Source organism: Micromonospora sp. NPDC049049 (genome assembly GCF_040649115.1).
In the GTDB taxonomy this organism is placed as follows: Bacteria; Actinomycetota; Actinomycetes; order Mycobacteriales; family Micromonosporaceae; genus Micromonospora.
Genome location: NZ_JBEZEX010000039.1, coordinates 1 through 53746 on the forward strand (window position 1 = coordinate 1; position 53746 = coordinate 53746).

The 53746-nt window shown below is 68.4% G+C and carries 52 protein-coding genes and 2 pseudogenes; 28 read left to right on the forward strand and 26 right to left on the reverse strand.

Annotation, left to right across the window (positions count from 1 at the left end; all coding sequences use genetic code 11):
• The first annotated feature begins 359 nt into the window (after positions 1–359).
• On the forward strand, positions 360–1382 hold the full coding sequence (locus tag AB0B68_RS28335; RefSeq protein ID WP_357194305.1) for an FtsX-like permease family protein: 1023 nt from the start codon (positions 360–362) through the stop codon (positions 1380–1382).
• Positions 1379–2074 (forward strand): ABC transporter ATP-binding protein, encoded by a 696-nt coding sequence (locus tag AB0B68_RS28340; RefSeq protein WP_357263919.1) that lies wholly within the window; start codon positions 1379–1381, stop codon positions 2072–2074. The genes AB0B68_RS28335 and AB0B68_RS28340 overlap by 4 nt, the downstream gene beginning before the upstream one ends.
• Positions 2075–2387: 313 nt before the next feature.
• Here AB0B68_RS28340 and AB0B68_RS28345 read toward each other — a convergent pair whose 3' ends face one another.
• Positions 2388–2981 carry a DUF4240 domain-containing protein gene (locus AB0B68_RS28345; protein ID WP_357194299.1) on the reverse strand — a complete coding sequence of 198 codons (594 nt, stop codon included), beginning with the start codon at positions 2979–2981 and terminating at the stop codon, positions 2388–2390.
• Between the two features lie 362 nt (positions 2982–3343).
• On the opposite strand from AB0B68_RS28345, the gene AB0B68_RS28350 reads away from it, so the two are divergent.
• The 5 genes from AB0B68_RS28350 (at position 3344) to AB0B68_RS28370 (ending at position 7903) form a co-directional block, all read left to right on the forward strand.
• Complete coding sequence (locus AB0B68_RS28350; RefSeq protein WP_357264004.1) at positions 3344–3709, forward strand: NUDIX domain-containing protein; 366 nt, start codon at positions 3344–3346, stop codon at positions 3707–3709.
• Positions 3710–3907: 198 nt separating this feature from the next.
• Complete coding sequence (locus tag AB0B68_RS28355) at positions 3908–5449, forward strand: phenylacetate--CoA ligase family protein (protein ID WP_357263922.1); 1542 nt, start codon at positions 3908–3910, stop codon at positions 5447–5449.
• Positions 5446–5892, forward strand: coding sequence for a DUF4188 domain-containing protein (locus AB0B68_RS28360; protein WP_357194291.1), 447 nt, complete (start codon positions 5446–5448; stop codon positions 5890–5892). The genes AB0B68_RS28355 and AB0B68_RS28360 overlap by 4 nt, the downstream gene beginning before the upstream one ends.
• Positions 5889–7001 (forward strand): hypothetical protein, encoded by a 1113-nt coding sequence (locus tag AB0B68_RS28365; protein WP_357194288.1) that lies wholly within the window; start codon positions 5889–5891, stop codon positions 6999–7001. The genes AB0B68_RS28360 and AB0B68_RS28365 overlap by 4 nt, the downstream gene beginning before the upstream one ends.
• On the forward strand, positions 6998–7903 hold the full coding sequence (locus tag AB0B68_RS28370) for a hypothetical protein (protein ID WP_357263926.1): 906 nt from the start codon (positions 6998–7000) through the stop codon (positions 7901–7903). The genes AB0B68_RS28365 and AB0B68_RS28370 overlap by 4 nt, the downstream gene beginning before the upstream one ends.
• Before the next feature lie 13 nt (positions 7904–7916).
• Here the strand turns inward: AB0B68_RS28370 and AB0B68_RS28375 are convergent, their stop codons facing one another.
• The 4 genes from AB0B68_RS28375 to AB0B68_RS28390 all read right to left on the reverse strand — a co-directional run bounded on the left by AB0B68_RS28375 (position 7917) and on the right by AB0B68_RS28390 (position 13376).
• Positions 7917–8609, reverse strand: coding sequence for a zinc ribbon domain-containing protein (locus AB0B68_RS28375; protein ID WP_357263929.1), 693 nt, complete (start codon positions 8607–8609; stop codon positions 7917–7919).
• A 125-nt stretch (positions 8610–8734) separates the two neighbouring features.
• A complete protein-coding gene (locus AB0B68_RS28380) occupies positions 8735–9694 on the reverse strand; it encodes a DUF1963 domain-containing protein (protein WP_357263932.1) in 960 nt (319 codons plus the stop codon).
• 232 nt (positions 9695–9926) lie between these two features.
• Positions 9927–12875, reverse strand: a complete 2949-nt coding sequence (locus AB0B68_RS28385; RefSeq protein WP_357263935.1) for a DUF4132 domain-containing protein — start codon at positions 12873–12875, stop codon at positions 9927–9929.
• A 186-nt stretch (positions 12876–13061) separates the two neighbouring features.
• On the reverse strand, positions 13062–13376 hold the full coding sequence (locus tag AB0B68_RS28390) for a hypothetical protein (RefSeq protein WP_357194276.1): 315 nt from the start codon (positions 13374–13376) through the stop codon (positions 13062–13064).
• Positions 13377–13596: 220 nt separating this feature from the next.
• Between AB0B68_RS28390 and AB0B68_RS28395 the strand changes: the two genes are divergently transcribed.
• Positions 13597–14040 (forward strand): sigma factor, encoded by a 444-nt coding sequence (locus tag AB0B68_RS28395; RefSeq protein WP_357263938.1) that lies wholly within the window; start codon positions 13597–13599, stop codon positions 14038–14040.
• Between the two features lie 235 nt (positions 14041–14275).
• Here AB0B68_RS28395 and AB0B68_RS28400 read toward each other — a convergent pair whose 3' ends face one another.
• Both AB0B68_RS28400 and AB0B68_RS28405 read right to left on the reverse strand, forming a co-directional pair.
• Positions 14276–14533: a hypothetical protein gene (locus tag AB0B68_RS28400; RefSeq protein ID WP_357263941.1), complete on the reverse strand. Its 258-nt coding sequence runs from the start codon at positions 14531–14533 to the stop codon at positions 14276–14278.
• A 498-nt stretch (positions 14534–15031) separates the two neighbouring features.
• On the reverse strand, positions 15032–16255 hold the full coding sequence (locus AB0B68_RS28405) for an MFS transporter (protein WP_357263944.1): 1224 nt from the start codon (positions 16253–16255) through the stop codon (positions 15032–15034).
• Positions 16256–16421: 166 nt separating this feature from the next.
• On the opposite strand from AB0B68_RS28405, the gene AB0B68_RS28410 reads away from it, so the two are divergent.
• The 4 genes and pseudogenes from AB0B68_RS28410 to AB0B68_RS28425 all read left to right on the forward strand — a co-directional run.
• Entirely contained in the window at positions 16422–19694 is a 3273-nt protein-coding gene (locus AB0B68_RS28410) for a BTAD domain-containing putative transcriptional regulator (RefSeq protein ID WP_357263947.1), read from the forward strand.
• A 49-nt stretch (positions 19695–19743) separates the two neighbouring features.
• Positions 19744–20376, forward strand: a complete 633-nt coding sequence (gene wrbA / locus AB0B68_RS28415; protein ID WP_357194261.1) for an NAD(P)H:quinone oxidoreductase — start codon at positions 19744–19746, stop codon at positions 20374–20376.
• A gap of 121 nt (positions 20377–20497) precedes the next feature.
• On the forward strand, positions 20498–21394 hold the full coding sequence (locus AB0B68_RS28420; RefSeq protein WP_357194258.1) for an NAD(P)-binding domain-containing protein: 897 nt from the start codon (positions 20498–20500) through the stop codon (positions 21392–21394).
• A gap of 147 nt (positions 21395–21541) precedes the next feature.
• Positions 21542–21636 (forward strand): annotated as a pseudogene (locus AB0B68_RS28425) (IS5/IS1182 family transposase); the annotation flags it as partial.
• Positions 21637–21692: 56 nt separating this feature from the next.
• Here AB0B68_RS28425 and AB0B68_RS28430 read toward each other — a convergent pair.
• Positions 21693–22049, reverse strand: coding sequence for a nuclear transport factor 2 family protein (locus AB0B68_RS28430; protein WP_357263950.1), 357 nt, complete (start codon positions 22047–22049; stop codon positions 21693–21695).
• A 367-nt stretch (positions 22050–22416) separates the two neighbouring features.
• Here AB0B68_RS28430 and AB0B68_RS28435 point away from each other — a divergent pair, with 367 nt between their 5' ends.
• The gene (locus AB0B68_RS28435; protein WP_357194255.1) at positions 22417–22629 is read left to right on the forward strand and encodes a CGNR zinc finger domain-containing protein; all 213 of its coding nucleotides are present in this window, start codon (positions 22417–22419) and stop codon (positions 22627–22629) included.
• A 109-nt stretch (positions 22630–22738) separates the two neighbouring features.
• On the opposite strand, the gene AB0B68_RS28440 is transcribed toward AB0B68_RS28435, so the two are convergent.
• Positions 22739–23698 (reverse strand): helix-turn-helix domain-containing protein, encoded by a 960-nt coding sequence (locus AB0B68_RS28440; protein ID WP_357194252.1) that lies wholly within the window; start codon positions 23696–23698, stop codon positions 22739–22741.
• 71 nt (positions 23699–23769) lie between these two features.
• On the opposite strand from AB0B68_RS28440, the gene AB0B68_RS28445 reads away from it, so the two are divergent.
• The 3 genes from AB0B68_RS28445 to AB0B68_RS28455 all read left to right on the forward strand — a co-directional run bounded on the left by AB0B68_RS28445 (position 23770) and on the right by AB0B68_RS28455 (position 28628).
• Positions 23770–24093, forward strand: a complete 324-nt coding sequence (locus AB0B68_RS28445) for a cupin domain-containing protein (RefSeq protein WP_355498316.1) — start codon at positions 23770–23772, stop codon at positions 24091–24093.
• A gap of 170 nt (positions 24094–24263) precedes the next feature.
• Positions 24264–27224: a hypothetical protein gene (locus AB0B68_RS28450; RefSeq protein ID WP_357263955.1), complete on the forward strand. Its 2961-nt coding sequence runs from the start codon at positions 24264–24266 to the stop codon at positions 27222–27224.
• Between the two features lie 366 nt (positions 27225–27590).
• Entirely contained in the window at positions 27591–28628 is a 1038-nt protein-coding gene (locus AB0B68_RS28455; RefSeq protein WP_357263957.1) for a DUF808 domain-containing protein, read from the forward strand.
• 334 nt (positions 28629–28962) lie between these two features.
• On the opposite strand, the gene AB0B68_RS28460 is transcribed toward AB0B68_RS28455, so the two are convergent.
• From AB0B68_RS28460 to AB0B68_RS28485, 6 genes are all read right to left on the reverse strand, one after another.
• The gene (locus AB0B68_RS28460; RefSeq protein ID WP_357263960.1) at positions 28963–29811 is read right to left on the reverse strand and encodes a hypothetical protein; all 849 of its coding nucleotides are present in this window, start codon (positions 29809–29811) and stop codon (positions 28963–28965) included.
• 37 nt (positions 29812–29848) lie between these two features.
• Complete coding sequence (locus AB0B68_RS28465) at positions 29849–30256, reverse strand: DUF2267 domain-containing protein (RefSeq protein ID WP_357263963.1); 408 nt, start codon at positions 30254–30256, stop codon at positions 29849–29851.
• A gap of 72 nt (positions 30257–30328) precedes the next feature.
• On the reverse strand, positions 30329–30958 hold the full coding sequence (locus AB0B68_RS28470) for a TMEM175 family protein (RefSeq protein WP_357194237.1): 630 nt from the start codon (positions 30956–30958) through the stop codon (positions 30329–30331).
• Positions 30959–31153: 195 nt separating this feature from the next.
• Positions 31154–32329 (reverse strand): zinc-dependent alcohol dehydrogenase, encoded by a 1176-nt coding sequence (locus AB0B68_RS28475; RefSeq protein ID WP_357194234.1) that lies wholly within the window; start codon positions 32327–32329, stop codon positions 31154–31156.
• Positions 32326–33246, reverse strand: a complete 921-nt coding sequence (locus AB0B68_RS28480) for an SRPBCC family protein (RefSeq protein ID WP_357263966.1) — start codon at positions 33244–33246, stop codon at positions 32326–32328. The genes AB0B68_RS28475 and AB0B68_RS28480 overlap by 4 nt, the downstream gene beginning before the upstream one ends.
• Before the next feature lie 303 nt (positions 33247–33549).
• Positions 33550–34131, reverse strand: coding sequence for a type 1 glutamine amidotransferase domain-containing protein (locus AB0B68_RS28485; RefSeq protein WP_357263969.1), 582 nt, complete (start codon positions 34129–34131; stop codon positions 33550–33552).
• Between the two features lie 237 nt (positions 34132–34368).
• On the opposite strand from AB0B68_RS28485, the gene AB0B68_RS28490 reads away from it, so the two are divergent.
• The gene (locus AB0B68_RS28490; protein ID WP_357194226.1) at positions 34369–35211 is read left to right on the forward strand and encodes an aldo/keto reductase; all 843 of its coding nucleotides are present in this window, start codon (positions 34369–34371) and stop codon (positions 35209–35211) included.
• Positions 35212–35639: 428 nt separating this feature from the next.
• Here AB0B68_RS28490 and AB0B68_RS28495 read toward each other — a convergent pair.
• A pseudogene (locus AB0B68_RS28495) lies at positions 35640–35810 on the reverse strand (manganese catalase family protein); the annotation flags it as partial.
• A 130-nt stretch (positions 35811–35940) separates the two neighbouring features.
• On the opposite strand from AB0B68_RS28495, the gene AB0B68_RS28500 reads away from it, so the two are divergent.
• Positions 35941–36804, forward strand: a complete 864-nt coding sequence (locus tag AB0B68_RS28500; RefSeq protein WP_357263972.1) for an alpha/beta hydrolase — start codon at positions 35941–35943, stop codon at positions 36802–36804.
• 284 nt (positions 36805–37088) lie between these two features.
• On the opposite strand, the gene AB0B68_RS28505 is transcribed toward AB0B68_RS28500, so the two are convergent.
• Positions 37089–37703 (reverse strand): TetR/AcrR family transcriptional regulator, encoded by a 615-nt coding sequence (locus tag AB0B68_RS28505; protein WP_357194220.1) that lies wholly within the window; start codon positions 37701–37703, stop codon positions 37089–37091.
• A 72-nt stretch (positions 37704–37775) separates the two neighbouring features.
• On the opposite strand from AB0B68_RS28505, the gene AB0B68_RS28510 reads away from it, so the two are divergent.
• A complete protein-coding gene (locus tag AB0B68_RS28510; protein WP_357263975.1) occupies positions 37776–38501 on the forward strand; it encodes an SDR family oxidoreductase in 726 nt (241 codons plus the stop codon).
• 76 nt (positions 38502–38577) lie between these two features.
• On the forward strand, positions 38578–39642 hold the full coding sequence (locus tag AB0B68_RS28515) for an aldo/keto reductase (protein WP_357263978.1): 1065 nt from the start codon (positions 38578–38580) through the stop codon (positions 39640–39642).
• 175 nt (positions 39643–39817) lie between these two features.
• On the opposite strand, the gene AB0B68_RS28520 is transcribed toward AB0B68_RS28515, so the two are convergent.
• Positions 39818–40831, reverse strand: coding sequence for a YafY family protein (locus AB0B68_RS28520; protein WP_357263981.1), 1014 nt, complete (start codon positions 40829–40831; stop codon positions 39818–39820).
• 92 nt (positions 40832–40923) lie between these two features.
• On the opposite strand from AB0B68_RS28520, the gene AB0B68_RS28525 reads away from it, so the two are divergent.
• Positions 40924–41322 carry a VOC family protein gene (locus AB0B68_RS28525; protein WP_357263984.1) on the forward strand — a complete coding sequence of 133 codons (399 nt, stop codon included), beginning with the start codon at positions 40924–40926 and terminating at the stop codon, positions 41320–41322.
• 131 nt (positions 41323–41453) lie between these two features.
• Here AB0B68_RS28525 and AB0B68_RS28530 read toward each other — a convergent pair whose 3' ends face one another.
• From AB0B68_RS28530 to AB0B68_RS28550, 5 genes are all read right to left on the reverse strand, one after another.
• Complete coding sequence (locus AB0B68_RS28530; RefSeq protein ID WP_357194206.1) at positions 41454–42689, reverse strand: hypothetical protein; 1236 nt, start codon at positions 42687–42689, stop codon at positions 41454–41456.
• Between the two features lie 180 nt (positions 42690–42869).
• Positions 42870–43874, reverse strand: a complete 1005-nt coding sequence (locus AB0B68_RS28535) for a hypothetical protein (protein WP_357263987.1) — start codon at positions 43872–43874, stop codon at positions 42870–42872.
• 314 nt (positions 43875–44188) lie between these two features.
• Positions 44189–45313, reverse strand: a complete 1125-nt coding sequence (locus AB0B68_RS28540; protein ID WP_357194200.1) for a hypothetical protein — start codon at positions 45311–45313, stop codon at positions 44189–44191.
• Complete coding sequence (locus AB0B68_RS28545; RefSeq protein ID WP_030328480.1) at positions 45310–45882, reverse strand: sigma-70 family RNA polymerase sigma factor; 573 nt, start codon at positions 45880–45882, stop codon at positions 45310–45312. Before AB0B68_RS28545 ends, AB0B68_RS28540 begins: the two co-directional genes overlap by 4 nt.
• Positions 45883–45993: 111 nt before the next feature.
• A complete protein-coding gene (locus tag AB0B68_RS28550; RefSeq protein ID WP_357194196.1) occupies positions 45994–46452 on the reverse strand; it encodes an Lrp/AsnC family transcriptional regulator in 459 nt (152 codons plus the stop codon).
• A 107-nt stretch (positions 46453–46559) separates the two neighbouring features.
• Between AB0B68_RS28550 and AB0B68_RS28555 the strand changes: the two genes are divergently transcribed.
• Positions 46560–47618 carry a Glu/Leu/Phe/Val dehydrogenase dimerization domain-containing protein gene (locus AB0B68_RS28555; RefSeq protein ID WP_357194194.1) on the forward strand — a complete coding sequence of 353 codons (1059 nt, stop codon included), beginning with the start codon at positions 46560–46562 and terminating at the stop codon, positions 47616–47618.
• A 75-nt stretch (positions 47619–47693) separates the two neighbouring features.
• On the opposite strand, the gene AB0B68_RS28560 is transcribed toward AB0B68_RS28555, so the two are convergent.
• Together AB0B68_RS28560 and AB0B68_RS28565 are read right to left on the reverse strand one after the other, a co-directional pair.
• Entirely contained in the window at positions 47694–48095 is a 402-nt protein-coding gene (locus AB0B68_RS28560; protein ID WP_357263990.1) for a hypothetical protein, read from the reverse strand.
• Between the two features lie 48 nt (positions 48096–48143).
• Positions 48144–48713 carry a WHG domain-containing protein gene (locus AB0B68_RS28565; RefSeq protein WP_357194188.1) on the reverse strand — a complete coding sequence of 190 codons (570 nt, stop codon included), beginning with the start codon at positions 48711–48713 and terminating at the stop codon, positions 48144–48146.
• 153 nt (positions 48714–48866) lie between these two features.
• On the opposite strand from AB0B68_RS28565, the gene AB0B68_RS28570 reads away from it, so the two are divergent.
• Together AB0B68_RS28570 and AB0B68_RS28575 are read left to right on the forward strand one after the other, a co-directional pair.
• Positions 48867–49052, forward strand: a complete 186-nt coding sequence (locus AB0B68_RS28570; RefSeq protein ID WP_357194185.1) for an epoxide hydrolase N-terminal domain-containing protein — start codon at positions 48867–48869, stop codon at positions 49050–49052.
• Positions 49052–50122 (forward strand): winged helix DNA-binding domain-containing protein, encoded by a 1071-nt coding sequence (locus AB0B68_RS28575; RefSeq protein WP_357194183.1) that lies wholly within the window; start codon positions 49052–49054, stop codon positions 50120–50122. Before AB0B68_RS28570 ends, AB0B68_RS28575 begins: the two co-directional genes overlap by 1 nt.
• 78 nt (positions 50123–50200) lie before the next feature.
• On the opposite strand, the gene AB0B68_RS28580 is transcribed toward AB0B68_RS28575, so the two are convergent.
• Positions 50201–50740, reverse strand: coding sequence for an RNA 2'-phosphotransferase (locus AB0B68_RS28580; protein ID WP_357194180.1), 540 nt, complete (start codon positions 50738–50740; stop codon positions 50201–50203).
• Positions 50741–50897: 157 nt separating this feature from the next.
• On the opposite strand from AB0B68_RS28580, the gene AB0B68_RS28585 reads away from it, so the two are divergent.
• The 4 genes from AB0B68_RS28585 (at position 50898) to AB0B68_RS28600 (ending at position 53661) form a co-directional block, all read left to right on the forward strand.
• Complete coding sequence (locus AB0B68_RS28585) at positions 50898–51662, forward strand: ATP-grasp domain-containing protein (RefSeq protein WP_357263994.1); 765 nt, start codon at positions 50898–50900, stop codon at positions 51660–51662.
• A gap of 84 nt (positions 51663–51746) precedes the next feature.
• The gene (locus tag AB0B68_RS28590) at positions 51747–52112 is read left to right on the forward strand and encodes a VOC family protein (protein WP_357263998.1); all 366 of its coding nucleotides are present in this window, start codon (positions 51747–51749) and stop codon (positions 52110–52112) included.
• Between the two features lie 86 nt (positions 52113–52198).
• Positions 52199–52870, forward strand: coding sequence for a nucleotidyltransferase domain-containing protein (locus tag AB0B68_RS28595; protein ID WP_357194171.1), 672 nt, complete (start codon positions 52199–52201; stop codon positions 52868–52870).
• Entirely contained in the window at positions 52870–53661 is a 792-nt protein-coding gene (locus tag AB0B68_RS28600) for a nucleotidyltransferase domain-containing protein (protein WP_357264001.1), read from the forward strand. The genes AB0B68_RS28595 and AB0B68_RS28600 overlap by 1 nt, the downstream gene beginning before the upstream one ends.
• The last annotated feature ends 85 nt before the right edge of the window (positions 53662–53746 follow it).

The following is a 53746-nucleotide window of genomic DNA, read 5'->3' on the forward strand; positions in this document are numbered from 1 at the left end:
CGGGCGGTCGCCGGCGACCGCCCGCACGCCGGCCAGGGCGAGCAGGCCGACGGTGAGCAGGTGCAGGCACCAGGTCAGCGTGCGGGTGGCGGGCGTCAGCACCGCAGCGGTGGTCTTCACAGTTCTTCCAGCCTAAGCGGCGATTCCCGCGCGATGCCTCCATCGAAAGTTAGAGCCGGCGTGCAGCCTTTCGACCCGCCACATGCTGTCCTGCGCCAGAAGCAGACCCAGGGGGTCAGCGGCGACGGTAGAGGCCTACCGAAGTTCACCTTCACCAAAGGCGGGTCAAAGCGATGTTCGTCGCCTGGAGAGATCTGAAGTTCGCCAAAGGGCGCTTCGCCCTGATGGGGACCGTTATCGTGCTGATCACTCTGTTGGTCGGGCTGCTGTCCGGGTTGACCGCCGGCCTCGGTCAGCAGAATGTCTCAGCGATCACCGGCCTACCGGCCGACATGATCGCGTTCGCAGCGCCCGGCAAGGGCGAGAAGCCGTCATTCGCCAACTCCACCATCGCGCAGAAGCAATGGCAGCAGTGGGCGACTACCCCGGGCGTGAAGCGGGCGCAGCCGCTGGGCATCACCACCACCAAGGCCACCGCCGGCACCAGAAGCACCGCGGCGTCCGCCTTCGGCGTCCAGCCGGGGTCGACCCTCGCACCGGCCACCGACCAGATCGGCGAGCACGCGGCCGTGCTGTCCGTGACCGCCGCCGAGAATCTTGGTGTCGCCCGGGGCGACACCTTCACCCTGGCAGGGCAGCAGGTGAGCGTCGCCGCCGTCAGCGGTGACGCCTCCTACAGCCACACCCCCGTCATCTGGACCAGCCTGGACCTGTGGCAGAAGCTCGCCCCGGCGACCGACGCCAACGACGGCCCCACCGCCACCGTCATCGCCCTGAACATCACCTCCGGCGCCGATGTTCAGGCCGCCGACGCCGCCGCGGGCACCAGGACGGTCTCCACGGCTGACTCACTGTCCGCAATCGGCTCCTACACCTCCGAAAACGGCTCACTGCAGCTCATGCGCGGCTTCCTGTTCGCGATTTCCGCCCTGGTCATCGGCGCCTTCTTCACCGTCTGGACCATCCAGCGCAGCGGCGACGTCGCCGTCCTCAAGGCGCTGGGTGCCTCCACCGCGAACCTGCTCAAGGACGCCCTCGGTCAAGCCGTGGTCCTGCTGACCGGCGGAACCCTGCTCGGCACCGCCCTGGCCGCTGGCCTCGGCGCGCTTGTCGCCGGCGCGGCCGTGCCGTTCCTGCTCACTCCCACCACCATCCTCGTCCCGGCCGCCGTGATGATCGCGCTCGGCGCGCTCGGCGCAGCCCTGTCCATCCGCCGCATCACCTCCGTCGACCCACTGACCGCCCTGGGGAGCGCCCGATGAGCCTGCACCTGCACGACGTCACCCTCACCTACCCCGACGGCGATACCCGCCTGACCGCCCTCGACCAGGTAACCCTGACCGTGCCCAAGGGCAGTCTGACCGCCGTCGTCGGACCGTCCGGCTCCGGCAAGTCCAGCCTGCTCGCCGTCGCCGCCACCCTCATCACTCCGGACTCCGGCACCGTCACCATTGACGGCACCACCACCAGCGGCATGACCCACGGCGAACTCACCACCCTGCGCCGCAACAAGATCGGCATCGTGTTCCAGCAGCCCAATCTGCTGCCATCGCTCACCGCGGCCGAACAGCTCCAGGTCATGGCACAACTCGACGGCCGCTCCCCGGCCAAGGCCCGCAGCCGGGCGATGCAACTCCTCGACTCCGTCGGCCTCGCCGCCCAGGCAGCCCGGCGCCCCCACCAGTTGTCCGGCGGCCAACGACAACGCATCAACATCGCCCGCGCACTGATGAACGACCCCACCGTGCTGCTGGTCGACGAACCCACCAGCGCTCCGGACCGCGAACGAGGCGCCACCATCATCGACCTCATCACCCGCCTCACCCACCAGGAGGCCACCGCCACCGTTCTCGTCACCCACGACCGGACCCACCTCACCGCGGTCGACCAGATCACCAAGGTCCAGGACGGCCGACTCACCATGTCGGCGCTGACGCGGGGAGCGCGCGCGTAGACAGCCACGCGGACGGTAAGAACTGGTGGGAACCGTCCGTTGTCGCTCCGCTATCGCGTATTCCGTAGGCCACCGAACCGGTCCTCACGGTGAGCCGACCCTTGATGCACGACGAGCCTCGAGTCGTACGCCTCAACCCGGCGGACCGGCCAGGCATCCTCCGCGGTCTCGAAGTAGTACGTCGCACAGCCAAGATGTCGTACTCGTCGCCCCCGTGATGTGCTCCACCGGCGACGGGAGTAACGGTTCACCACGAAAGACTTCAGTCCTGGCTTGGCATGCCGTCTTCAAGCGTGGGGCTCAGCCGCTGAGATCAATGCTCGCCAGGGCCGAGGAACAGCTCGGCCAGCCGGGGTAGCCGCCTCCGCATCTCGTCATCGTTGTCGAAGTCGAAGTCCTCACCCATGTCGGGCTCGCGGGCCTCGTCGATGCCATTCGCAGCGTGCTGGCGGGCCTTCATCGCTTCGTAGAAGGCGTCGTCGTTACCACCTGTGACCTGCTCGTAGGCCTCGCTGGCTACGTAGTTCACCGACTCGGCGAACAGCGTGCCGTCGTCGTCCTCGGCCGCCGCTTGTCGTACCGCGGGATGGTCAGCCAGTCCGTCGGGCGAGGCCAGGACACGCTCGTACCACTCGCGCCCCAGCGCGATGACTCCCGCCCGGAAATCTATGAAGCTGTCGTCCGAGCATCCACCGCCGATCAGGTACGCAGCCGCCCACACGTCCCAACGGTAGAGCGCGTCATGGAGCTGATCGAACAGCTCCTGGAACTCGAGGATGCCCTCCGATGATGTAGCGGCCAAACGCGTCACCAGTGCCGCGGCAACGGCCTCACCGTCGTCGCCGGTCCGCCCGTCGAGACCCGCCCCGGCCGACCTTACAACCGCCCAAAACTCATCAACGTCCACGGCGCGAGAGTCTCCCACGACCAACTGACACAACTCATCCCTTGCAACCCAGGCACCAGTCGCGAGCAGCCGCTCAAGCCCTCCTGACCCTGAACATGCGTCGATGGGAGCGAGCCGGTCGATACGGACAGCGGTTGTCTCGGCAGGTGTAGGGGTAGCGGCGCAGACCGCCAGCGCTCGAAGCCATTCGCTACGCACCATGAGGGCGTCGCCGAACGCCGGTCACGCGAAGGTCGTCGCCGGCTCGGTGGGGTCCGGTTGGGAGGTGCACGGATGAGTTGCCGGCTGGCGGCACATGCCGTGTGCATTGAGGAGGGGCGTGTGCTGCTCGCCCATTATGTTTCGGCGACGGGGGACACGAACTGGACCCTTCCGGTGGCAAGGTTGAGCAGGCGGAGGATCCGTTCGATGCTGTGGTGCGGGAGGTCGCCGAGGAGACGGGCTGCGTTTCGGTGGTCGAACGCCTGCTAGGCGTGGACTCGCGGGTGATTCCTGCCGCTGAGACGCGTCTGGGGATCGAGCATCAGAACGTCGGTATCTTTGCCAGGTCCGGATCACTGGTGGTGTCCTTCGGCCCGAGGCGAACGGCGAGACCGCCGAGTCGGTCTGGACATCGATCTCAGATGTCGCCGGTCTGTGCCGGTCGTCGCTGGTCGATGTCGGTCTTGCGCTGGCGCGAACGCTTCCGGCGACCGGTCACGTCTCTCCGGTTGCGGTCGGCGGCCTGATTCGGCACTGACGCGCCGTCCGGGCGACGACAGAGAGAACAGTGAGTAGTCAGTGAGCTTGGAGATGGCTCACTGTTGGGTCCTCAAGCCGACCCGGCCTCGTCTCGAACTCGTTGCAACCCGCGGGGGTTCGAATACTCAGGAGGGCTGAGTATTCGTCATCAGGTGGCCGGCTCGACCGACCCCTAGTGTTGCCGCGTGGTGACATTCCTGCGTCGGTGGACCCTGCGGGCCGCGAGCTTCGCCCTGACCTGGCTCTACACCCTCTACCGGATCCATCCGGCGGTGTGGCGGCTCACGGCACGTCAGTACCGTCCCTACATGGGCCGCTTCGCCCGGCTACACGCCTGGATGACCTGCCAGTTCGCCGCGATCGACGTGCCCGCGTACGGCGTCTTTCTCCGCCGCCACCACTGGCGGTTCCGCTGGTTCGATCTGTCGTCCTACCCGCCCACCGACAAGCGGTCGTACGTGCAGGCGTACCCGGAGGCGCAGCGTTGTCGGCACGGGCAGATCGAGATCGCCGGCAGCGTGGTCGACGAGTCGTCGGGCTCGTCCGGCCAGCCGTTCAACTGGATCCGCAGCCGCCGCGAGCTGCGCTCGGTGCACAAGAACCTGGCCGGCTACGCGACAATGGTGTTCCCGTCCGAGCGGCGCTTCGTCATCAACGCGTACTCGATGGGCGCCTGGGCCACCGGGACCAATACCGGCATCGCCATGTCGGCGATCGCGATGGTCAAGAACACGGGGCCCGACCTGCGGAAGATCGTCGACACCCTGTTGTACTTCGGCCCCGGCTTCGACTACATCGTCACCGCCTACCCACCGTTCCTCAAGCACCTGCGCGACAAGCTCGACGCCGATGACTTCCCCTGGGCCGAATACCGCATCAGCGGACTGGTCGGCGGTGAGGGGATGACCGAAGCGCTGCGCGACTACCTGGAGGAGCGCTTCGTCAAGGTGCGTTCCGGCTACGGGGCCAGCGACCTCACCATCGGCATGGCCGGGGAGAGCGACTTCAGCGTCTGGGTCCGCCGACAGCTGCGTACCGACGCCGCGCTGCGGACCGCGCTGCTCGGCGCCGACGAGCACCGGCTGCCGATGGTCTTTCAGTACAACCCGCTGGAGACCTACCTGGAGACCACAGCGGACCACGAGGTGCTCTGCACGATCAACTCCACGGCGATGCTCAATCCCCGAGTCCGCTACAACATCGGCGACGAGGGCCGGCTGATCTCGTACCCGGATGTCCTGGCCGCGATCGCCGATCCCGCGGCGCGGGCCGCCGCGGACCGTGCCTGGCAGGTCGACCGGATGCGTCTACCACTGCTGTTCCTGTACGGCCGCAAGGACAGCACGATCTCCTATATGGGCGCCAACATCTACCCGCAGGACGTCGAGTATGGCCTCTATGCGGGCAATCCCCAGGCGCACCTGCTGCAGAGCTTCTGCCTGGCGGTGACCGAGCAGGCCGACCTGGAGAGCCGGCCGGTGGTCAACCTGCAACTCCGCGAGGGCCTGGCGCTCGACCCGGTGCAGCGGCGAACCCTCACCGACACCTGCCGCGCGGGAGTGTTGCGCCACCTCGCCGAGGTCAGCCGGGACTTCGCCGAATCCCTCGCCGAGGACCCGTCCGCGGCGGACCTGCGGGTGGAGGTCCACGAGTACGGCACCGGCCCGTTCGCCGACGCGGCGTCCAGAATCAAGAACGTCTACCTGGTGAAGGGCGCGCCAGCATGAGGACCACCGACTTCTCCGCCGCGCCCGCCGTGGGCCAGGCGACAGCCATGTTCGTCGGCGCCACCCGTTACCGGGGGCCGCGCTCGATCATCACGCTCACCCGGACCTGGATCCGAATGGTCCGGCAGATGAGACGGATGGACGGATACCGCTGGCACACCGTCTACTACCAGTTCCCGTTCACGCTCGGCACCATCGCCTTCTTCAGCGACCGTGACGCGCTCCTGACGTTCGCCCGCAGCCGCCATCACCGGGACCTCATGTGCTGGGTGACCGATCACGGCACGAAGAACGCGACAGGCGGCTACATCCGCCTCTACAACGCCGAGCCAGAGGGCTACAGCAACGGCATCTGGCGCGCCGAGTCCGACGTCATGGCACACATACCTACGTTCACGCCGCTCTCACGTGAGACGTCCGGCCCGCCGGTGCACCGCGCATGAGAGTGGACCCCGTGCAGTCGCGGGCCGACCTGCGCGCATTCGTCGACTTTCCGCTCCGGCTCCACCCGACCGACCGGTACGTACCGCTGGTGTCCTCGGTCATCGCGGCCCACCGGGACGCCGCCGAGCTGTTCGTGGTCCGCGACCGACGCGGCGAGGTCGTGGGACGCACCAGCATGCACCGCAGCGCGCCCCTCGACGACAAGATCGGCCCACGACAACTGTTCGGGCACACCGAGTTCGTCGACGACGACGATGTCTTCACTGCCATCATGGACGCGGTTGCGACCCGGGCCGACGGTCGACACCTGTTCGGGCCGGTGGCCCTGCTGCCCAACCAGACCGGCGGGGTGATCACCTCCGGCTTCGCCGACCGGGGCTTTGTGGACTCGGCGTGGAACCCCCCCTACTACCCCAAAATGTACGAGCGGCACGGCTTCCACCGTCGCTTCGAGGCCGACACCTGGCTGGTCGATCTCGACGGTACGGCCCCGGCTGCTCGGCCCGCAGCCGGTGCTCCGGCCGGAACCGACCACGGTTTCACCTTCGACGATGCTCGGATGGCCGCCGAACGGCTCGTCATCCGGCACGGCTCCCGGTGGCACCTGCGCAGCCAACTGCCGATCCTGCGCCGGATGCTCAACGCGAGCTTCGCGCAGTTGGGCTACTACACCGACATCTCCGCCGAGCAACTGGCGGAGCAGACCGACGGCCTGGCGTTCCTACTCGACGAGGCGCTGCTGCTCTGGCTGGAGAAGGCCGGCCGACCCGTCGCGTTCGTCGTCACCGTGCCGGACATCTCCGACTACCTGATGAGCGTCGGCGGTCGGCTCGGCGTACTCAATCAGCTCCGGCTTCTCGCCAGCCGCGGCCGGTACCGGCGGGACGCGGTCCTCATCATCAAGGGCACCGTTCCCGATGAGCAGGGCAACGGGTACCTGACGCTGCTGTCCCGGGAGTTGCATCGCAACCTCGCCCGCAACGGCTACCGGACGCTGCGCAGCACCTTCGTCGAGCGGACGAACGTCGCTTCGGCCGCTCAGTACCGGCGCGCGGGTGGGCGGCCACTGCACGGGTACACCTTCTACGAGCGAGGAACAGCGGTGTGAGTTGGGTCGAGCAGTTGCGGGCTGCCGAGGCGATCTGCCGTCGGGCACCAAGCGCACACAACACGCAGCCGTGGCGACCGGAATACCACACCGACGAGATCACCATCGATGTTGATCCCGCGTGCCGCCTGCCCGACTCCGACCCGACCGGGCGTGACCTGACCCTCGGTATCGGCGCGTTCGTCGAGACATGCCTCATCGTCTCCGCCGAACTCGGCCTCACCGTCACGGTGGCGCCCGGTCCACGACTGGTCCCCGCAGCACAGAGGTACACGACTCCGTTCACGATCGCCGACATCGAGGCCCGCCGGGTCGCCCGTGGTCCATACGCACCCGGGTACGTCGACGACGCCGTCCTCGCCGATCTCGAGCCGGGTATCGCGCACGTCCCGACCCGAGATCTCGTATCGGACCTGGCCGTCGCCGACCGGTGGATGTTCCGCACACCTGCCGTCGCCGTCGAGTTGCGGGACTGGCTGCGTCTCAGTCCACGCCATCCGCAATATCACCTCGACGGACTCACGGACCGGGCGCTCAGCCTGTCCCGGACCGAGGCGCGTGTCCTGTCCGCCGCGCTGCGCGCGTACCCGGTCACCCGCCGACTGGGCCTGCCGGCGCTGCTGGCCGCCAGCGGCCGCGGCCTGTTGCGCTACGACGGCAGCGTCCTGGTCCTCCTCGCCGTCGACGGCGACGACCAGATCACCTCAGGCCGACGTCTGCTGCGTACGTGGCTGGCTCTCGCCCGGCACGGCCTGGCGGTCCATCCGCTCAGCCAGCTTATCGACTGCCCCGCGACCGCCGGTCGGCTCGCCGACCGGGTCGCCGGCCAACCGCTCGCCGTGTTTCGCGTCGGCCGACCCCGCATCGCCCCGGTCCGTTCGGCCCGCCGCGGCGAGCGATAGATCACTACGATCGCTAGCCTCGCGCGAGCTTCAGGGTTGCGCTGAGCGTCAACGGCGGTGGGGCAATGGGTCGTGTTGCCCCTCGGACACGAACCACAACCCCACGGTGCGCGCTGAGATCCACTGCAGCGCGCACCGTTTGCGTTTCGGTCTGGTAGGTGAGTCGCAGTCCGAGTTGCCGGTAGACCTCAGCTTTGTCGTCGGGGTCGGCGTCGCGCAGCACGGCGGCGATGTCGCCGAGCGCTCGGACTAGGTCGGCGATCTGGGAGCGGCTCATCCGGCGTGGCTCTGTCTGCGGGGTCGTTTGAAGACCAGCTTCGGCTCGTGTCCGTTCGGCCTGGGTTTCGGTGATCCAACCGGTCACTAGTGCGGGATCTGCGCCGGCGTCGAGGGCAGCCCGATATTGGGCGAACTTTGCGTCACAGGCCGCGATCGTGGCCTGCGCTGCGGCCGTCTGTGGCGTTGTGTCCGTTGGTTGGGCGTCGCACATGGCGGTGATCGTTCGATCGAGGTGGTCCGGGGTGAACGCAGATGCCAGCCACTCGTCGAGCGGGTCGGTGAGGGCGTCCTCGCGCAGGTAGACGTTGCGGGGGTGTTCGACCTCGTTGGCCAGGGCGTACTCCTGGGGGAAACGGCAGCGGTAGTAGGCGGCGCCGTGGTTGTACTGGCCTTGCATGCGTCGCTGACAGACGGCGCAGTAGATCATCCCCCGGAAGACGTAGGGGTTGCGGGCATCGCTAGCCTCGCGCGAGCTTCAGGGTTGCGCTGAGCGTCAACGGGCGCCGAGTAGGTGGGCAACAGGTTGGTTACGAGTACAACACCTGTCCTCGCTCATTCGGTGAACTCGGTCCAGGAGACAGCGCGGTCGAGCCGCTGGGCGGCGAGGTCGTCGACACGGATCATGAAGCGGCCGAAGTAGACGTCGTCACGGGTCTCGAACTGCACCAACGGGAGCCACTCCCGGCGGGTCCGCTGCAACTGCTGTTCCACGAGGAAGGCCTCCTGGGCGCGGTCGATGCCGGTTAGGCGGCCTCGCAGCTTCTTCTCTGCCATCTCCAGCTCAGGATCGTTGTACAGGTGGCCGTAGGACGTGCCGCCGGTGTGCCACGAGTAGCCGCCGAACTGGAAGGCGGCGAAGTTGGCGGTTGGCCAGAGCCGGTCGACCAGGGCACACAGTTCCCGACGATGCGGCATGTCGCGCGCCATCTGCTGCTGAAAGACGGACAGGTCCGCATCCTCCGCGATCAACCACGAGGGCAGGTCGGCGTGGACGACAGCGAAAAGGTCCTGCTCGGGGGCGATGAAGTCACGGTTCGCGTAGTAGGGATGGGCAGCGTAGTCAGCCGGCAACTGCGCCGCGGTCTCCGTGCCGGCCCGCACGTACAGCAGCCGCCCGTACTGCTGCTCGTCGCTGCGCTCACAGACGTCGTAGTCCTCTTCGTGATGCAGGAACACCAGCAGGGAGCCGTCCGACGGTAGCGGCAGGCGCTCGACCCGCGGTAGCGCGGCACAGTCGAAGGACGCGACGAACGGCAGTGGGTAGCCCTCCGGGTCGGTGGGCCACGGCATGCCGACCGGGAGCTGCGGTAGGCCGCCGGCCTGGCCGACGAGCAGGTCGGCGGGCCGCCCGGGCGCCAGGTCCCGAGGATGCGCTGCGATCTCGCCGTTGTACTGCTGACTTGTCCAGATGGCGAAGCGCAGCAGTTCGGCGAACGTCGCCGTCTCCGTCTCGGTGAAGCCCGCTTCGGTCGCGGCTCGCCGCAAAAGCCCGTAGTGATCCACGGACGTCATACTGACAGGCCTAATTCAGCCGGCGGTGGCAGGCGTCATCCGCTCTTCGGCTACTCGCCCACCGCGGCGGCCAGGATGTCGTAGTCGTGCCCTTGTGGTCGAAGCTGCTCCCGTCCGCGGTCAGCACCGCGGCCAGGGACTTGGTCTTTCAGCGGCTTAATACCGGTGCCCTGGGCGGGAGCGGCGCCCAGGGCGGAGGCGACGAGCGCGTTGGTGGCGACGGCGGCGCGGATCAGCTCGTCAGATAGCGCAGGTCCCGCACCGCCTCGCAGAACGCGACGGGGCCCAGGCCCTCGCACCCGCGTACTCCAGTCAGGGTCTTGGGCTGGTCCGGTTCATGCCAGTTATATCGAGGCGTATATGTGATCTCAACTGTCTGCGGCCAGTCGCGCCGCACAGTGGTGTGGTCCTCGCCGAAGCGCCAGCCCTTCGAGGTGAGTACGAATAGTTTCCGCGCGTCGATTTTCATGCCGGCGAAGGTAGCCGGGTCTATCTCGTCCGGTGTTGCCAGCTTGCGGCCTAGCTGCGGGAACGGCTGGATGATGGCGTAGTCGGCGAAGATCTCCGACCAGGCGGCCCGGTCGTCGCCGAGGTGCCACGGGTGCGGCACGGCGACGGTGGCCGTGTCGTCGAGCTGCCATGCCTGGTCGTGCAGGTCGGCGAACGTCCGGTCCTCGGCGACCCGGAAGCTGACGGTGCCGTGTTCGCCGGACGCCGCCCACACCAGCCGGTGGGTGAGCTGCCACATCAGCGGGTGATCCAGGAACAGGTCGCGGAACTCGGCCGCACTCCATCGGCGACCGGTGACCATGGCGTCCTCGATGGCCCGGATGCGCTCGCCGCCGATCTGTTTGACCTCCTTCTTCAGGTCGGCGAAACGTTCGTACGCCGCCGGTGCCAGTACCGGATCGTCGGTGGCGGCCGGCCGCGGCAGCCGGGACAACCGGCGTCCGTCTGGGGCCGCGATCCACGGCTGCAACTGCTCGTCGAGGTTCACCGTGAATCGGCGTGGCCCGTAGTCCAGGACCGTCCGGCCATCCGCGTCGAGACCCAGGTCCGGCACGATCCGGTCGGCGAGTTGCTCGGGGCTCAGGCCACGGGCGGCGGCTGTGCGGGCGAGTCGTTGGGAGGCGTGCTCGCGTAGACCGGCGGTTGACGCTCTGCGGCTGAGCCGATGCAGCTGGGTCAGGGCGAAGTCGGTGCCGATCGCGGCGAGCACGTCCATCGCGGTGCGGATCCGGGCGCTGGCGGACGACCATTGCGGGAGTACGGCCACCAGGTCGGCGACGGTGGTGTCGTCACCGAGCGCGGCGATGGAGACCAGCGCGATGCCGCTCTTCGGCGGGTATTCGGCCGCGCGCCACTGCTCGAGGACGGCCCAGGCGAACGCGCCCAGCTGTTGTGGCTCGCAGGTGTCACGGGCGGCAATGAGCTCCGGTCGCGGCTTGGTGATCGTGGAGAGGGCGAGCAGCACACACAGCCGGTGGACCGCCTCTGGGGCCAGTCTCTCGCCGGTGTCGCGGACGGTGACCTCGGCAAGCTTGGCGGGGATCAGCCATTCCGGCAGGTCCGGTTCCCGCGGCAGCACGCCGGACAGAACCGGTGGCACCACGCCCTGCGGGCCGGGGGAAGGCAGACCGGCGATCGCCTGGACGCGGGCCCGCCCGTCGTCGTCGAGGGCCGCCAGCGACTGGGGATACGCGAGAACGTGGTCGCGCAGCAACTCGATGACGAGTGGCTCGGTGGCTCTGGTGAGCAGTGCCCGCAGCGCCGTCCCGGGATCGCGCTTGGCCGCCGCCAGCAACGCCGGCCGGAAGTATTGGCGCTCGACCCGGTCCACGACGAGCCCGAACGCCTCTTTGGTCGGGATCGCGGCCAGCGCGGCGACGGCCCGTTTCACGTTGTCCGCGCCGTCGATGTGGCGGTAGTAGTCCTGCTGGTCCAGCATCGTCGCCCACCCGGCGCCGAGCCCGGCCCCGCCGTTCGCGACGATCTCCTCGGCCCGGGCGCGGCCCGGCCCGGCCAGGTGCGGGATCCACCGCGGCTCGGTGAGCACCATCGCGCCGAACAGGTCCCGCGACACCGCGTCGTCGCGCTCGGCGAGGACACGCAGAACCCGCAGCGGGTAGCGGGTCAGCACGCCCGACTTGAGCAGGTTCCCTGGCCGCCACGGCTTCTCGTCGAGGTGGTCGCGGACCAGGATCCGCATCGCGTCGTCGCTGGGTGTGCCGGCGACGAACCGGGCCGCATCCGGGTTGAGTCGTGTCGGCTGGTTCAGGGCGTTGAATTCGTGCAGGTAGAGCAGTTCCAGATAGAAGTCGTCAGCCAGAAAGGTGACGGCGGCCGGTCCCACACCGTCCAGCACCGTGACGGCGTCCCCGGGTTCCTCGAAGCCGAGCATCGTCCGGCGGATCGCGCCGCGCAGTTGCTCGAGATGTTCGGCGCGGCTCGCGGCCAGTAACAGGATCCCGGACATCGTGCGGTGATCGGCCTCGATCCACTCCTCCCGGCCGGGCTCGTCGAACCATGCCGCTGCCGCCGCACAGTCCTCGTCCACCCAGTCCTGCCGGGTCGGCATCAGGTAGGAGGACAAGATGCGGCCGGCCGGGAAGTTCCGATGCCCGGCCAGGACGGATTCCGCCTCCCTGTAATCCCGGTCCGACGCGACCGCGAGGTGACGCCGGACCGCCCGGGCCACCGCATACGTGGCGCCGAGGTCATCGCCGCGCCACCCCTGCTCGTAGGTGTCGCCCTCGGAGGCGCGGGTCCAGAGCTCACCGGTGTGGCAGATCTGGTTCGCCGCCACGACGGCCCGGACCGCGAACAGCAGCCCGGCCCGGGCCACCCATGCGTCCACCAGGGTCTGCCCGTCGGCGGGCACGTTGCGATAGACCACGAGCAGCGCTGCCACCGCAGCGGCGACCGGGTCATCATCCGGTGCCCGCAGATGCCGCTCGCCGGCGGCGACCAGCGCCGCGTCGAAGACGGCGTTACGGCCCAGCACGAGGGCACGTCCCTGCGTGATCCGGTCCGTCGCGAGGAGGTCCCGAAGCCGCTGCGCGGCGCCCGCCGGATCGGTGATCGCCGGCCGCCACCGGCCACCTCGCCGCGGATGGACACGGGCCCACCAATCCTTCGGCATGTACCAGGCGTCCTCGTCCGGCACCGTGAACCCGCGCATAGACCCTCCTCGTCGACAGTTCGCGGGGAGGGTAGTACATCGGTATGACAGATACTGTCCACAGTGGACGGCTTTCCAGGGGCCGCAGCGCAGCGGATGTGCGAGGGTCTTCCCGATATCGAACCGGCTTCTGAGGGTGACGGAGCGGGGCTGCGATCTGTTCGATTCGTTCGGATTCGAGCGGGTCTACGACGTTCCGCCAGCACAGATGCTCAACGGCATCCGCACGGTGGCAATGGGAGCCGAGATGAGGGCCTCGGAGGTGACCTGGCAGATGGTGGGCAGTACACGCGGCTGGCACCCATCCGGCCCGATGATCAACGCAAAGACCAGGTGCAGGGTCGCGTCGATCAGTTTGATCATCCCGCGGGTGGCCGGGTGCTGGACCATCGTGCTGTCCGCTGTCAGGCGAGCGGTCAGATCAGCCGGCTGACGCCGATCCAGTTCGGGAATCGCTATCCGGATCAGGCGACAGATGAGGCCCCGCCGGACGTCCAGCACGATCCGTTCCGCCGTACGCTCACTCAGCCACGTCTGTCCCGCGGCCAGCCGCAGTGCCCGGTACCACTACCTGCTCGACCGCGACGACGATCTCTTCAGGGCGCATCGGCGCGACCGTAGATCCCGCTCGATCATCCTGTCGATCCGCCCACTTTTTCGAGCGGTGCAACGTTCCGGGTGGGCGGTTCCGTTCTACCTCCGTCACGAGGAGGCAGTGGACTTGATAGCCGAAGACGAGCAAGCATTCCGCGAGTTCGTGGCGTCAGAGATGGCGTCACTGCGCAAGCTGGCGTACGTGACCTGCGGCGACTGGCACGCGGCGGAGGACGCCGTGGCCAATGCTCTAATCAAGCTCTATCCCCGCTGGCGGAAGTTGGACCGGCCCGATCTCTACGTCAAGACCATGGTCTACCGGGCTGCGGTCGACGAGACCCGTCGGCCGTGGCGGCGCGAGCGGTCGGCCGGTGACGCCATGCCGGACATCGCGCTGCGCGACCCCGCCGGTGCGATCGACGAGCGGATGCGCCTGCGGGCGGCGCTCGACGCGGTGCCACCCCGGCAGCGAGCCGCAGTCGTGCTCCGGCACTACCTGGCACGGCGACCTGGAGGTCGCCCCGCCCGCGGCGCACTTTGCGCTCCTGCCGCCGATCTTTCCCGAGCTTGACTTCTGGGTGCCGGCGGGAGAAGGCGTGCTGGCGCCGTTGACGGCACCCGCACCATTCTCGACGCGACGGACCTGACCCGCGACAACGAGGACCAGCCACCGCGCGGCTGATCGCAGCCTGGCCGCCATCCCCCGTGGGAGGCGGCGCCCAGCCGGGGGTGCGGGCAGCCCCCACCTGCACCCAGGCAGCCTGACCGACCGTCTTAACCAGACAGTCACCGGGGTGAGGAGCACCTCACCGGCCGGGCGTGAGGTCGGAGTACCAAACGGGGTTGCAGGCGGCCAATCGAGCAGTGGTCTTGGTGACGGCCAGGCCGTAGGGCTGGAATTGCACGTCGCGCTTGTCGATGTCCTCCAGCATCATCCAGGTGTGCTCGAGCGGGGTCTCGGTGAAGCACACGACCTTCTGCGTCGCCGCGTACGTCAGGTTCGGCTCGTGCATCGACGCCGGCCCGAACGGTGAGCGTGCCTCGATGTATCCGTCCCCGATCATCGTCAGCAGGTTCTCCCGGGCACTGGGCCGTCATTACCGAGAGCGTCACGGGTTAGGTGGATCAAGAAGGTCGACAGGTCGGTACGTCGTTGCAGAAGGTCCTCGATACTGGCCACAGGTCCACTTTGCAATACCTCTGGCGTAGCCGGGTGGGCTGCCCCGCCGCTTCCGGCATCACCAACCTCCACAACATCATCCTCGCCGGCTGACCACCCGCCCGGCCCGGGCAACGCCTACAGGCGCGGGCAACGACGGGCAAGATCGTTCTCGTCCCCGACGCCTGATGGTGAGGTAGGGCCGAAGAGGGCCCCGCGGTGATGAACAGGCACTCCACCGTGGAGCCGGGGACCTGTCGTTCTGAGGATGCCTCGAGCGAAGCGCCGTACACGCTCCGTGGCTATGCGGGAACCGAGGACGGCGCCCATGGCGGCGGAGGCTCGGCAGCAGGCGGTCTTCGCCCTGGCGGCCTGCCGGCACCGCGCCGGACGCGGCTGGATCTCAGCCGGTCTGATGCGAGAGCGTCACGGCGATCGCTGGACCGAACGCGACACTGAGCAGATAGGCAAGGTTGAACAAGCCCAAGGCTTCGGCCTTGTGAGAGCCGGGCACGACGCCGGTCGCTCGCAGGGCGAGTACGCCCTGGCCGGTCGCGGCGGCAAGGGACGCGAGTGCCATCGCCACCAGCAGTAGCGGCACGGCGGAGGCGACCGCAGCCAGCAGCGGCGCGGCGACGGCTGCGCCGAGCAATGCGGCGGCCGTCACGCGGTGTGGCACCCGCACGGACGCCGCGGTCAGGAACCCCGAGCAGAGGCCGCCGAGCAGGTACGGCGCCAGCAGCACGACTCCGCTCCGGGTGCTGTCCCAGCCCGCGTGCTCTCGCAGCAGATCTGGTGCGGCGTAGAGCAGGGTGAAGTTCACCAGGCCCACAGTGAAAACCAGCACGCACGCCGTGAGGAACCGGCCGTTAAGCGCCACTGCGGCGGGCAGAAAGCCGTCGGGGCGAACGTTCGTCCGGACCACGAGCAACACCAGCAGCACGACGGTGACCGGGCCGGCCACCAGCGGACGGTGCGGAGTGAGAACTGCCGCGGTGACCAGCATGGCAAGGAGAGCCATGCCGAGCGGATCGAACGACGCCGGCACCGCGTCCGGCGGTGTGGCGTCGCGGCGGGCCGCAGGCACGGCGGCCACCGCCAGCAGGGGCAACGCCAGCACCGCCTGCCACGAAAGGAGTTCGGCTACCAGTGCACCGGTCAGCGGACCGGTGGCCCCCACGATCGCCAGCGACGCGGCGACCACCCCCATCCGCCGAGGTGAATCGGCCAGTTTCATGGCCGTCACGCTGAGGCCGGCGGACCCCAGTGCCTGCACCGCCGCGCCGGCCACCAACGCCGGCAGTGTCGGCACCAGCACGAGGAGGATCGTCCCCGCGGCCAGCAGCGCGGCCGAGGCGGTCAGGGCCGTCCGTACGCCGCGGCGGGCCAGTAGCGCCGCCAGCAGTGGCGTACCCAACGCGATCCCCCAGCCGAAGGCGGTCACGCCGGCCGCCGCGGCCCCTTCCCCGGTGCCCGTCGCGCGCGCCAGGTCGTCGAGCAGCAGGGCCGGCGCGGCGATCCCGTACGACAGCGGACCGGCCAGCAGGGCCAGCCAGGGCGTGGCCACCCGCCGTGGTGCGACCTGTCCGTGACCGTTGGCGGTTCGGTGCCGCTGTAGATAATCCATGTCATTCCTCCGGTGTCGGCTCGGATCAGCCTCGCCGGGGTCGCTTACCGCCGACTGCTCGTCGACTGACGTTCGCCTTCGTGGCGTCGGCGCCGCGTCCCGGTGAGCGGGCCGACTGTCGATCGACGTTTCGCGGGCGGGACAGCCGACTGGCTAGTGTGAAGCGGTGAGGTTCGGGGTGCTGGGCGAGGTCGCGGTGTGGACGCCCGACGGCGAACCCGTCGCCGTACCCGGCCTGAAGGTTCGGGCTCTCCTGGCTGACCTGCTGGTCCATGAGGGGCATCCGGTGTCCTCCGACCGGCTCATCGAGGATCTCTGGGGTGACCGGGTGCCGGGCAACCCGCTCGGTGCGCTCCAGGCCAAGGTGTCGCAGTTGCGTCGCGCGCTGGAGTCGGGTGAGGCGGGTGGCCGTGCGCTTGTCGAGTCCGGTGATGCCGGCTACCGGCTGCGTATTTCGCCGGAATCGGTCGACGCTGGTCGCTTCGCGGCTCTGTTGGTGCGTTCGCGGGCGCAGCGGGAGCCAGTTGGCCGGGCCGCGGAGCTGACGGAGGCCCTGTCGCTGTGGCGTGGCTCCCCGTACGCCGACTTTGGTGACGAGCGATTCGTCCGTCAGGCGGTCGAGCGGCTCGACGACCAGCGCCTGGCGGCGTTGGAGGAACTGGCCGAGGCCCGGCTCGATCTCGGTGAGCATCACTTGCTCGCCGGTGAGCTGGCCGACCTGGTCACCCGTCACCCGTGGCGCGAGCGGCTACGGGCCGCGCACCTGCGCGCCCTGTACGGCTCGGGACGCCAGGGTGAAGCCCTGTCCGCCTACGAGCAGTTCCGTCGGCAGATGCGTGATGAACTCGGCATCGATCCCGGCCAGGAGTTGGCCGAGCTGCATCGGGCGATCCTGCGCCAGGACCGCGCGCTGCAGCCGCCGGCACCGCCGTCGTCTCCGGTCCGAACCAACCTGCCGGCGCCTCTGTCACCCGGTCCGTACGGCGGATTGATCGGGCGTGACGAGGCCGTCGAGGCGGTACGGGAGCGGCTGACGAACGGGCGGCTGGTGACCCTTACCGGAATGGGTGGGGTGGGTAAGAGCAGGTTGGCGCTCGAGGCCGCTCGTCTGCTGGCCGACACGTTCCCCGCCGGAGTGTGGCTTGTTGAGCTGGCGGGCCAGCCGCACTGCGACGGCCAAGCGCTCTCTACCGAGGTTGTCGACGTGGTGGCGGCGACTCTTGAGATCCGCGACGACGCCCCGGCCGGTCTGCCCGGTGATCGGCCAGGTGAGCCGATGGATCGGCTGCTCGCCGCGCTGCGGGACCGGCGGATGCTGCTGCTGCTCGACAACTGCGACCACGTGGTGACGCCCATCGCTGAACTGACCGAGAGTCTTCTCGGTGCCGCAGCCGACCTGCGCATCCTGGCGACGAGCCGTGAACCGCTCGGGATCCCAGGCGAGGTCGTCTTGCCGGTGCCGCCGCTGGAGCTGCCGGAGCCGGGAGCGACCGCGGAACAGATCGCCGGGGCCCCGGCGGTTCGGCTCTTCGAGATCCGTGCCCGCGCCGTCGAGCCGGGCTTCATCGTCGATCAGCGGAACACGGACACAATCGCCACCATCTGCCGGCGTCTCGATGGCGTACCGCTGGCGTTGGAACTGGCCGCGTCCCGGCTGCCCGTTCTCGACCCCGGCGAGTTGGCGGCGCGGCTCGACGATCGCTTCCGACTGCTGTCATCCGGTCGGCGTACCGCGCCCCCTCGTCAGCAGGGGCTTCGCGCGATGATCGACTGGAGTTGGGAGTTGCTGTCGCCCGGCGAACGGGCGGTGCTGCGCCGGCTGGCGGTCTTCGCCGACGGTGCCACCCTGGCTACCGCCGAGCAGGTGTGCGCGGGCGGACAAGTGGCGTCCGACGAAGTCCTCGATGTGCTGGCACGATTGATCGACCGATCGCTGGTCCTGACGCGCCACGGCGAGAGTCCACGACGCTATCGGCTCCCGGAGACGGTGGCTGCCTACGGTCTCGAACAGCTCGACAGTGCCGGCGAACTCCCGGCGACCCGTCGCCGTCACGCCGCGTGTTTCGTCCGTCTCGCCGAGCAGGCCGCAGGGCGGCTACGGGGTCATGACCAGAGTCGCGCGCTACGGGAACTCGACGCCGAAAATGCCAACCTGCGGGCAGCACTCGACGTCGCCGCCACCGACGGTCAGCCTCGCGTGGGCCTGGCGCTCGCGACCTCGTTGGCCTGGTACCGGCTGCTCCGGGGTCGGCTCGGAGAGATGCGCCGGTCGCTGCTAACGGCGTTGGACATCGTCCCGAGGAGTGCGGACGACGTCGCACCGGACGCCCTGCGGCGACGTGCGGATGTGTGGCTGACCGCCCTGGCCACCCGTGACGGTGACCCGAACGCTCCCCGGCAACGGATCCTGGAATGCCACCAGGACGCCGACGGGCCGGAGAAGGCGTTCGCGCAGTGGTTGTTCGCCTCCATGATGCTCGGTTCCGGAGATCCGGGTGAGGCTGCCGCCCTGGTCGACGCGGCGCTGACGACGTTCCGCGCCGACGGCGACCAGTGGGGCATCGCTGCCGCCTGCGCCACTCGGGCGGACCTCGCGCTCGTACACCGCAGCGACCTGCCCGGTGTGCAGCGTGACTGCGAGACCAGCCGGACGCTGTTCGTACAACTGGGCGACTGCTGGGGGCAGGTGCATCCGACGAGCCTGTTGGGCACCCTGGCCGAGATCAACGGCGACTACGACAGCGCAGCCATGCGGTACCGGGAGGCGTTGCGCATCGCCGAACATCTGCGGCTGTGGACGTCGGTGTCCCGGCAGTTGGCGTGCATCGGACGGATCGCCCTGTTGCGCGGCGACCTCGACGAGGCGGCCGCCTGCCACGAACGCGCGCTACAGGTCGCGCGGGAACAGTCGAGCCGGTCCGCCGCCGCCTTCGCCGGCACGGGCCTGGCGATGATCGCTCGCCGCCGGGGTGACCTCGACGCCGCCGAGACCCAGCAGCGGGACCTACTCGACTGGAACCGGCACGCCGGTTACCTGCCCGGCTACGCGCTAGCGCTTGCCGAGTTGGGATTCATCGCGGAGCACCGCGACGATGCGGTCCTCGCCGAGCGCCACCACCGCGAGTCGCTCGACGCGGCGCACGCCACCGGGGATCCCAGGGCTGTCGCCCTGGCCCTTGAGGGCCTGGCCGGGGCGACCAGCCTCGGCGGTGACCATCGCCTCGCCGCAGGGCTGCTCGGCGCGGCCCGCACGCTTCGCGCGGGCGCCGGAGCGCCGTTGCCCCCCGGTGAGCAGCATGACGTCCAGCGCATCACCTCTCGCCTCCGCACCTCGCTGGGCAGCGAGGAACTCGCCTCCGAGATGAGCCGCGGCGCACAGCTCGACCTGGACAGAGAGGATTTCAGCGGCATCGGTAAGGGGATGGTCAGCGAACGGTAAGCCTGCTCGGCACGGTTGACCGAGAACCGAGCCGACCCAGGAGGTAACCGTGCAGACCGCTGCCAGGATCGCCGTCATCTACTACTCCGCCACCGGCACTGTGCACCGGCTCGCCCAGGCATTCAGGGACGGAGCGGCCGACGCCGGCGCGGAGGTCCGCTTGCGCCGGGTGGCGGAGTTGGCACCGGATCAGGTCGTTGATGCCAGGCCGCAGTGGCGGGCCCACCTTGACGCCACCGCCGATGTTGCGCTCGCCACCCTGGACGACCTGCGGTGGGCGGACGGGTACGCCTTCGGCACACCGACGCGTTTTGGCAACGTCTGCTCTCAACTGCGCCAATTCATCGACACCACGACCGCCCCCTGGCAGGCAGAGGAACTGGCCGACAAACCGGCGACCGGCTTCACGGCCAGTTACGAGGAGCACGGCGGCCAAGAGTCGACCCTGCTCAGCCTTTACCAGACGTTCCACCATTGGGGGGCGGTCATCCTGCCCACGGGCTACCTGAACTACGGCACCGCGCACGCCGCCGGCGGGAACCCGTACGGCGTCAGCCTCGTGGAGAGCCGCGCCGGCCGGGATCCGGAGTACGCCAGAGCGGTCCTCGAGACGGCCCGCTTCCAGGGCGCACGCCTCACCCGCCTGACAGCCGCCGTCCGCGCGGAGAGCCACCTCGGGTAGAAGCCCGGCGACGAGCGGTACGGCATCCGGGGCGAGACCAGGAGTAGTCGCCTCCGGGGCGACGGATGCCCGTTTCCCGCCACCTGACGCATCGAATCACCGAGTAGAAACGAGAGAAATCATGCTGACAACGACCACCGCTGATCCGACCGAACAGGCCAGCCGGGTCACCGTGCTCGGTCTCGGTGACATGGGCTCGGCGATCGCCAGGACGTTCATCGATCGCGGACACCGTACGACGGTCTGGAATCGGACCGTGAGCAAGGCCCTGCCGATGGTCGACTCTGGCGCCACGGCTGCCGCGAGCGCCGCGGAGGCTGCGGCCGCCAGCCCGCTCGTCGTGGTGTGTCTGCTCGACGGCGTGGCGGTCGACGAGGTACTCGCTTCCGTGGACACCGCAGTCGCGGGCAAGGTCTTGGTGAACCTGACCAGTGGCTCTCCCCACCAAGCACGGGCCAACGATCGCTGGGCGAGAGAGCGCGGGGCCACGTACCTCGATGGCAAGATCATGGGAGATGCGGCAGACGTCGGTACCGCGCACGTCATGTTGTCGTTCAGTGGTTCCCGCAAGGCCATCGATGCGCACGGGTCAACGCTGGGGGAGTTGGGCACCGTCACCTACCACGGGGAAGAAGCCGGCTTGGCCGCCGTTGAGTTCATGGCGCAGGTCGCGATGGGCTACGAGATCCTCATCGGGTTCCTGCACACCCTGAGGCTGGTGCAGGCAGAAGGAGTCGACGTAGCGGAGTTCGCCGAGCGTGCCGCCAGCTCCGTCGCCGCGCTGCCCCCGCTGTTGACCTCGATCGGCAACGCGGTCAAGGCCGGCGAATACCCGCCGGATCTCGGCTCGCTCAACGTCCAGGCCGCCCTGATGGACGACATGATCAGCCATCGGGAATCCATTGGCGTGGAAGCCGTGCGGATGCAAGAGGTCAGGGGCCTGATGAACCGCCGGATCGCTGACGGCTTCGGCGCTCAGGGGTTCTCGAGCTTGTTCGAGCTGCTGACAAAGTCCTGATGGCGCTCTCTCAGCACCCGGGACGCGATGCCACAGACCGCAGCGTCATCCGGCCCTCTGCCGCAAGACCACCACGGCCGCCTCCTTGCGGGCCTCATCCGCCGCCACCGTGACCAGCGCAGGTTCCGATGGCAGCGTCTCTTGTCCAGGCCGGTAAACCGCGCTCACACCCGCATCCGCGCCATCGGTGAAAGCGCCAATGCCACCCTCAAGCCGGGAAGGTCCTGACGAAACTGCGCTGCTGACCACGCCTCGCCACCGCGATCGTGCACTCCAGCCTCGTCCTTCGTGAACGGACTCACTGGACCGGGACGAAGGTGGCGGCCAACACCCGCCAGTTGTCGTCCTCACGCACCCAGAGTCGGGTGTAGCGCAACCGTGCGGACACAGCGGCACCGCTCTGAACGGCATCCACCGCAGCGACCATGCGAGTCACCCCGGTCTGGCCGTCTTCCTGGATGTCGAGTGACTCCTCCACCAGGCTGATGATTCGCAGTGCACCTGAGCGGTAGCCAGCCAGGTCGTCCTCCTTCGTAAAGACCGTGCCGTCCGGTCCGGCACCCACGACCTGCGGGTGCAGTAGCGCGTCGAGGGACTCGACGTCAGCGGCGCGCTGGGCGGCTTGAAGTTGCCGTTCCGCGGTGAGGAGATCCATCCACCGATCCTCCGCAGCTGGCCCCAACAAGACAAGCGGGTTCGCCCGCGGCAGAACGGCGACGTCAGCCCGGTAGTGGCGTGAGCCTCTCCTCAGATGCCCGAATCAGTAAAACTGCACGACTGGTCCGTGCACCGCAGTACCGGCCCACTCTCGTTCCAGATGTCGTCGGCGGTCGCGGCGCGCGGCCGCGCCGTCCGAGGACCGCCCGGACCGATGGGATGCGCTCAGGGCTCCTGCTTCGCTTCAGCCCGGTGGTGGCTCAGCAGTCGACCGAGCAGCCGCCGCTCGAATGGCACCGCGCTGGCAGGAGCTCGCCTTTGCCGATACGGAGCCACGACTGACGACGCGACACGGAGCAGCGGCCATGACCGGTGCCATCGCCGAGGTTGCCGCCGACGCTGTCGCCCTCGTCGCCGCCGGCCACCTGGGTACGTGTGCGGCGCCCGGATGCGTACTGCTGTTCCTCCGTGACCGGCCCAACCGCGAATGGCGCGGCAACTCCTGCGGAAACCGGGTGCGAGTGGCGCGCCACTACGACCGCCGTAAGCACGCCGCTTCGGATGGCGAGGCGGTCTGATACGCCAGGGCCGGCGAAATCGCGGTGCTGCAACGGGCCACGGGCGCGCGGGTCTCCCGCTCTCCACGTGCCGAACGGGCAGCGTGGGCCAGGTGTGGTGGCGTGCGGTCTACGTGCTCGCGCCGCGGCCGAAGGAGCGGCGGTAGGCGGCTGGCGTGGTGTTCACCGTGGTGCGGAAACGGCGGCGCAGGTTGGTGGCCGTGGACAGGCCGACTCTGGTCGCGATTGTCTCGACCGGCAGATCGGTCTCCTCCAACAGCGCTCGTGCAGCCGTGATCCGTTGCTGGAGCAGCCACTGTCCTGGGCTGACACCCAGTTGCGCGGTGAATCTGCGGGCGAACGTACGCGGGGACATTCTGGCCTGCGCGGCGAGGTCGTTGACGGTGAGCGGATCTTGCAATCTCTCCGTGGCCCAGTCGAGCACTGGGCCCAGGGACACCGGAGTGTGCGCGGTCCGGGATGCTGCCGCGTACTGCAGCTGCCCGCCCTCGCGATGTGGCGGCATGACCATGTGCCGGGCGATCTGGTTGGCGTGAGCGGCGCCGTGGTCATTGCGGACCAGGTGCAGGCACAGGTCGATGCCGGCCGCAGTCCCCGCGCTTGTCGCGACGTCGCCGAGGTCGATGTACAGACTGTCGGCTTCGACCTGCACGCCTGGAAATCGGGCGGCGAACTCGGCCGCCATCCGCCAGTGAGTCGTCGCCCTGCGCTGATCGAGCAGGCCGGCGTGGGCGAGCAGGAAAGCGCCGGAGCAAATGGCGACGATCCGGGCACCGCGCCGGTGAGCGCGCCGCAGCGCATCGATCACGGCGGACGGCGCGGCCTGCTCGCGGCGTTGCCAACCCGGAATCACCACAGTGTCCGCGGTCTCGAGCGCGTGCAGCCCGCTGGTGACCGCCATGTCGTAACCAGCCATGGTGGGCACGATGCCCGGCTGCTCGGCACACACGTCGAACCGGTAATTGTCTGTTAGACCGGGGCGCCGTACGCCGAACACCTCAGCGACACAGGCGAGTTCGAAGGTGGACTGTGGCGGCAGAACCAGGGCGACCACCCGATGAATGATCATGGCAGGAATGTACCTGTCAACGTCATTGCAGACACTAGCCGGTGCGGCGCGAACACGACGATCATGACTGCATGGCTAATGCATCTGATGATGTGCAGATCCTGCAGGTCGACGAGGTGGAACCCGTCGAGGTCGTGCCCGGCATCATCCGGCGGCGCCTGCCGGCGACCGAGCGGGCCCGTGGCTGGATGTACGACTTCGCCCCGGGCACGGAGTGGCCAGAGGTGGACGTGCACGAGGGCGAGGAACGCTACTACGTGGTGTCGGGTGAGTTCATCGATCGAGGCCACCGTCTGGGCCCGGGCAGCTACGTGGTGTTTGCTCCGGGCAGCACGCACCGCCCGCGTACCGAGACCGGCGCACGAATGATCGGCATCAGCATCGTCGCGATGTAGCCGGCAACTCCGAACACGCCGTCGGAGAGCGGGCTCGTGATCTGCCGGCGACCCAAGGGGGGAGGATCGGCCCATATCGGATCGAAACGGTCCACAGTGTCATGTCAAGGCTCCCTCGATCCGCACGTGCAACTTGATATCTCCAACAACCTCCACGCTAGGAGCGGTAGATGAGGAAGACCCTGGCTCTGGTCATAGCGACGGTAGTTCTGGCCGGGGCAGTGTCTACCAGCGGCGCTGCGCAGGCGGCACCCGACCCAGACACCGCGCGAGCCGCCAGCCGTGCCATTGGCACCGCTCCAGCGCCGCACACCCCCGAGTCGGAACCGATCACCCCGCCGGTCCCGAGGCCCAAGCCGTTCGAGGAGGCCCCGCCCAGCATCGCGCCGCACAAGGCAGTCACTCCGCCCGACTTCGGCCCGAACGAACGGATCCTCTCGGCGTACCACCAGGGCAAGCTCTCCCGCGACGACGCAGTGCGGTACGGACTCACCGCGCTTCGCTCACCCCGGGCGGTACCCGCCCACCTACGGCAGGCCGATGCCATCCGCGACCCGCAGCGGTACCTGACCTACCTCTCGATGCTGGCGGCGAGCGTTGAGCCCGAGGCGGCGAGGATGATCGCGCCGGACGTCGCCGCGCCGGCTGCCGCCCCCGCGGCGGCCGGCTACGACGACTGCGCCGCCGACCCGTTCGACTATCTCGGTGTCACCTACCGCTGCCGGGCATCCGCCGGCGAGTTCCTCATCCTGTTCAACATCGCCGGAGCAGGCCGACCGGGCATCCCGGCGGACTACCATTCCAACGGCCGGGCCAAGGCCGTCCAGCACCTACTGAATTCGCTCGCGATCGCTGTCGACGAGTACCGCGAGATGGGTTACCCGCTGCCGGTGCGCGACGGCAAGCCGTGGGTGTTGGTCTACGGCGTTGACGAGATCCCTGTCGTCGGCGGGCTCGGCATCCCGATCGACGCGCCTTTCGTGTTGCCGTTCGGGCTCAATCAGCAGGCCACCATCCTGGTGCCGAACGGGCAGACCGACTGGGACTACCTGCCCCGGCATGAGCTGTTCCACGTCATGCAGTACCAGTACTGGGACAAGTCTGACATAGCCGTCGACTTCGTCTTCAATTACGTTGGCAGCAAGGAGTTCGGTTCGATGAACTGGTGGATGGAGGCCACCGCGGAGTGGGCCGCCCACCAGACCTACGTCCGAGAGCCGTACCTGCCCATCCCCGGCGAGGAAGAGCTGTATGCGCGCAACGTCTACGACGTGCTCAGCATGCCGGGCTCAGCGCTCAACTCGTGGGGTGGCCTGGGTGGCGGCCCGCAATACGGGGCGTTCCTGCTGCCCACTTATCTCACCGAGCAGATCGACCCGGTCTTCGTGCGGCGGACCTGGGAAAGCATCCGGGACCACGACCATCTGCCGATCGAGGCGATCCGGCACGCCGCGCAGGGCTATGGCCTGAACTTCAAGGACATGCTGCTGGGCTACCACATCGCCAACTATCGGCTGGCCAAGGCGAACGCCGCCCCCGCCCCAACGGTGGACGCGTGGCGCAGCTACGGGTACACGGATACCGACACGAGATTGTGGCGGGACAACATCTCCGCCCTGAGTGGGACGAGCGGCGACATTCTCGGCGGCGCGAGGCCGGCCCGCAAGAGTCACTCCACCCCCGCTGGCACGCACGTGGAGTACCAGGACATTCTGCGCAAGGGCGGCGCCGTCTACCATGACTTCCGGGCCGTCCAGAATTCCGGCGACCCGGGCTGCGGGTACTGCTCGACGCTGCTGATCGACACGAGCAAGGACGCCAACCGCAGCTCCGCAGTGGTCCTCTGGTCGCCGGCTGGCAGCGCTGGCACGCAGGTGAAGTACCCGAGCATCCAGACGGTGCGCTACCCCGACGCCGGCGGTCTGATCACCGTGCCGGACTTCGCGTACCCCATGGTGGCCACTCTGGTGACCACCTGGACCGAACTTGACATCCACTCCGCCGACGCGGACAGCAGCCCGAAGACGTTCAGCACCTACGTGGAGACCACGCTGCCGCTCACACGCCGCTCGTGCGTTCTGCGGCCGCTGTCGGTGCGCAGCGTGGAGACCACCGTCGAGCCAGAGGGCACATTCAACCGGTACGCCGCCAGCACGCGGGACGGCTGGACCGGCGGTGACTCGACGTACTCGGTGAAGCTGCCCGACGGGCGGATCGTGTGGCTGTTCTCCGACACCTGGATGGGACCGCTCAACGGCGACGGCACCCGACCAGTGAGCGCTCCGCTGGTGAACAACACATTCGTGGTGCAGAGCGGTGGAACGCTGACCACTTACCAGGGCGGCACCGCCGGGGCTCCGCGAGCGCTGATGCCGCCCTCCGGACCGGGTAAGTGGTACTGGGTCGGTGACGGTCACCTCTCTGGCGGGCAACTCCAGGTGGTATACCAGGAGTACGAGCGCTTCGGCTCCGGCGCCTGGGACTGGCGGTTCAACCGCAACGTCGTCGCCAACTTCGCCCTGTCCAACCTGCGGACCCCGGTCAGCGTCCGGGAGTTGCCCTCCGCCAGCGGGGTCGCCTGGGGCTCGGGGCTGCTGCCGGCCAGCCGCAGCGGCGACGGTTACACCTACGTCTACGGCGTGGACGACTCGCCGATCAACAAGCAGATGCGCATCGCCCGCGTCTACGGCAGCGACCTCGCCAGCGGCACCTGGCAGTACCACACACCGTGGGGCTGGACGATGCGTGAGCAGAACTCCCGCAACCTGCTGACCGGCATCGCCAACGAATACAGCGTCACCCCCTGGGGCGGACAGTTCCTGCTGCTCAGCCAGGACAGCACCCAGGCGTTCAGCGGCCAGATCAACGCCTGGACGTCCTGCTCACCCTACGGTCCCTTCACCCAGAAGACCCCGGTCTACCGAATGCCCGAACCCGGACCATACGGCAGCTACTGGAACCCGAACGTCATCTCGTACAACGCCCACGTGCACCCGGCGTTCAGCTCCGGCGACACGTTCATCGCGTCGTACAACGTCAACAGCATGGACACCAGCGTCTCGCCCGACGGTGACCACTACCGCGACCCTGGCATCTACCGCCCCCGCTTCTTCCGCTTCACACTCGGATAAACACCTCTGGTTCCGCCGGGCGTATCTCACGCCCGGCGGAACCAGCAAAAGGCCGGGGGGATCTCAAGGTGTTTCCGGCCAGAGCCGATGACGTCTGAGCGGCCACGGCGGGACCGCCGAGGCCAGAGACGAGTCTGGCCCAGACCTGGCGGTAGCTGGACTCGGCGCTGCGGCGGACGGGTTCGGCCTGAACTGGCGCCAGGTGATGACCCGGGCGCGGTGGTGGCGGACCGTCGGCCGAGCGCGATGGTCGCTCACCTCGAGCTCTCGCCTGACATACGGCCGGGCGGTGGCGTGCCGCGCACAGGGACCTGAGCGAGAATGGGCCAGTTCGAACTCTGCGCTCAACCCTGGAAGGACCCTCCCTTGGCCGGTGGACTCGTAGCCCTGCTGGATGACGTGGCGGTGCTGGCCCGGGCCGCTGCCGCGTCTATCGATGACATCGGGGCGGCCGCAGCGAAGGCCGGCGCCAAGGCTGCGGGTGTCGTCGTCGACGATGCTGCCGTCACGCCGCAGTACGTGCGGAGCCTGGCGGCCGAGCGCGAGTTGCCGATTATCAAGCGCATTGCCGTGGGGTCGCTGCGCAACAAGTTCTTCATCATCCTGCCTGCGGTGCTGCTGCTCAGTCAGTTCGTGCCCTGGCTGCTCACTCCGATCCTCATGCTCGGCGGCGCCTACCTCTGTTACGAAGGCGCGGAGAAGGTGTGGGCCAAGATCGCCCATCACGGCGCCTCCGGTGCGGGCGAGGAGAACGTGCAGGACGAGACGACACTGGTGTCCGGGGCGGTACGAACCGACCTGATCCTCTCGGCGGAGATCATGGTCATCAGCCTTAACGAGGTGATCGATGAGGCGTTCTGGTCCCGCCTGGTGATCCTGGCTGTCGTCGCCGTCGTCATAACCGTCCTGGTGTATGGCGTGGTGGCCCTGATCGTGAAGATGGACGACGCCGGGCTGCGCCTGTCGCAACGTTCCGGCGCCGTCGCCACGTTCGGCCGCGGTCTGGTGAGGGCGATGCCGGTGGTCCTCACCGTGCTGACGGTGGTCGGCACCGCGGCGATGCTGTGGGTGGGCGGGCACATCCTGCTGCTAGGCACGAACGAGCTGAACCTGCACTTCCTGTACGAGGCCGTGCACCACGTGGAGGTCGCCGCCCACGACGCCACGGGTGTTCTCGGCGGGCTCGTCGGCTGGCTCGTCAACACGGTGGCCAGCGCGATCCTCGGGCTGATCGTCGGAGCGCTGGTCGTGCTGGTCATGACTCTCACGCTCCACCGCCGCAAACCCAAGGCTGCGGCCGCGACTGCGACGGCCACGACTCGTACTGACGGCACCATCCCCCCGCCGCCGAGCCGTGCAGCTCGGCGCCCCGATGCTCCTGCGGACCAAGCGCCGCGCGGATGACCGCAACTCGACCACGGGGTCAGGCGTTTGGTGCTGAACCGCGCTCGGTACTCCAGTCGCACCCGGTGGAGTCGGAGTCTTCGCTGGTAGTAGGCCGTTTGGCGCGGTATTGGTGTCGCCGTCGCCAGAATGACCACCGATGAATGTGGCCGAAGGGTCGAATCGTGGCAGGTGAGCATCGAGTAGCTGCCGTACCAGGACGCCTTCACCCAGCCAGGACAGCAGGATCGCCGCCTTGGCGGTGGGTGAGGGCATGGCGGCGGTGAGCCTTCTCCCGGACGTCGTCGACGTGCGCATCGGACAGCTCGCCACACTGCTGGCCGCGGACGTCGAGTCAGCTCGGCGGCTGTTGCCCCTGCGGTCCGGCCAGCCATGTCGTGATCTGCCTCAGTGGCTGGCTGCTGTTGACGATCTTTTTCATCCGTTGCCACGCGGCGTGGGCCGGAGACCCGCCCAGCACGGTGCCGAGACCCCCCATGCCGCTGCCAGCCACCGTCCCGCTGCTCTGAGCAAGTTGCTGGGTGCTCTGTCCGAGCTGCTGGGTGGCCTGCCCGAGTTGTTGGCCGACCTGCTGGGTTGCCTGCTGCAGCGTCTGCGACAGCGGTCCATCGGGTCCCAGCGCCTCCTGCGCCGTCTGCCCGACCTGGTTCACGGCGTTGTCCACTGTCTTCACCAGCGACTCGACGATCTGGGGGTTCCGCTCGATTGTGCGGAGGGCGCTGTCGAGGATGCCCCGGAGCTCATCGAGCCGAACCTCAAGCATCGCCTCGGCCTCGACGCCCTTGATGTCGACCTTCACCGTGCCGAGACGCGCCTGAACGCCCACGTCGAGTTGGAGCAGGCTGCCCAGCCGTGCTCGCAGAGAAACAGAGGTGTCCAGATCGTCTACCTCGACGTAGATCTGATCAACTTTGACCTGCGGGATCTGGAGGACGACGTCCGGGTCTGACATTGTTTTGCTGCTGCGCCCACCAGCCGGCTGAGGAAGGCCGTGCGCACCACTGTCCGGAATGAGGGGGTGTTCGCCGGGCTTGGCACCCGTCGGCCCGGCGGCGACACTGCGGCTCTCGCCCGGCTCGGCGGATTTTGCGCCTTCCTCGGCGTCGCGCTGCCCATCAACGCGTTCACGCGGTTGCGCCGGCGACTCCCGTGCGCCCGTGTCCCGGCTCTCCGGTTCGGTCATCACGCACTCCTTGGGCCTCGCCTGACGTCCGAACGGATTAGGTGCCGATCCGGCGGGGCTGAAGCTGTCCCGACCCCGGCCCGGTCAACTGCCAGAACTCCTGCGGCAATTGGTCGACGAAGTCCCCGTACTCCTTCGCGCTGGCAGCCTCACGGAGGGTGTCCAAGACGGCTCGCGCTCCGTCGGTGGCCACCTGGTGATCCACCCCTGCCTGGGACTGCACCCGTTGGAGGAATTCGGTGAGGCCGAACCGTTGCGGATCTTCGGTGGGCCTGGACACCAGGCCGCGTAGCTCCTCGGGGAGTTGGGAGGCGAGGTCCCTTGCCTGGCCACCGGTGACCCGTTTTGCCACGGTCTCAAGCGTGGCGCGGGTGATCGGTTCGGCCTTTTCGGGCGGAACCCTGGGTCGTGCTGCCACAGACTGAATGAACTCGTTGTAGTTCACCTCGGATCCCCTCTCGAACGGGATGACGGCGGGTACCCGCCGCCGTCCGGGTTAATCGGCGGGTCGTCCATCTCAGGGTCGTGGCGGAGGACTGTGGGTGATACGTCGGGTCACGGGCGACTGGTACAGGCCAGCGCTGGTGATGGCGTAGAAAACGGGCAGAAGGACGAAGATGGCCAGGCCGATCAACGGCGCGACAAGGTAGCCGACCAACCCCGCGAGGACGTAAAGGACGACCCCGACGAGGGCTCTGAGCCGCTCGACGGGAAAGAAGCCGCCCCTGGCCTGGTCCTTGAGCAGGTCCGGGTTTTTTGCCAGGTAGTGGTAGAACGCCAGCCAGGTAGCGCACAGCAACGCGCCGATCAGCGCGTAGAAGGCGACGGCCACCCGCTGGTCCGCGTTGTTGTGCTCCTGCAGCGCGTCCGACACGACGGCGGTCGGAAACGGCAGCAACGCCGTGCTGAACAGCACGAACAGGTTCATCCAGTGCAGGCCGCGATCGACCTGCTGGATGCGGTTGAACGCCGCCTTGTGGTTGAGCCAGACGACTGCCACATACGAGTAGGACGCGAGATAAGCGGCGTACGAGGGCCACTGCTCGAGGAGTCCGGAGAGGAGGCGGCCAGGAGGAACGTCCGGCACCCGCAGGTCCAGGACCAGCAACGTGATGATGATGGCGAAGATGGCGTCGCTGAACGCCACCGCGCGGCTGGTGTCTGACCGGGTGCCTAGGTCTGCGTCTGGCCCGCTCACCGACTGCGCCTACCCAGGGTCGTCCATGGCAAACAGATGGAGAGCCGGGGGTGCGAGTGCGGCCGTCCGCGGAAGGTCGGCGCCCGCGGACAGACGCCGCATCCGGCCACCGGGCGTGCCGCGGTGGCCGGATGCGGGTGGTGGTCAGGGTTTGAGGACGACCTTCTCGCAGTTGTCCTGCTTGTTCTTGAAGATCTCGAAGCCGCGTTCCGCCTGGTCGAGTGGCAGGGTGTGGGTGATGACCCGGGTCGGGTCGATCTCCCCACGTTCGATGCGCTGCAACAGCGGTTTCATGTAGCGCTGCACGTGGCATTGACCGGTACGCAGGGTCAGCGCCCGATTCATCCACGCCCCGGCCGGGAACTTGTCGAGGAAGCCGCCGTACACGCCGATCACCGACACGATGCCGCCGCTGCGGCAGGACAGGATCGCCTGCCGTAGCGCGTGCGGGCGCTCGGTCTCCGATCGGACTGCCTGCTTGATCCGGTCGTAGGCGTGCACGTGCGCGGCACCGTGGCTGGCTTCCATGCCGACCGCGTCGATGCACTTGTCCGGCCCCCGCCCACCGGTCAGTTCCAGCAGCCGGGACCGCACGTCCACGTCCTCGAAGTTCACCGGCGTGTGGCCCGCCCGTTCGGCCATCTGCAGCCGGTACGGCTCTTTGTCGATGGCGATGACCTTCGCGGCGCCGAGCGCCCGGGCGCTGTCCATCGCGAACTGCCCGACCGGGCCGGCGCCCCACACCGCCACCACATCGGTGGGCTGGATGTCGCACATCTCGGCGCCCATGTAGCCGGTGGGCAGGATGTCGGAGAGGAACAGCACCTGCTCGTCGGTGAGGTCGGCCTCGATCTTCAGCGGACCGACGTCGGCGAACGGAACCCTCGCGTACTGCGCCTGACCGCCGGCGAAGCCACCGGTCAGATGCGAATAGCCGAAGATCCCGGCAACCGGGTGGCCGAACATCTTCTCCGCGATCCCGGCGTTGGGGTTGGAGTTCTCGCAGCAGGAGTACAGCTCGGCGGCGCAGGCACCGCACGCTCCGCACGCGATCGGGAACGGCACCACGACCCGGTCCCCGAGGCGCAGCCGACCTGGGTCGACGCCCCGGCCGACCTCCACCACCTCACCCATGAACTCGTGACCCATGACGTCGCCGTCCTGCATCGTGGGCACATACCCGTCGAGCAGGTGCAGGTCCGAGCCGCAGATCGCGGTGGAGGTGATCCGTACGATGGCGTCGCGGTCGTTGAGGATCTTCGGGTCCGGTACGTCACGGACCTTGACCTTGTTGCGGCCCGCCCAGGTGTTCGCCCTCACGCGTCTGCCCCCTTCGCGAGCTCGGAGTCCGACAGCGGTTGCGCCGGACGCTGCGGGAACTCCTTGCGGGCCCGCTTGCCCCACGGGGCCCCCTCGGATCGAACCACCTGGCCGGTCTCCAGCACCTGCTTGAGCCGGCGCAGGTCGTCGTCCAGCTGCTGGTGCGGTTCCTCACCGAAGTACCTGGCAACCACCTTGCCGACCGGGCCGCCCGGGATGTCGTACGACATGACGACATGCACCTCGGTGCTGACCCCATCCGGGGCGGGAACGAACCGGACCGTGCCGGCGTTCGGCACGTCGGCGTTCCCGGTGGACCGCCACGCGATCATCTCGCCGGGGTTCTCGTCGGTGATCTCCGCGTCCCACTCGACATTCTTGCCGAAGGGCGCGCTGGCGGACCAGTGGCTCGTACGGTCGCCGGTGGCGCGGATCGTCTCGAGGTGTGCCATGAACGTGGGGAGGTTGTCCAGGTCACGCCAGAACGCGTAGACCGTGGGCGGGGGTTTGCGGATGGTTGTCGTGGCTGTCAGCTCCATGGATCCTCCTTCGCGTGGGCCTCGTACCGGCACCGCCGAACCGATCCTCGTGGCGCGGGTGGCCTGGACGGCGGTCAGCAGGTCCACCACCGTGATCCCGACGATGGCGCCAGTGACACCGACGAGGCGACGGCGGCGGTGCCCGCTTCGGTGGGCGATGGCCACCCCGAGAGAGGCGAGGTCCATCGCGTCGCCCACGACCCGGGTCCACGCCCAGATGCCCTTGCGCCGGCTCGTCAGGAGCCCGGCCGCATGGACCAGCTCCCGCGCCCCGACCAGCGGCACCATGGTCCGGGAGGTCGAGGAGTCGTCCACCCCGCTGATTCGGCGCACCGTGTCCGGTGCCGCCAGCTGTGCCATCCCCAGACCGAGACTCATCCAGCCGAGCCGGCGCCCTCGCCGTTGTAGGTCTTCCTGCCTGGCCTGAGCGGCCTCTCGGGTTGCTAGTTGAGTCACGGGTCGCCTCCGTATCCGGTCGCACCCCGGCCGAGCCATTCCGGCTCGTGGAAGTCCGGTACGCAACCCATAGAGGCCCGCATACCCCTCGGAAATCACCTCAATCCGCGCATCGGTCGCGGTATGGAGGTGATCCCTGTTCCGCTGCTCAGCGCGGCGTCAGGGATGCCACCGCTGTGGGGGCCCAGGCCCGCCCCGATGCGCCGGATCCTGAGCCCCGTCGCGTCAAGCCGTCGCCGTCTGGCGGACGTTCTCGCCCTGAGCGAACACCTCGACCATCTTGGCGCAGAAGGCCGAAAGGTCACCGGGGTTGCGGCTGGTGACCAGGCCGTTGTCGACCTGTACCTGTTGGTCCACCCAGTTCCCGCCCGCGTTGCGGATGTCGGTCCGCAGACTGGGGAACGAGGTGACGGTCCGGCCGTTGACCATGCCGGTCTCGACCAACGACCACGGGCCGTGGCAGATCGCCGCCACCGGCTTCTGTTGCTGGAAGAACGCCCGAACGAAGTCCATCGCCTGTGGGTTCATCCGAAGCCGGTCGGGGTTGACCGTCCCGCCCGGCAGCAGCAGGGCGTCGTAGTCGGCCGCGCTGGCCTCGTTGACAGTCCGGTCCACCCGGTAGTGGTTGGCAGGGTTGATGTCCTGGTTCATCGACTGGATCTCACCGGAATCCAGTGAGATCAGGTGGACCTCGGCGCCGGCCTGCTCTGCGGCGGCTCGGGAGTGGGTGTACTCCACGTCCTCCACCCCGTCCGCGGCGAGACAAGCGATTCGTTTGCCGGTCAGTGGCTGCTGGCTCTGCGCCATTGTGGCGGCCTTCCCATCGCGGCGCCGCGCCGTCGGCAGCGCATCGTTCGCTCGCGGTCGCCTTCCCGGTGTCAGAACCGGGAAACAGGTCATCGAAGGCTCCTACGGGCGGACGGATGGGCCTGCTCGCCGATCAGGCAGCTCTGCGGAGGAAAGGTCGCCCTACGGAGACTGCTTCCTGTCGATGCGGGTAACGCGCACTGACCCCACTGGCGCCGAGGCCCCGGAAAGGCCGACATGACACTCCCTACCGCTTCGATCCAACTGCCGTCCGGCCAGACCATGCCCGTGCTCGGCCAGGGCACGTGGTACCTGGGTGAGCGTCCCGCAAAGCGACGGGATGAGCTGGCCGCCCTGCACGCCGGCCTCGACCTGGGCATGACCTTGATCGACACTGCGGAGATGTACGGCGATGGCGCCTCCGAGGAGCTTGTCGGCGAGGCCATTGTCGGACGACGCGACGATGTGTTCCTGGTCGACAAGGTGCTGCCGTCCAACGCCAGCCGCCAGGGGGCCGTGCAGGCCTGCCGCCGTAGCCTGCAACGACTCGGCGTCGACCACATCGACCTCTATCTGCTGCACTGGCGCGGCAACCATCCACTCGCGGAGACGATCGAGGCGTTCGCCGAACTTGTCGACGCCGGCGACATCGGACAGTGGGGCGTGAGCAACTTCGACCTCTCCGACATGACCGAGCTGCTCGAGGCCGGCGGGAACGACTGCGCGACCAACCAGATCCTGTACAACCTCACCCGCCGCGGCCCCGAGTACGACCTGCTGCCCTGGCTACGTGAACACCGGATTCCGGTGATGGCGTACTCCCCGATCGAACAGGGCAGACTACTCGGCCACGACCAGGTCGCGCAGGTCGCCGCGCGGCACGGGGCGACGCCCGCTCAGGTCGCGCTGGCCTGGGTGCTGAGGCAGGACATGGTTGCGGCCATTCCTCGATCGTCCAACCCGGAACACACCCGGGAGAACGCGGAAGCGCGCGACCTGCACCTGACCGAGGAGGACATCACGGCACTCGACATGGCATTCCCGCCACCTACCGGCCCACAACCACTGGAGATGTTGTAGGGCCGGCGGCCGTCTCGGTGCAGGCGGGGCCGGCCGGGGGACCGAGATCGCCGTACGGCTGCGCGACGGCGCCCGACTCACTGCCGCCGCCGCGGCCCGACGGCTCACCGGTCGGGATCCTGAACAGGCGATCCGGGCAGCGCTGCGAGAGTCGAAGCAACTGATCGAGACCAGTGAAGTCCTGCACCTCCGGCCAGATGCTTAGAAGCGTCAAGCAGCGGTGCCCCGGGCATCGCGTACGGACGCACGCCTGGCGGGGTCACCGGCTCTGACAAAGGACGTCACGTCTCCTCGGCTTGCTCTGCCCGCTCCCGGTCTTCCTTTCGAGAGGGTGGAGGCGCGCAGGCACCCGCGGTCACTGGAGAGCATCTTGACCTTGCGGACGACGTTGGTGACGCCCTGGGCGTGTGCCCCGCCCGCGTCGGGTCGCTGAAGCCGTCCTCGATGAGCTGTTCGATGCCGAGCAGCCACTGCTGTTGGTGGTAGGTATCGCGGGCCGGGTTGAATCGGAGCATCTCCTTGACGCCGGGGTCGTCGGTCATGTTCAGCACCCGGCTGGTCTGGAGGCGGCTCTGAGCTTCGGCGGCGACGTTGGAGCGCTGCCGAACCCGCCTTCCCAGGGGCCACCGGCGACAGGACTTACGCCATGGGTGCAGGCATACACCCACAGCATCCGAATCTGCCGAAAAGGGGAGTTTGCCCGACGGTCCGTCTGGACACCTGTCTGTCATGTTCGATGACTTCACGGACGAGCGGATCGACGTCGGGGAAGTGGAGCTACGAGTCCGGCACGCCGGACAGGGCCTTCCGGTTCTTCTCATTCACGGCCATCCCCGTACCGGTTCGACGTGGCATCGGGTCGCGCCGCAGTTGGTCGAACGCGGGTTCACCGTTGTCTGTCCGGACATGCGCGGCTACGGACAGTCGGGAAAAGCGCGCATCCTCCCCGACCACTCCCAGCAGTCCAAGCGAGCAGTGGCAGCGGATTTCGTCCGGCTGATGAATGCTCTGGGCCACCCGAGGTTCGCCGTAGTTGGGCACGACCGCGGTTCCTACGTCGGGCTACGCCTGGCACTGGACCATCCCCACGCAGTTAGCCATCTGGTCGTGCTCGACGGCGTGCCGATCAGCGAGGCCCTCGCGAGGTGCGACGCCACGTTCGCCCGCGACTGGTACCACTGGTTCTTCTTCGCCCAGGCTGACACGCCAGAACGGGTAATTAACGCCGATCCCGACGCGTGGTACGCCAGCAAGGCGCGGCCCGACAGCATGGGAGCCGAAAACTACCAGGAGTTCCGGCAGGCCATCCACGACCCAGCCACGGTGCGGGCGATGCTGGAGGACTACCGCGCTGGCCTCGGAGTTGACCGAGAGCACGAGGAAGCCGACCGGCACGCGGGCCGCACCGTAGGCTGCCCGACGCTCTTCCTCTGGTCCACGCGGGACGACATGGAGAACCTCTACGGTGATCCGCTCACGGTCTGGGCGGCGTGGGCCGATGATCTTCGTGGTCATCCGATTGAGTCCGGACACCACGTCGCTGAAGAGAATCCCGACGGCTTGACCACAGCGCTGCGGGACTTTCTCACCTGACAGTCTCACTCCGCCGCGCTGGTCCACCACGAGGTCACCGCTGGGTATACGGCCTATTGCTCACGGGCGCAGCGGCGCTCCTAGTGCAGAGAGGTTGCGAAGAACGCAGGCTACGTCAGCGGGCTTGACTGCGACTTGACAGCGACTTCCGGCCGCCTGATGTTCCGAACAGCAGGTTCCCACCCGTCAGTGCGCCGTCAAGGCGGCACTAGCCAAGGTAAACGATTGCTGTCGTACCGAGTGCCTCGTCCTATGTCGACATCGGCCTTCCGCACTGCCCGCACTCATGACCCGTCGGGCCGCAGGCCGTTGACGACGATCGCGAGCATGCGGTCGAACTGGGGGCGATGTTCCGCAGTGCCGGCTACGGAGAGCAAGCCGGCGAGCATGCTTCCCACATCGATCGGGTCGACGTCGGCGCGCAGGTGTCCTGTCTGTGCCCCGGCGCTCAGTAGTTCTCCCAGGATCTGCTGGACCTCGTCGCAGACCGGGCCGGTGCCGAAGCGGCCCGAGGCGCTCATGGCGGCCAGGGCCTCACAGATGCCGCGCCGCTCGGTGGCCCATGCGGCGAACCGGCCCATCCAGATGTGTAGCGCCCGGTCCGGTGGCTGGCTGGCCAGCAGGGCGTGGGCGTCCTCGTGTAGCGGGCGGATCTGGTCGCGGTAGATCTCTTCGACCAGGTCCTCGCGCGTCGGAAAGTGGCGGTAGAGGGTGGCGCTGCCGACGCCGGCGCGTTTGGCGATCGCGTCGAGCGAGATCGTCTGGTTGCCGGCAGCGAAGGCTTCAGCCGCGATGGCTATCAGGTGTTCGCGGTTGCGGCGGGCGTCGGCGCGCAGACCGGCCGATCGAGAAGTCATGGTCATCACAATCGCGGAGTCGGGCTGGGTCAGGGTTGGCAAAACGGGGGCATCCCCGTTTAGTGTAGGCCAGGCTAAGCGGGGATCTCCCCGTTTCGGACCTGAGGAGCCACCATGCCCACAGCGCTCATCACCGGCGGAACTTCCGGGATCGGCCTCGCCACCGCAGAGCTACTGCACGCCCGGGGGTACGAGGTCGCCGTCACTGGTCAGAACCCCGACACGATCGCCAAGGCGAAAGCCGCACTCCCCGACAACGTGCTCGTAACCCGCGCCGACGCGCGCAGCCTCGCTGACACCGACGCACTCGTACAAACTGTGTCCGACCACTTCGGCTCCCTCGACCTGCTGTTCCTCAACGCCGGAGTCTTCCGCCCGGCACCGGTAGCCGAGGTGACTGAGGCATCGTTCGACGAACAGGTCGCCATCAACTTCAAGGGCCAATACTTCACCCTCCAGAAGGCGCTCCCCCTGATCAACGACGGCGGTTCCGTGGTCATCACCGTCGGGATCGGCGCCCGGCGCGGCAGTCCCGGCGCAACGATGGGCGCGGCAACTCGCGGAGCGCTGCTGGCGATGCTGCCCTCCCTCGCGCTCGAACTGGCCCCCCGCCGGATCCGGGTCAACACCGTGAGTCCCGGAGCGATCGCCACCCCGCTCTTCGACAAGCTCGGAGTTCCCGAAGCCGGACGCGACGCCATGCGCGCGAACATCCCGTTCGAGCGCTTCGGATCCAGCCAGGAGATCGCGGAAGTCGTCGCCTTCCTCGCCTCGGACGCCGCCAGCTACCTGACCGGACAGGACATCGTCGTGGCCGGCGGCTACGGGCTCAGCGCCTGACCGTTCCCTCGGCGCAACCAGCCGCGGCACACCTGGCTTTTCTCACCGCATGCCATCACCAGCTCAGGAGAACCTGATGTCACTCACGCTCGATACCTACCGCCAACTCGGCCGCTCCGGGCTGTGGATCTCACCGCTCGCGCTCGGCGCTGCCACCTTCGGCAACGACTGGGGCTGGGGCGCCGAAAAGGACGAGGCGCGCCGGCTGTTCGACCTCTACGTCGAGCGTGGCGGCAACTTCATCGACACCGCTGTCACCTACACCAACGGCACCTCCGAGCGGATGCTGGGCGAGTTCGCCCGCGGCCGCCGGGACAGCCTGGTGCTGGCCAGGAAATACACGACACTGCGCACCCCAGGCGACCCAAACTCCGGCGGTGCCAGCCGCAAGAGCCTGAACGGCGCCGTCGAGACCAGCCTGCGACAGCTGGGGACCGACTACATCGACCTGCTCTACCTGCACGTCTGGGACTTCACTACACCCGTGGAGGAGATCCTGCGCGGCCTTGACGACCTGGTCCGCCAAGGCAAGGTCCTGTACGTGGCGATCTCCAACACCCCGGCCTGGCAGATCTCCCGCATGCACGCCATCGCCGACCTGCGCGGATGGTCGCCGCTGGCCGCGGTGCAGCTGGAGTACAACCTGATCGAACGCACCGCCGAACGCGACCTGCTTCCCATGGCCCGGGAACTGGGGCTGGGAACGGTCCTCTGGTCACCACTCGCCGGCGGGGTGCTCACCGGCAAATACAGCCGCCAAGACCTGGCCACGCCAGATGCCGCAGCCGCCGAAAGCGCCCGTAAGGGCTTCAATCTGGCACTCGGTGGGGTCACCGAACGCAACCTCGCGATCGTCGACGTGGTCAAAGAGATCGCCAGCGAACTGAACCGCACGCCCGCTCAGGTAGGCCTGGCCTGGACCCTGCAGAACCCCGCGGTGACCTCCCCAGTCATCGGTGCCCGTACATCAGCACAGCTACAGGAAAACCTCGGCGCACTGGAGGTCGAGTTCACGCCGTCGCAGCTCACTCGGCTCGACCAAGCCAGCGCCATCGAGCTCGGCTTCCCGCACGCGATGCTCGCCAGCGACCACATCAGAGCCCAAACCCGTGGCGAAATCACATTCGCAAACCACCGCTGACACCACGGCGCGATTCGGATGAGGGCCGGCGTCGGCGAGCCGGTAGCCGTAGGGTTGCCGACTCGCCGAGGTGTCGGCGGCACCTCGATCTGACGCACGACTATCTGGTGGTTCCCGGGGCGGCGGCGGCCTGCCGTGCCTGGCCGTGTTGTTCACCGCGCCCAGCGCACGGCCATCACGGGCTGCCGTCATGCGTGAGGCGGACTGCTCGGGCGGAGGTCGCAAGCCGGTCGGCGAGCGCGATGACGAGACCGCGGAGGTCATCCGGTCGCTCGATGACAAACGGCTGGTCGAGCGACGCGAGCACCGGAGGCAACCAGTCGAGCCGCTCCGCCCACAGCTCGACGCGGAGCCAGCGCTCGGTCTCCGGATCTGCATCTCCCCCGGACGAGGGCTCCTCCACGCTCGCGACGCTGGCGGGAAATCGGGTGCGGATCTGCTCGACCGTCCCCTGGATCCAGAGTGTCACCTGATGCCGGTACGGAGCCTTGGCGAGCCCTGAGAGGACGCGCTGCGCCGGATCGAGTCCGGCGGGCGGCTCGAACGCGCCGGGCAGGGTCCTCGCGTCTGCGATGCGGTCCAACCGGAACGTCCGGTCTTCGCCGATCTCGGGATCCGCGCCCGTGACGTACCACCGGCCCGAGTGGGCGACGAGCCCGTACGGGTGCAGGGTGCGTTCGCTGTGCCGCCCGTCGGCGGCGGTGTACGTGATCGAGACCGGCCGACGATGGTGCACGGCATCGGCGAGAGAGAGCAGGATCACGGTCTCCGGGACGGCGAACTCGCCGGGCGGAGCCGTGAAGGTGAGGGATTCGAGCACAGTGTCGAGCCTGTGGGCGAGCCGCTTGGGCAGTACCCGCCGGATCTTCGCCGCCGCCGTCTCACTCGCCGTGCCCGTCGCCGTCATCAACCCCGCTCGGCGACCGGCGACCAGGCCGAGCAGCACGGCGAGTGCTTCGTCGTCGCCCAGCATGAGCGGAGGCATGCGGTATCCGGCAGCGAGCCGGTACCCGCCGTAGCGGCCCCGCACCGACTCGACGGGCACGTCGAGCTCGATCAGGTGGTCCACGTACCGCCGCACGGTGCGCCCGTCGACGCCGAGCCGGTCGGCGAGTTCGGCCACCGTCCGGCTGCCGCCCGACTGTAGGAGCTCCAGCAGAGTGAGCACGCGAGCGGTAGGTCGAGCCATGCGTGGAACATAGCGCAAATGTGGACCGTTTCTGTCCGGTATTGGTCCTAGCATGCGAGGTAGAACGGCTCCACCGGAACAAGGGGATCACCATGAACTTCGTCTCGACCCGCATCATCACGGACGACGTCGCGCGCCTCGTCGACTTCTACGAGCGAGCCACGGGAGTGCAGGCGAGCTGGGCCAACGAGGACTTCGCCGAGGTCAGGACCACGACCGCGACCCTCGCGATCGGCAGCACCCGCACCGTCCCGCTGTTCGCGCCTGGCGCCGCCCGTCCGGCCGACAACCGTACCGTCATCATCGAATTCCTCGTGGACGACGTGGATGGCGCGCATCAGAACCTTGCCAGCTTCGTCGAGAACTTCGTCAACGAGCCCACCACGATGCCCTGGGGCAACCGGTCGTTGCTGTTCCGCGACCCCGACGGCAACCTCGTCAACTTTTTCACCCCAGTGACCCCGGCCGCCATCGAAAAATATGCTCGCTGACGACAGTGCGGCCCCCGCCAGGTGCCCCCGGCAGGCCGGCGTACGGGTGCGCGTTCGCGGCGTTGGGCGGTGAGAACGTCGCGGTGGTGTGCGGGCGGCGTCAGTCAGCACACCGCCCGCACAAGCTTCCGTCAGGTTCCGGCGACCACGACGACGGCGCCCGTCGCCGCCTCGATGCGGTGGATCGGGTCGAACTCGGCGTAACTACTACGGTCGGAACAGGTGACGCTGCCCTCGGCGACGAGGTCGTTCGTTGCTGAGGTGGCGGTGTTCCACCTCGTCACCGGTCCGCCCGAGTCACCGCCGAGCACGGGACCGTCCTGCGCGTGTCCGGTGACGGTGTCGACCTCCACCACCGGGGAGCCGCTGCATCCGGTGTTGCCGGTGTCAGTGACCTTGCCGTACACCAGGCCGCCGTTGGAGCCGGAAATGTAGACGGCGGAGCCGATGGCGGGCCACCCGGTCAGCTTCGCCGTGACCGGGTTGGCTGTCGACGTGTCGCGCTCGCCGAACCAGGAGTACCGGCTGAAGTAGGCCCCGTTCTCGCCGGCGACCATGGAGACGTCCGTGCCCAGGGCCAGGTAGTTCGAGCTGACGCGGAGGTTCCAGCCGCCGTTGTGCCAGAAGGTGGTGCCATTGGCACCGCAGTGCCCAGCGGTCGTCACCCAGTTGCTGTTCGTTCCCCCGCGAGTCATCCGGAAGCCGGTCGTGCAGTACGCGTTCACGCTACGCGGGTTGTCCCCCGCGGCGGTGACGTTGTAGTTGAACATCGCCAACCCGCCGTAGTACGGGATGGTGTCAACCCGGCGGCTGGCGGGCGTGATCCCGGCCTGCGAGACCGATACCCGGGGAGTCACGCCGGTAGCCTTGACGGCGGCGGCGACGAGTGCGTCCGCGTCCCCGGAAGCGTGGATGACGACCTCTCCGGCCAGGCGGTCCAGCTTCACACGGTCAACGCTGGCGGCGTGGGAGCCAGCCCAGGCGCGGCTGTTTGCCAGCCGCTCGGCTGCGGCTTCCAGCCGTTTGATCGGTACCGCAGTGGTCTCGAACCGGACCGGGACCTCTCCCGCCTGTCGCGAGCGGGAGCCGACCGCGGAGCGAAGCCGGGCACCGTCGGCGTTCTGTACCTGGCGGACGACCAGTTGACCGGTCACCTCGTCGAAATAGGTGCCGCCCGCGCCGTCGGGGTGCGCGGCGGCAGCGGCTTCCAGTCGGTGGAACTGCGCGGTCATCGCCTCGACGTCGACTGCTGCGGCAAAGCCGGGTTGCGGGGCCGGCCCGGCCGAAGACTCCTTCGCCTGAGCGGGGGACGATGTGACCGCGATCGTGGTGACTAGGCAGCAGAGCAACACCATGCTTTTACGCATGGAGCCTCCTTAGTGGAAGGTGCCCGGATGGTGCGGTGATCGTATAGTCCCGATCGCGGCGGCGATGTCCCACGCATTGATAAACGACATAGTCTGACTTGTTTCATTCGTCCAGACACGAAATGGGTCCAGGGCCCCCACGCGGAGGGCTCCTGGACCGGTGTACGACCGTGCGACCCGTCAGAAAATGTTCATGGCGATGCCGTTCGTGAGCGACGTGGTGCTCTGTACGCCATCGATCTTGATCGGGTTGCCGGAGACGTGCTGCACGAAGATCCGCATGATGAAGGTACGGGTGCCGCAGGTCGGGTCGACCGGGATGCCGGACAGGGCGAAGTTCGTGACGTAGTGGTGCGCGTCGTCGCGGATCGTCTTGCGGGACGTCGCCGTGCTCGTCGTGCGACAGGTGTGCGCCGTCGTGTCCAGCTGGATCATCTCGAAGCGCACATCCACCACAGCGTTCGTGCCGCGCGGCATTTCGTAGGCGTCGACGCTGCTGTTGCACGAGGCGGTACCCGTGTAGCAGGTAGTGAGCTCGAGATTGGCCAGCGCCTGGACGCTGGTGGCGTTGCTGTGCGCGTTCCACTTGTACACGGGCGTGCCGTCGTTGTAGAACACCCAGGCCGTGGAGGTGCCCGCGCCGACGTAGGTGCAGGTGCTGGACGTCCCGGTGCTGTTGCAGGAGGGGTTCTGCCACCAGCGTGCGCCCACCTGGTTGGTGTCGCTCACCTCAAGCCAGGTGTTGGTGGCGACGGCGGTCAGATGGTAATCGGTGAGCGAGCTGGAGGCCGTGTATCCGTAGAGGCCGCAGGTGTAGGTGCCGGCCGACGGCGCGGTGAACAGCAGGTCGGCGTAGATCGGCAGATGCCCAGGCGTGGCGTAGTACGTGGTGTCCGAGCCCTCGTGGTTGCGGGACGACGTTGAGGTGGTGCCGACCACGGTGCCGGCTGCGTCCACGCACTTGAGCGTGTTGTTCATCGCCACGATCTGCGTGACGCTGCTCGTCGCCTCAAGACGGCCCCGTACGTGCCTCGACTCTCCGGCCGAGAGCGTGACCGTTCGGCTCAGGAGGCGCTCCTCGACTCTTGAGTAAAAGTTGTTCCCGCTCGTCAGCGTCAGTCTCGTCACCGGCCCCGCATCCGCCTGCGCGGCCTGCGCGGAGCCGGTGATGATCAGCAGCGCCACGAGCATGCTGAATGCTTTCCGCACGTATCGACTCCTTCAGTGTTGAGGAAGGGCGCCCGGGAGAGCGCCGCGTCGGCCGAATTGCCGGCCATGACCCGAATCGGACCGCAGTTCGAGACGAGTGAATGTTAATGCCGGCTGATGCCCCACATGGTCTGTGCCAGCCGCATGGTGAGCAGCCTTCTGTCGGGTGAACATTGGCCGTGCGAACAACAGAACGACGGTGCGGGCCACCTCCAGGTGGCCCGCACCGTTATCGAACGCTGGGCGCGTTACGCCCGTCTGCAGAACGCTGTTGGGTTCGAGTTCCCGGCCTACAGGTCGGCCGTCGTCACCCGGGAGGACTCGTACGTCGTGGAGGCCCGGGGGAGGTCCGGCACGGTGGAGACGTGCTTGACCAGCATGCCGGTCGTGGCGTCGATGGTCAGCACCTCGCTGACCTCGCCGCCGAACACCTCGGGGCCGGCGGTGATCGTCAGCGTGGCCTTGCCGTGGGTGGTCGAGTCCTTGACGCTGACCGCGGCGATGGTGGACAGCAGACGCAGCACACCGGCCCGGACCTGCGTGTTGCCGTCGCCAGCGGACAGCGCTTCGATGCTGAATGTCCACAGGGCATTGTCGAAGTGCCGCTGAACGGCCTGAGGGCTGTACGGCTTCGGCTCGGCGTTGCCGCCCTTCTGCTTGATGATCACCTGGGCGTCCGCCTGCTGCTTGTCCCACACCGCCTTCTGCGCTGCGGGGTCGAGGCCCACCAGCGGGTCCTCGGCTGCCTTGAGCATCTGGGTCCGGCCGTCGGCCGGGCTGCTGTCCGCTGCGGCGACGGCTGCCTTGAGGAGCGGAGCGTAGCCGCCGTCCGTCATCTGATCCTGGTGACGGGCGATCGCGCGCTTGATGTCCCGCACGCTGTTGCCCGAATAGATCGCGTGACCGTCGGTGTACAGCGTGTACACGACCTGCATGGTCTTGGTGCCGTGGACCTGCGTCGCCTTCACCAGCCACGCGTCGCCCGCTGACGGGGTGAGCGTCTTGATGGACCCGGCCAGGGTCATCAGCGGCGCGCGCTCGGCAGGCCGGTCGACGGTGGTCGAGCTTGAGGTGGCGGCCGACGAATCCTTGCTGGCCTCCGTGACCCCGGTCGCCGACGAGTTGAGCACCACAGCGACGACTGCCGCCGCGGCGGCAACCCCCACCCCGGCGCCGATGCCCAATCGGCCCGCGATACCGACCCGGCGGCGGCGCTGCTCCCGCGTGGTTGTCGTCGTTTCCATGGTTGAAGTCGCCTCCATAGTCGTGTCCTCCGCTGATACCGCCCCCAGCAGCCGCACGGTTCCGGGGTCGGCCATGGCCGCCCGCAGCACCGCCCGCGCCCGCTGATACGCCTCCGGGCGTAGTGGTTCCGCGCTGCCCAACGCACCGACCAGATCGAGCTCGTCGGTCATCGGTGTCTCTCCTTCGCGCTGTTGCGGTCCTTCAGAAGCGCGGACACCCCCGGGGCGTCGCGCAATGCCGTCCTGGCCTGGCTCAGCAGCCGCCGCGCGGTGCCGGCCGGTATGCCGAGTGCCCGCGCGGCGTCGGCTGCGGTCAGGTCCTCCCAGGCGACGAGCCTCAGGACCTCCCGCTCTTCGGGTTTGAGCCGCGTCAGGGCCGACCGGAGCACCGCCCGGGCGTCCACGCCGAGGTCCACCGCCGACCACGGATCCCATCCAGTAGCCACGTCCGGTACGTCCGCGACCAGGTCCTCGGCCGGCCGGGACCGCCAGTAGCGCCGCAAGCGATTCAATGCCACCCCGTACAGCCACGGTCGCGCATCGTTGTACGACCGGTCGTACGAGCGCCGCGACTCGAACGCCGCAACCCACACCTCGCCCAGGAGGTCCTCAGCCGCATCCCGCCCAACCCGGCGAACGAGGTACGAACCGACGGCGGCCTCATGACGCTCGACCACCTCTACGAAGGCGTCGACATCGCCATCCAGCGACCGGCCTATCAAATCCGCATCCGAAGCCATGGCCCTCCTCGGCAAAAATCCGCGCTTCAACCTGACATTGCCGATCAGGCGGGAAAGTGTTCAGGTGCCGAGGTCCGACGGCGAGGTAGGCATGGGCGCACCGAACGAGCGTTACGGGTCAAGCGGTTCGATGACCTGCTTTCGGGCGTGTTGATAGATGACAGAGCTGCGGAACCCGACGATCTCGCGGCGACCGCTGAACTTGTCCATGAGGAAGGAGTGCAGGCCGTCGACGCTGGGTACGGCGACGTGGACGAGGAAGTCGTCGCCGCCGGCCACGACGTACACCGACAGCACCTCGGGCAGCTCCATCGCATATTTCTTGAAGCCGTCGATGACGGTGCGGCTCAGGGGCCGGACCTGAACGTGCAGCAATGCTTGGACGCCGCGGTTGAGGGCGGCCAGGCTGATCTCGGCGTGGTAGCCGGTGATCACGCCGCGTTCCCGTAGTGCGCGCACGCGTTCCAAGCAGGTGGACGGCGCGATGCCGACTGCCCGGGCCAGTTCGCGGTTGGTCTGCCGCGCATGTGTCTGCAGGTGCTGGATGATCGCCGTATCAAGTTCGTCCACGACCGAAATCTTGCCATTTCTCCGAACGTTGTTCGCTTTGAGCCGGTCAGTGCCGCGCAGCTGCCTACTGTCGATCTCGTTTCGGCGAGCACACGACAGGAGCCATCATGGTCGCGACCCATCTCGACACCGAGTCCATGCACGAACACGTCGTCCTCAGGCGGGGCGTACGGTCGGGCCTGCCGATCGTCGTCGCGGTGCACTCCACAGCGCTCGGTCAGGCCATCGGCGGCTGCCGGCTCGCGCACTACCCGCATTGGCGCGACGGGCTCACCGACGCGCTGCGGCTGTCGGCCGCGATGTCGGACAAGTGCGCGTTGGCTGGGCTGCCCAACGGCGGCGGCAAGACCGTCATCGCACTGCCCCCGGGCAGGACACTTGACGCGGCCGCCCGTCGGGCGGTGCTGCACGACGTGGGCGACGTCATCGCCGGCCTGGATGGCGCCTATGCCACCGGCCCGGACGTGGGAACCGGACCGGACGACATGGTCACGATCGCCGAGCGGACCCCGCACGCGTTCTGCCGACCGGTGCAGGCCGGTGGCAGCGGTGACTCCTCCGGCCACACCGCGGTCGGCGTCGTCGCCGCGCTGCATGCCCTGTGCGCCGAGCGATTCGGGTCAGCCGACCTGTCCACGCGCAGCTTCGCCGTGCTCGGCCTCGGCCGCGTCGGCAGCCACGTGCTGCGCATACTCGCCGACGCCGGCGCGACCCTGGTGGCCGCCGACACCGACGAGGGCAGGCGAACGTTCGCCGACACAGCGGGTGCCGCCTGGGCCAGCCCGCAGGACTGCCTGACCGCCGACGTGGATGTGCTCGTCCCCGCCGCTCTCGGCGGTCTGCTCACAGCGCACACAGTGCCGACACTGCGCTGCGCCGCGATCGCCGGACCGGCCAACAACCAACTCGACACTCCGGCCACCGCCGACCTGCTGCACCAGCACGGCATCCTCTGGGCGCCCGACATCATCGTCAGCGCCGGCGGCATCATCCACGCCACCGCCATCGAGCTACACCGGGAAACGTCCGCCCAGGCCACCGCCCGGGTCCACGGCATCGCCGACACCCTCACCGACATCCTGCGCACCGCCCGCGCCGCCGGCTCGACCCCGGCCGCCGCCGCCCGCTCCCGCGCCCGACACCAGATTGAGCACGGCCGCCCCTGACCCTGCCGCCAGCCGACCGCGAGAAAATGGTCAACCGCCGCTGTCCGACGCGGCCCGAACACCGGTATCCGCTGCTCAATAGCAGAACGGTGGCGGGTCGTCCGGTCCCTGGTGATTCCCAGGTCCGCGCAGTTGAACGCGCTGCCCGCTCCATGGGTGCGCCAGCCCCGGCTCGGTGTGTACCGGAAGAGGTACGCGCCGTCGCCCTGCTGCTTCGGGTCCCAACCGGTCGCCCAGTCCTTCCAGCACCCCACAGTGTCCGGGGTGATGCGGTCGCCGTGGAGCCTCGGCCATGGCCAGTTGGTCGTCGGGGATCTGTTGGCGCGCCCAGGCGGTCAGCCGATGCGGCAGTAGACCGCGCGCGGTCGCCTCCAGATCGACGAAGCCGCGCACGAGGTCCGCGGTGACCGGTGTGGTGATCCACTGGTGTTCGGTGGGCATTGCCTCAAGCCTCTCGATCGAGATCTCGGTGTTCATCGGCGCGCCGCGCTGGAAGCCGCTGGCGGTGGTGCGGCCGTCGTCGGGTCAGCGAGTGCTGCGGTTGCGTAAGACCGCGTCGAGCGAATCCACGATCCATTCCCAGGATTCCAGCGCGTTGGGAGCGCTGTGTTCGAAACCACCGGCCAGCTCCAAGCTGACGTAGCCGTGGAAGACGCTGCCCAGCATCCGGACCGCATGGGTCGCGTCTGGCTCGTCCAACCCGTAACCCCGCAAGATCGCCCGAGCCATCTGCGCGTGCCGGACGCCGGCACTCGCGGCCGCCGTTTCCGGACCGAGCCGGAGCCGGGCGGCGGCGTAACGGCCCGGGTGTTCCCTGGCGTAGTCGCGGTAGGCGTCAGCGAACGCGGCCAGGGCGTCCCTGCCGGCCCGACCGGCGACGGCATCGGCGACGCGGTCGGCGAGTTCCTCCAGCGCGAACAGCGCGATGCGGATCCTGAGGTCCTGTGAGTTCTTGAGGTGCGAGTACAGGCTCGGGACCTTGACGTCGAACCGCCGAGCGAGCGCCGAGACGGTGACCTGGTCGAAGCCGACCTCGTCGGCCAGTTCCGCCCCCGCTCGGGTCAGACGCTCCGGCGTCAGTCCTGGTCTGTCCATCACGCCCTCCTATCTGCCTACAACAACTATGCTCCTGCCTAATGCCTGTAGGCAAATCCGTCAGCGAGCGTGAGACTGAGGCACCGTTCCCGCATGGCGGCCTGCGCGGTCAGTACTTGGGAACCACTCCTCGACGCTGAGAGAGTTCACGGCATGACCGAGATCCGCGAGTTCCGCACCGATATTCCGCGGGACGACCTCACCAACCGGCTGGCCCGTACCCGATGGGTCGACGATCTGCCCGGCGTCGGCGACGACGGTGTGCCGCCGGCCCGGGTCCGTGTCCTGGCCGGGTGCTGGCAGCACGGGTACGACCGGCGGGCGTGGGAGAAGCGCTGATGGATCGCCGGGCGATGAACCGGGCCACGCTCGACCGCCAGCTGCTCCTGCGCCGCTCCGACATGAGCGTCCCAGCGGCCCTCGCCCACCTCGTCGGGCTGCAGGCACAAACCCCGCACACCTGGTACGCAGGACTGTGGAGCCGGCTCGCCGACTTCCGGGCGGTTGACATCGCGACGCTGCTGGAGAGCCGGGCGGTGGTGAGGATCGCGCTGATGCGGTCCACCATTCACGTCATCGGTGCCGCGGAGGCCGCGCGGATTCGGCCGCTCGTACAGCCGGTGCTGGACCGGGACCTGTTCGCCAACCACACCCACGGGCGGTGGATGCGCGGGCTCGACACCGGTGCGGTGGCGGCGCACGCGCACGACCTGCTCGCCGAGCGGGCGATGACGCCCGCCGAGACGGGCGCCGCCCTGCTACGGCGGTGGCCGGACAACAACGCGGCGGCGCTCGCGTACGCGGCCCGTAACCTGCTTCCGCTCGTGCAGACGCCGCCTCGCGGGGTGTGGGGCTGTAGCGGCCGTACCGTGCACGCGCCGCTCGACGTCTGGGCGGACCCGCCGCTGCACCCAATGACGATCGATGACCTGGTGCTGCGTTACCTGGGCGCGTACGGCCCGGCGACAGTGGCCGACGCGCAGACCTGGAGCGGCCTCACCCACCTCGCCGAGGTGGTCGACCGGCTCCGGCCGCGGCTGCGGACGTTCCCCGGCGGGTACGTCGACCTGCCCAACGCGCCACGGCCCGACCCGGGCACCCCGGCACCGGTGCGGTACCTGTACGACTTCGACAACCTGCTGCTGTCCTATCGTGACCGGACGCGGGTGCTCACCGACGAGTTCCGCAACCGGGCGGTGACCCGGCACGGTCCGGTCCCCAGAGCGGTACTGGTCGACGGGTTCACGGCGGGAGCGTGGACGGTCGCAGCCGCGGCGCTCACCGTTCGGCTCTTCGTACCGCTGACGGCCGCCGACCGCGACGCGGTGACCGCCGAGGGTGCCGCGCTGCTGAGTTTCCTGCACCCGGACGCCGCGCCCGACGTGCGGCTCGTCGAGGAATTCGAATGAGGAGGAGAACAGCACACGAACGGCGCCTGCTCGCATAGCCGTCAGCCTCCCTCGCGGCGGCCCGGGCCAGGCCAGGGCTCAGTCGAGCAGATAGCTGGCAGGGACCGCGTCGGTCAGCCAGACGCCGTTCGCGCTGCGGTGGAACACGTGCCCGTCGGCGGCCATCGCCGCCGCGTCGACGGTGAGGATCACGACCCGACCGGCCCGCCGGGCACCGACCCGATGGGCGGTCTCGGTGTCGGTGGAGAGATGGACGTGGTGCCGGCCGCCGCGGTGCAGGCCGGTGGCCCGGATCGACTCCAGCGCGTCGGCGCTGGTGCCGTGATAGAGCCGGTCCGGTGGGGTCACCGAGGGCAGTCCGAGGTCCACCGGGACCGAGTGGCCCTGGTTGGCCCGGATTCGCAGCACACCGTCGGTGCCGCGCTCGACAGCGAACCGCTGCTTGTCGTTGCCGGCGACGACCGCGTCCAGCTCGGCCCGCTCGATCCGTAGGGCGGCGAGCAGAGTGTCGACGGGAGTCCAACCGGCCGGGTCGAGCACCAGGCCGGCCCGGCCGGGGTCGTGCCGGAGGGCCTTCGACATCCGTTTGCTCAACTTCACCAGGCGCTCGCGATCCACTGTGGCATTGTGGTCGATCCCCGGTGGTCGAATCGAGAGGTTTCCCGAGGCGGTTCGAACCGGTGTCCCCACCCCCGGCGTCGCATAGTGGCCGGCGGCACCGGACGCCTGATAACCGCTGTAACTGTGACGGCGTATCGGGGCAGGATCATCAGCCGTGACACTTGTCCTGCCGCCGCGTCTGACGGCCTCGGCTCGGAGCTTGCGCGACGCCGCTCATCGACGCGGAATACACACCGTCCAGCTCGGCTCTTTCGAGGTGCCCGCCGGGCTGCGTGCTGATCACCTTCATGCGGGACCGAGCTTCGCGGATGTCGTCGCACCGTTGCTTGGGATCGCGCCGCTGGAAGCGGAACCTGGTTGGCTGACTGGGCTTCCTCGTGAACTTACCCGCCGCGACATCACCCTGGTCGCCATCGGCGAGGCCTACGAACTCCGTCGACCGGCGTTCATCAAGTCGCCCAATGACAAGAACATCCCGGCGATGATCTACACGGATGGCTCCCGCCTGCCCGGCCCGGATGCTGTCGACCGGCGGACTCCAGTGCTCGTCAGCGACATCGTCGACTTCACCGCCGAGTACCGGCTACACGTGCTCGACGCTGTTGTCTACGCCGGCAGTCAGTACGCCGCGCACGGCCGATTGCACCTCGGCCCTCCGTCGACCGACGCGCTAGCCTTCGGCGCCGATCTCATCGCCGGCTACGGGCACACGTTGCCCTCCGCCATCGTCGTCGACGTAGGGCTGGTCGACGGTCGTTGGGCCGTGATCGAGGCAAACGCCGCATGGGCCAGCGGCGCCTACGTAGCGGATCCCGACCTGGTCCTCGATGTCGTCCTTCGAGCGGCAGGCCCAACCGCTTCGGTGACCGCCCGCGACCGACAGTTCATCCGACGGCCTCAGCTGGGCGCTGCGCTGTGAGCCGGTAGGTCCAAGCCGGTGTACTGATCTGCCGAGTTGAGTGCTCCCTGACAAGGGTCTTGTGGCACGGCTACGTTGGGGCCCATGACGACGACCTTGGGCCGATTTGCCGGCGTCACGATAGATTGTCAAGACCCACAGAAGCTGGCTGACTTCTGGTCCGCCGTGCTCGGTGGCCGGGTGACGGAGTCCCTACCCGGCTGGCGGCGAGTCATCGTTACCGACGGCGGGCCGGTGCTGACGTTCCAACCGGTACCGGAGCCCAAGGTAGGCAAGGCGCGTCTGCACGTGGACATCGCTGTCGCCGACGCCGGTGAAGCGGTGGACCGGATCGGGGCGCTGGGCGGCCGGTGGACCGGCGAACGGCACGACTACCCGGAAGGCGCGGTTCTGGTGATGGCCGACCCGGAAGGCAACGAGTTCTGCGTCGTGCAGTACTACCAAAAATGACGTCCGTCGTTCAGTTCGAGGTCACCGACGCTGAGTGTTCGAAAAGGGTGGCGCGTGCGGGACGGTGATTGGGTAGCGTCCCGGGCGTGATCGAGCTTGTCGAGCGGCATACGGCACTCGCCGTTGTGGTCGGGTCCCGGGCGTACGGGCTGCACGACCTGGCCTCCGACTACGACCGGCGTGGTGTGTATGTAGCGCCCACACGAGCGTTCTGGCACCTCGACAAGCCGCCCACCCACCTCGACGGTCCGGCGGCGGAGCAGTTCTCCTGGGAGTTCGAACGCTTCTGCGTCCTGGCCTTGCAGGGCAACCCGACAGTTCTGGAGGTGCTCTGGTCCCCGTTGGTCGAGACGATCACCGTCGACGGGGAATGGTTGCTGGCAGCACGGCAGGCGTTCCTGTCGAGGCGGGTGGCGGAGACCTACGGCAACTACGCCCGCGATCAGCTCAACCGAGTGGCGGCCCGCCGCGAGCGGACCGGCGAGACGAATCACAAGCAGGCCATGCACATGATCCGGCTGCTGATCGCCGGGGCGCATGTGCTGCGTACGGGGGAGGTGCTGGTCGACGTTAGTCACCTACGCGACCGGCTGCTCGCGGTGCGGCGCGGCGAGCTGCCCTGGGATGAGGTTGCCGCCTGGGCGGCGGACCTACTTGTCGAGCTCGCCGACGCGACCGCCACCACCGTGCTGCCCGATCAGCCCGACCAGGTTGACGTGGATCGGCTGCTCGCGGCCGTACGGGAGAGGAACCTGTAGTGACGACCGAGGTGCCGTCGTGGGCCGCCGAGGCAGCCCGCGACCTGCCCCGTCCGCTGCTGTTCGCCACCGTCAGCGGTGCGCATCTGTACGGATTCGCGTCCATCGACTCCGATCTGGATCTGCGTGCCGTGCACCTGCTCCCGACCGAGGAGGTCGTCGGGTTGCGCACCGGTCCGCAGACGTTGCAACACATGAGCGTGCGCGACGGCGTCGAGTTGGACGTGGTCAGCCACGATCTGCTGAAGTTCGCCAAGCTGTTGAACAGCCGCAACGGGTACGTCCTGGAGCAGCTGCTGTCACCGCTGGTGGTGGTGACCACTGCGGTGCACGCCGAACTCATCGCCCTGGCCCCGCGACTGGTCACCCGTCACCATGCGCACCACTACCTCGGTTTCGCGGCCACTCAGGAGAGGCTGCACGCCAGGACCGGGCAGCTCAAGCCCGCGCTCTATACGCTGCGGGTCCTGCTCACCGGGATCCACCTGATGCGGACCGGCCGCGTAGAGACGAACCTTGCCGTGCTGGGGACGAGGTTGTCCTACGTCCCGGATCTCATTGCCGCCAAACGGAAGGCCGAGCATGGCCCGCTGCCCGCGGGCGTTGCAGGGTGGCTCGCTACCGACGTGTCGCGGCTGCGCGCCGAGCTGGAGACGGCCCGGGACACCTCGGTCTTGCCCGAACGCGCAGATCCGGCAGCCGTGAACGCCCTGCACGACCTGGTGGTGCGCACCCGACTACACGGGCTCCCCACCAGGGTCGTGAGTCAACGGGATGAGGTCGCACCCTGAGCCAGGGGCGGTCCGGCGATGACGTCCGCCAGTTGCAGATCCGGGTCGCCGGGTGGGCCGGCTACCGGGACATCGTGGAGAACGA

What these genes read in the sequence shown, in the direction of transcription:
- AB0B68_RS28340 (WP_357263919.1), top strand. Translation starts at nt 1,379, where the DNA reads ATGAGCCTGCACCTGCACGACGTCACCCTCACCTACCCCGACGGCGAT.
- AB0B68_RS28360 (WP_357194291.1), top strand. Translation starts at nt 5,446, where the DNA reads ATGAGGACCACCGACTTCTCCGCCGCGCCCGCCGTGGGCCAGGCGACA.
- AB0B68_RS28365 (WP_357194288.1), top strand. Translation starts at nt 5,889, where the DNA reads ATGAGAGTGGACCCCGTGCAGTCGCGGGCCGACCTGCGCGCATTCGTC.
- AB0B68_RS28375 (WP_357263929.1), bottom strand. Translation starts at nt 8,609, where the DNA reads ATGATCTACTGCGCCGTCTGTCAGCGACGCATGCAAGGCCAGTACAAC.
- AB0B68_RS28380 (WP_357263932.1), bottom strand. Translation starts at nt 9,694, where the DNA reads ATGACGTCCGTGGATCACTACGGGCTTTTGCGGCGAGCCGCGACCGAA.
- AB0B68_RS28385 (WP_357263935.1), bottom strand. Translation starts at nt 12,875, where the DNA reads ATGCGCGGGTTCACGGTGCCGGACGAGGACGCCTGGTACATGCCGAAG.
- AB0B68_RS28400 (WP_357263941.1), bottom strand. Translation starts at nt 14,533, where the DNA reads ATGATCGGGGACGGATACATCGAGGCACGCTCACCGTTCGGGCCGGCG.
- AB0B68_RS28405 (WP_357263944.1), bottom strand. Translation starts at nt 16,255, where the DNA reads ATGGATTATCTACAGCGGCACCGAACCGCCAACGGTCACGGACAGGTC.
- AB0B68_RS28420 (WP_357194258.1), top strand. Translation starts at nt 20,498, where the DNA reads ATGCTGACAACGACCACCGCTGATCCGACCGAACAGGCCAGCCGGGTC.
- AB0B68_RS28430 (WP_357263950.1), bottom strand. Translation starts at nt 22,049, where the DNA reads ATGGATCTCCTCACCGCGGAACGGCAACTTCAAGCCGCCCAGCGCGCC.
- AB0B68_RS28435 (WP_357194255.1), top strand. Translation starts at nt 22,417, where the DNA reads ATGACCGGTGCCATCGCCGAGGTTGCCGCCGACGCTGTCGCCCTCGTC.
- AB0B68_RS28440 (WP_357194252.1), bottom strand. Translation starts at nt 23,698, where the DNA reads ATGATCATTCATCGGGTGGTCGCCCTGGTTCTGCCGCCACAGTCCACC.
- AB0B68_RS28445 (WP_355498316.1), top strand. Translation starts at nt 23,770, where the DNA reads ATGGCTAATGCATCTGATGATGTGCAGATCCTGCAGGTCGACGAGGTG.
- AB0B68_RS28450 (WP_357263955.1), top strand. Translation starts at nt 24,264, where the DNA reads ATGAGGAAGACCCTGGCTCTGGTCATAGCGACGGTAGTTCTGGCCGGG.
- AB0B68_RS28460 (WP_357263960.1), bottom strand. Translation starts at nt 29,811, where the DNA reads ATGACCGAACCGGAGAGCCGGGACACGGGCGCACGGGAGTCGCCGGCG.
- AB0B68_RS28480 (WP_357263966.1), bottom strand. Translation starts at nt 33,246, where the DNA reads ATGAGTCTCGGTCTGGGGATGGCACAGCTGGCGGCACCGGACACGGTG.
- AB0B68_RS28485 (WP_357263969.1), bottom strand. Translation starts at nt 34,131, where the DNA reads ATGGCGCAGAGCCAGCAGCCACTGACCGGCAAACGAATCGCTTGTCTC.
- AB0B68_RS28490 (WP_357194226.1), top strand. Translation starts at nt 34,369, where the DNA reads ATGACACTCCCTACCGCTTCGATCCAACTGCCGTCCGGCCAGACCATG.
- AB0B68_RS28500 (WP_357263972.1), top strand. Translation starts at nt 35,941, where the DNA reads ATGTTCGATGACTTCACGGACGAGCGGATCGACGTCGGGGAAGTGGAG.
- AB0B68_RS28510 (WP_357263975.1), top strand. Translation starts at nt 37,776, where the DNA reads ATGCCCACAGCGCTCATCACCGGCGGAACTTCCGGGATCGGCCTCGCC.
- AB0B68_RS28515 (WP_357263978.1), top strand. Translation starts at nt 38,578, where the DNA reads ATGTCACTCACGCTCGATACCTACCGCCAACTCGGCCGCTCCGGGCTG.
- AB0B68_RS28520 (WP_357263981.1), bottom strand. Translation starts at nt 40,831, where the DNA reads ATGGCTCGACCTACCGCTCGCGTGCTCACTCTGCTGGAGCTCCTACAG.
- AB0B68_RS28525 (WP_357263984.1), top strand. Translation starts at nt 40,924, where the DNA reads ATGAACTTCGTCTCGACCCGCATCATCACGGACGACGTCGCGCGCCTC.
- AB0B68_RS28530 (WP_357194206.1), bottom strand. Translation starts at nt 42,689, where the DNA reads ATGCGTAAAAGCATGGTGTTGCTCTGCTGCCTAGTCACCACGATCGCG.
- AB0B68_RS28540 (WP_357194200.1), bottom strand. Translation starts at nt 45,313, where the DNA reads ATGACCGACGAGCTCGATCTGGTCGGTGCGTTGGGCAGCGCGGAACCA.
- AB0B68_RS28545 (WP_030328480.1), bottom strand. Translation starts at nt 45,882, where the DNA reads ATGGCTTCGGATGCGGATTTGATAGGCCGGTCGCTGGATGGCGATGTC.
- AB0B68_RS28555 (WP_357194194.1), top strand. Translation starts at nt 46,560, where the DNA reads ATGGTCGCGACCCATCTCGACACCGAGTCCATGCACGAACACGTCGTC.
- AB0B68_RS28560 (WP_357263990.1), bottom strand. Translation starts at nt 48,095, where the DNA reads ATGAACACCGAGATCTCGATCGAGAGGCTTGAGGCAATGCCCACCGAA.
- AB0B68_RS28565 (WP_357194188.1), bottom strand. Translation starts at nt 48,713, where the DNA reads ATGGACAGACCAGGACTGACGCCGGAGCGTCTGACCCGAGCGGGGGCG.
- AB0B68_RS28570 (WP_357194185.1), top strand. Translation starts at nt 48,867, where the DNA reads ATGACCGAGATCCGCGAGTTCCGCACCGATATTCCGCGGGACGACCTC.
- AB0B68_RS28575 (WP_357194183.1), top strand. Translation starts at nt 49,052, where the DNA reads ATGGATCGCCGGGCGATGAACCGGGCCACGCTCGACCGCCAGCTGCTC.
- AB0B68_RS28590 (WP_357263998.1), top strand. Translation starts at nt 51,747, where the DNA reads ATGACGACGACCTTGGGCCGATTTGCCGGCGTCACGATAGATTGTCAA.